Below are 57,671 nucleotides of genomic sequence, written 5' to 3' on the forward strand. Positions count from 1 at the left end.
CGACACCTTGATCAAAAAGTCAGAAAATGTCCTCCAAAACCTCACTCATATAGCTAAATTACAACCTGAGTAGTTACAATAAAATTTTTAATTCTAATATTTTGGTTTAAATTTTTTATCAAATAAATAAATAATAGTTTTAATAAACATTAAGCATCTTCCATTTATCAAATTTTAAGATAAAAAAATTTTCTCATGAAAATTAATTAAATACCTAAAATGAAAAAAAATCATCAACCAATTAAATTACAAAATACACGTTCAAAGAAAGAGCTATCTTTAAGGCGAAAAAAAAAGAAAGGAAAGAAAATTTTTTCAGGATCAATAAAATTTATCCATCTGACAAATTTTTATCGAAAATATGACCTAAAGATTTTAGAAAATAGCAAATCAAAATTAATCAGCTTTTTCGAATCCAAGTTTAAAAACAAATGGGATTTTAACCTTCATTTTAAAATACCTAAAATTTTTAGTCTTAAAAGAAATTATAAAGAAACATTAGAAATTATTATTTCGATAAACTATACAATTTTCGAATCTAGAGGATTTGACTATAAGATTACTGTAGATTTTTCAAATTGTATTGATGTAGATTTACCCTCCTTATTTCTTCTTCAAATTTGTAAAATTCAGTTAAAAGAAGATTTAGAAAAAATCAATAAAAGACTAACTGTTATAAAATTTATTCCGAAAATAGAAGTTTCAAAATCAAATCACGATGAAGTTAACAAACAGTTATTGTTAAACGGTTTTGTAAAAATCGATGAATTAACGTTAGAAAAAGGTGACTTAGTACCTATTCACTCTATTGGTTTTCTTACTGGTAGAAAACAGCAAAAATCATATGCGGAAAATAAAAAAGGAAAATTAACCACAAAAACCGTGTTATATATAAATGATTGTTTGAATGATGTTGGTTTTGAATTATCTGAAGAGGGAAGAGGGTTCGTAGAGGGAATAATATCTGAAATGCTAAATAATGCTGAAGACCATAGTCCATTTGAAAACTGGTATTTAACAGCAAATTATCTAAAAAATTTAACAGAAGATTTAAATGAGGAAAAAATAGGAGAATTAAATTTAGCAATTTTTAATTTTGGCTTTTCAATATTTGAGGGTTTAGAACAAACAAAAGAATTAAACATCGAAAATTATAATCTCATCGAATCTTTGTATAATTCCTATTTGGGAAGAAATTATATATCAAAGGATAATTATTTTACCTTACTAGCACTTCAAGAAGGCATAAGCCGATTAAAATACGAAGATTCAAGCAGAGGAACGGGAACAATTAAATTTATTAAATCGTTTCTAGAATTAGGAGATTTTGAAAATGAAAAACATAAACCAAGGCTTCATATATTTTCAGGTAAAACAGAATTAATCTGTGACAATAAATATAGACCGTTCGAAAAAGATGGCGTCAATTTAATATCTTTAAATTCAATAAAAGATTTAAAAGAAAAACAAGATCGAAATAATTTGAAAGAATTGGATTTAGAATTTCCCGGAACATTGTTAAATGCAAAAATTTACCTTAATCAAAACTATCTGGAAAGGAAGCAAAATGAAGGAAAATAGAGAAAGAATTGATTTATCGAAATTTAGAGGACATCGAAGTTCTTTATTTACCGGAAGACCTCAAGGTGTAAATGCTAGAGTTGAATTAAATTTGAATAATAAGGATTTAGATTTAAATCTTTATACTATTTTTATTCCTAAAGGTACTACTTCCATTAATCCTTCTTTTTTCCTAGGATTGTTTTATGAAAGTATTAAAAAACTTGGTTTTGAAAGTTTTGAAAATAAGTACAAATTTGAATTTGGTGATAATTCAGATCGTGTATTAAATGTTTTAAAAAGCCATATTCAAGAAGGATTAGACTATGCAAAAAATTCATTAAAGGATATCAATACTCTAAAAAAAATTTTTTCTTAAATGTTATTTTTTATTTTTCTACATCATATAGAAATTACCGGAGAAGATGTCCTTGATTTTTTTGATAAAACTTCTGGAATATTAAGTGCAGTGATTATTATTTTGATCTTTATTTGGGAGAGAAAAATCAATAAAAAAGAAAGAATTAATGAATCTCTTGTAAATTGGTATTTAAATGTTTTGATTGAAAGAAACATACAAAAAATAGATTCATTTTTTGAACAACTTGAAATTTTCTTTATCGAGGATATAAAGGTTAGTCAAAATAATCTTTTTTTGGAGGATGAAGACATAAATTTTGGTTTAAAGCTAGATTATATTAAAAAATTTGATGATCTGAAAGAGAATTTTAATATCCAATTCTTAACAATTGTTTCATCCTTGGATTCAGAACTTTACTCAATATGCCTCAATAAAATCAATGAAGTAGAAGATACAGTAAAGTCTCACATTGATAAAACTTTTTCAGGTGAACTTAATGGTTTAAATAGGTTAAAAATTTCTCAACTTAAAGCAGAATTTTACAATATACTTTACAAGCCTATTGAAAAAATTCACAAAACTTAATTTCATTTTTAAACTTGCATTAGCATTTATTAGAATAAATTAAAAAAATTGACCATCTAAAAATTTGGAAATTAAATTTTGGACAGTGTTTAATTTTACAATTACTTCTTACACTGATTAATTCCATTACTTATCACCCTTTTTTAATTTCCCACCAATTCTCCCCTCTCCCTTAGTCCCTTTGTGGGAAATACCTATCTTTGCACCTCGAAATAATTTAGCCAAAAATGATTACTGTAGATAACCTCTCCCTCAAGTTCGGCAAGAGAACCTTATTTGATGAAGTAAGCCTTAAATTCACACCCGGCAACTGCTACGGTGTCATCGGTGCCAACGGTGCCGGAAAATCCACTTTTTTGAAAATCCTCTCCGGAGATCAGGACAGCACTTCAGGTTCGGTGCACATTACCCCGGGCCAAAGGATGGCCGTTTTGAAGCAAAACCACTTTGAATTTGATGAGGTAGAAGTGCTGAAAGCCGTTATCATGGGCCACAAAAAACTCTATGGCATCATGGCTGAAAAGGACGCCATCTACATGAAGGAGGATTTTACTGAGGCTGATGGGATCAAAGCTTCAGAATTGGAAGCTGAATTTGCGGAAATGGACGGTTGGAATGCCGAATCCGATGCCGCTTCCCTCCTTTCCGGTCTTGGCATCAGCGAGGACCTGCATTACATGAAGATGAAGGAACTTGCCGGTAACCAAAAGGTAAGGGTGCTTTTGGCACAGGCGCTTTTTGGCAATCCTGATATCCTAATCCTCGATGAACCTACCAACGACCTTGATGCCCAAACCATCAATTGGCTGGAGGATTTCTTGGTGAATTTCAAAAACTTGGTGATCGTCGTTTCCCACGACCGTCACTTCCTCGATGCGGTTTCTACGCATATCGTGGACATTGACTTTAGCAAAATCAGGATTTATTCCGGTAACTATACCTTCTGGTACGAATCTTCCCAATTGGCCGCCAAACAGAAGTCGGATCAAAACAAGAAGGTCGAAGAAAAGAGAAAAGAATTGCAGGAGTTTATCCTGCGTTTCTCTGCCAACGTTTCCAAATCCAAGCAGGCGACATCCAGGAAGAAAATGCTCGAAAAACTCAATGTGGACGACATTCAGCCTTCTACGAGGAAATATCCTGGCATTATCTTCAAACCAGAAAGGGAAGCAGGCGATCAGATTTTTATGACCGAAAGTCTGGAATTGAAAGATGCCAACGCCATCTATTTCACAGATGTGAACCTGATGATTGACAAAGGAGACAAAATCGCATTTATCTCCAAGACCAAGCAGGCGGTTACCAAGTTTTTCCAGACCATCATGGAAGAAATTCCTACCCAAAAAGGAAGCTTTAAATGGGGTGTGACGATCAACAAAGCCTATTTACCGAATGACAACTCCAAGTTTTTTCAGACAGACCTCAACCTGATCGATTGGCTTAAGCAATATTCTACCAATCAGGAGGAGGCGTATGTGAGGACTTTCTTGGGAAGGATGTTGTTCACAGGGGAAGAATCTCTCAAGAAATGTGCAGTGCTTTCCGGAGGGGAAAAAGTGCGTTGCATGATCTCCAGAATGATGCTCCAAAATCCAAACCTCCTCGTCATGGACGAACCTACCAACCACTTGGACCTGGAATCCATCACGGCATTCAACAACGCCATCATTGATTACAACGGAACAGTGTTGATGACCTCCTATGACCACGCCTTTGTGCAGTCCACTGCCAACAGGATCATCGAGTTTACCCCAAAAGGAACCATCGACAGACGGATGCCTTATGATGATTACCTTGAATCAGCCGAGATCAAGGCCCTTCAGGAGAAAATGTATAAATAGATATGAGATTTGAGATGTGAGATTTAAGATTTAAGATTTGAATACGACCAGTGATGTAATTGTCGGTGCCGTCACCCTGAGTGAAGCGAAGGGTCTCACCAAAATTAAATGAGATCCTTCAGTTCCCGAAAAAACGGGACAGGCTGTACCTCCTTCAGGATGACGCATCACAAACTCAATTTTACTTACTGATAATGCTGAATTTTATTAATTCGAATGACAAAATACTCCTAGAAAAAGATATGAGATGGATATTGGATATTAATTGATATTTTATTCTGGCCAATCCCAATATCCAATATCAATCAGTATCCATTAATATCAGAATTAAGTAGACCACCATTAATTTATAGCTAAAGTTGCTAGTAATTGCCATCATCATCTACCTCTTAGTCACTGTAGCGATAGGTGCTTGGTCATCGAAGCTGGTCAAAAACTCCAAGGACTTTGTATTGGCAGGAAGGAAGTTGCCACTTTTTTTATCTGCCTCGGCATTGTTTGCGACATGGTTTGGGTCTGAGACCATCTTTGGCGCTTCTTCCGAATACCTTGAACATGGACTGCAGGGTGTGATGGAAGATCCATTTGGAGGGGCACTGTGTTTGGTATTGTTCGGCGCTTTCTTTTTGAGACCGATGTACAGGATGAATGTCCTGACTTTGGGTGATGTTTATAAAAAAATCTTTGGGAAAAGGGTCGAGTTTTTCGCCTCGATTTTTATGGTACCGGTTTACTTTGGATACGTGGCTGCGCAATTGGTAGCTATGGCCTTGATTTTTACAACTGTTACAGACCTGAGCATTCAGCAGGGAATCATCATCAGTGCTGTGGTTGTGGTCTTTTATACTTTCCTTGGAGGAATGTGGGCGATATCGATAACCGATTTTATACAGACAACGCTGATCGTCGTGGGCTTGGTTTGGGTAGCGGTTTTAGTAGCCCAAAAAGCCGGCGGGGTGATGCCGATTTTGGAATCTGCTCCTGAGGGAAGTTTCCAGTTTTTACCGAATCCTGACCCGATTTCATGGCTCAATTACCTTGGCGCATGGATGGTTTTGGGTTTGGGAAGTATTCCGAGTCAGGACATTTACCAAAGGGTCATGTCTTCCAAATCTGAGAAAGTCGCCGTCCAATCCACCTACCTTGCCGGGGGATTTTATGTAACGATTGGTCTTTTGCCCTTATTCATTGCGCTTGGAGCCAAATTTCTTTATCCCGAAATCTACCTTGAAAACAAACAATTGCTTCTCCCAGAAATGGTCCTTAGACATAGCGGAATGCATGTTCAGATCCTGTTTTTTGGAGCGTTGATCTCTGCGATTATGAGTACGACGAGTTCGGGTTTGTTGGCCCCTTCCGCCATTTTATCAGAAAATATCATCAAGCCCTATTTTGGATCAAGGTTAAAAGAGAAGTATTTCCTTTGGATCCTGCGGGGAAATATTGTGGCCGTGGCCCTGATAGCTACAGTGCTTGCACAATGGAAGACCAATATTTATGAGCTTGTGGCAGGCGCATCGATCCTGTTGTTGGTCTCCTTGTTTGTGCCGCTTACAGCAGGATTATATTGGAAAAAAGCCTCCGAAATGGGCGCTTTGATGTCAATTGTCTTTGGGATGATTGCTTACCTTGTGTTGGAAATATTTGAATTGCCGATTTATACCCACATCCCTGCACTGTGCGTCAGCGCTGTCGCCATGATTGTGGGAACTTTGATTTTCCCTAAAAACAAATACCATGCTCCCCTATCCCATCATCAAACTCCTTAAAGGAAAAGAGATTTCAAGTCTCAGGAAACACCATTGGATTTTTTCGGGGGCGATTGCTGCCAAAGATGAAGTCCTCAAAAACGGAGAATTGGTACAGGTTCACAGCCATAAGAACCAACTTCTCGGTGTAGGACATTTTCAATATGGCTCGATCATGGTCAGGATGGTGAGTTTTGAGGAGGAAATAATCGACCTGGATTTTTGGAAAAAAAGACTTGCCCAATCCTATCGCCTGCGTGAAGCGATAGGGCTGACAGCTAATCCTGAGACCAATGTGTACCGCTTGGTTCATGGGGAAAGTGACGGGCTGCCGGGATTGATTGTAGATTTTTACAATGGCACTGCGGTCATCCAAACTCATCATATCGGAATGTATAGGCACGTGAAGGAAATCAGTCAGGGGCTCCAGTTTGTCTTGGGATCAAAGTTGCAATGTGTCTATGACAAAAGCGCGGAGACATTGCCAAGGGATTTGGGGGTTGAAAACAGGGTGGTTTTTGGTCAACCTGATACCAATATGGTGGTGGAATATGGCTGTCAATATGAAATCGATTGGGAAAAGGGACAAAAAACAGGCTTTTTTGTTGACCAAAGGGAAAACAGGTTCTTGCTTGGCAAATACAGCAAAGGGAAGAAAGTACTCAACACCTTTTGCTATTCCGGTGGGTTCTCGGTTTCGGCCCTGAAAGCCGGGGCATCTGAAGTCCATTCGGTAGATATTTCTGCCAAAGCCATAGAACTGACAGACCGGAATGTAGCCTTGAACGCAGGATTTGAAGGAAAACACCAATCCATTGTCGCTGATGTGGTGAAGTACATCCGGGAAATCGAAACCGACTATGACATCATTGTCCTCGATCCACCTGCCTTTGCCAAAAACCTAAAAGCCAAACACAATGCGGTTCAGGCTTACAAAAGGCTGAATCTCGAAGCGCTCAAGCATATCAAAAAGGGAGGAATTCTATTTACATTTTCCTGTTCGCAGGTCGTGGACAAACAGCTTTTCGCCAATACCATCACGGCGGCAGCCATGGAAGCCGGCAGGAATGTCAAAATCCTCCATTACCTTTCCCAACCCGCAGACCACCCGATCAATATTTTCCATATGGAAACGGAGTATTTGAAGGGGTTGGTGGTTTATGTGGATTGAGGGGGTTGGGGAGTAAGGAAGTTGGGAAGGATGGAAGTTGGAAGTTGGAGGAAAAGACCGATGACGGATGACGGATGTTTGGGAGGTGAGAAAGAAAAAGAATTCTTTGATATTTGAAGGTATTGTTTGTGAAAATGCCATGAATACAGAAAGCTTATCCTTGTCACTTTGACCTGAGGGAGAAGTCTTTGGGAAGTAGGAAGTTTGGAAGTGGGAAGGTGGGAAGTTTGGAAGTTGGAAGTTGGAAGTTGGAAGTTATGGATAAAAAGACATTCCGATTGTGATAACATCAAGCATATAAAAATCCTATCCTTGTCACTTCGACCAGGGGGAGAAGTCTTTTGGAATCAGAAGTAATTAGGAAAGACTAATTAAAAAAACAAGATTATCTCTATTATTCCTTCTGCGAAATCTGCGAGATCTGCGGGAAAAATTTTCATTTTTGGTTCTTGGTTAAAGCAAAGAATCTTATCAAGTGGAAAGAATTCATCCTTTTTGATCATTCCTTTTGCTCCTTAATGAGAATTAGGCTTAATTTTAAACCAAAATAATAAACGAAATATGTACACAGGTTTACAACATCTTCATTCCGGCTTGGCTTATCTGGCCTTGGCTGCTTTGGTCATTGTGATGATTTACGCATTAATCGGTTCCTTGAGCGGTAGGGAATTTACAGAAAAGGACAGGAAAATTGCCATGATCGGCTTCATCTTGGCCCATATCCAATTATTGGTTGGCTTGATCCTCTACTTTGTCAGTCCTCTTGGATTTTCATTGTTAACAGGTGGTGGTGCTATGGGAGACAAAGTTGCAAGACTGACTGCCTTGGAACATCCGGTCATTAATATCTTGGCGATTATCATCATTTCCGTTGGATATATCCGTGCCAAAAAAATGACTGAAAGCCGTGCGCGCTTCCGTTCCATTTACATGATGTATGCGATTGGTCTGGTTTTGATTCTGTCAAGAATCCCTTGGTCAAGCTGGTTGGGTTGATCAGTATTCAGTTCCCAGTATTCAGTAGGCAGTTTTCAGTAACAGTATTCAGTTCCCAGTATTCAGTAGGCAGTTTTCAGTATTCAGTAGGCAGTTTTCAGTATTCAGTGGGCAGGTTTCAGTAAACAGTAAACAGTACCCAGTATTCAGAGGGTAGTTTTCAGTAAGCAGTATTCAGTGGGCAGTAAACGCCACTGAATACTGATATTTTGTCTTTAATTGCTATGGTCTATGGTCTATTAACTATTGACTATATCAAAACATACATCTCCACCAATTTTTCAGCGCATCGCTCGCCATCCATAGCCGCGGAGACAATTCCTCCGGCATATCCTGCACCTTCCCCACAGGGAAACAATCCTTTGATGATGGGATGCTCAAAACTCTCCTTGTCCCTCGGAATACGTACAGGTGAGGAAGTCCGGCTTTCTACCCCAATAATCTGTGCGTCATTGGTCAGGTAACCTTTCATTTTTTTACCAAAATCAACAAATCCCTGTCTCAGCCTTTCTGAAATAAAATCCGGTAAAACTTCATACATGTCTGCTGATTCCAAACCCGGCTGATAGGAAGTGTCCAACAAACTTTTGCTCACCCTTTTCTCCGTAAAATCAACCAATCGTTGGGCAGGTGCTGTCTGAGTTTCTCCGCCTGCCTTCCAGGCTTTTTGCTCCACTTCTGCCTGAAACATCATCGCAGCCAGTGGCCCATACTTTTGGTATTGGGGCAAATCCTCCAATTCGACGGCTACGACGATACCCGAGTTGGCAAACTTGCTGTCCCTCCTACTCGGACTCATGCCGTTGACGACTATCTCACCCGGAGAAGTGGCTGCAGGCACGATAAATCCACCAGGACACATACAAAAAGAAAAAACACCCCGTTGCTTTCCTTTGAACATGGTCTGATTGACCAAAGCATAAGAAGATGCAGGCAGGTAGGGTCCGCGATCGATCTCACAATGGTATTGGATGCGGTCGATCAGGTTTTGGCTGTGCTCGACCCTCACGCCCAATGCAAAAGGCTTGGCCTCGATTAAAACCTTTTTGGAATGGAGCAAATGAAAAATATCCCGGGCAGAATGTCCTGTGGCAAGGATTACCCCTTTTCCTAAAATCCTTTCTCCGGTATGCGTGGTGATTCCCTTGATTTCATTTCTGTCCAAAATCAGGTCAGTCACTTTCGTTTCGAACAGAATATCCCCACCCGCGTCAAGTATGCTCTTTCGCAGTTCGGCCACCAAAATGGGCAATTTGTTGGTTCCGATATGGGGATGAGCATCGACCAAAATCTCTTCCGTGGCGCCATGGGCAACCAAAATTTCCATGATCCTTCGGATGTCTCCTCGCTTTTTGGAACGGGTATAAAGCTTGCCGTCCGAATAAGTACCTGCCCCACCCTCTCCAAAACAATAATTGGATTCAGGGTTGACGATATGGTCTTTGTTGATGGCGGCGATATCCCTTCTCCGAGCCCTGACGTCTTTTCCACGCTCGATGAGGATGGGTTTTACGCCCAATTCAATCGCTCTCAAGGCCGCAAAAAGTCCTGCCGGTCCTGCCCCGACAATGATGATAGGTTCTGCATTGCTCACATTTTGGTAGGCTTTTGGGGTAGTCAAAAGCGGCGTTGGTGCTTCATTGACAAATACCTCGGCTGTCACATTCACCCTGACCTGCCTTCCCCGAGCATCTATGGAGCGCTTGACCTGACGGGCATAAGCGTTAGGCTGTTCAGAGGAAATTCCAGCTCTTTTCAGCGCTGTCTCCCTAAAAACCTCCTCATCATAAGCTTCCTGAGGGGACAATTGTAATAGCAATTCTTTTTTCATTTTGTAAGGTATTTATCCTTAAATAGATGTGAGATTTGAGATTTGAGACGTGAGACGTGAGACGAGCCCTACGACTTCGCTCAGGAACCAAGGGAAGTAGGAACTAAGAGTTAAGAAACAAGAATCAGGTGGGAGATTTACCTCTTACCTTTCACCTCTTACCAAACCGTCCAACTTCCAAACTTCCACCCTCGTACCTCGTACTTCGTACTTCGTTTTATTCTTCTCCAAAAACCTCCTTCACCACCCAACCTTTTCCCCATTCTTCCTTTTCCTTTTCGGTCCAAAGCTCCGGGTAGAAAATGACTTTCTGAAAACGTGGTGGTAGGTATTTCTGCCAATTGGTACCGCCGGTAGCAGCGATATCGACAGGGTCACGCTGTAGGTATCTCACCGCTGACTTGTAATGTGCCAATGGCCAAAAGACATTTGCCTTCAGGTCAAAGTCCTTAATCAGCTTGGTCAACTCTTCGTCTTTTTCGTTACAGTCAAGGTATTTTCTCCAGATATTAATCGTCTTGTAATTGGCTATAAATTCCTTGAGCCTTTTTCCGTATTTGGCTTCGAAAGTTTTCAAGGTCAATGTCTTTTCTCCTGTGGCCAACTCTACAGCGCCATGTTGCCAATAGAGGTTTTCAAACAGAACATCGACATCTTGCTCACTCTGCATCATTTGTCTGATGCCGACAAAAAGCAATTGTTGCACATCGCAGGCCAAGATCTCAATCACGCGATATTGGGCACTCTGAAAACCGCTTGATGGTAACAAAGACATCCTAAACTTGAGAAATTGCTCCCTTTCCATCCCTTTCCACATCACCGCAAAGGAAGATATCAACTGGTCAAAATACATGTTGACCCGCTCCAATCTCTCTTTGAAAAACTTCCCATCCAAAGGTTCCTTTTCAGCGATCTGCTCGAGTTCCCAAATGATCAGCTTGAAATAAAGCTCCGTGATCTGATGGTACATAATGAAGATTTTCTCATCCTTGAAGGATGTTCTGGGTTGCTGCAGGGACAACAAAATATCCAGATTGATATAATCCCAATACGTCATGTAATCGGCATAAAGCAAACCTTCAAGGTAGGAAGATAGGTCCTGACCGGAAGCTTTGAATTTTTGCTGAAGTAGCTCTATTTTATCTAAAATATCTTTTTGTGCCTGTATCGGATCCATGTGCTAATTTTTTGTTCAATAAGGTAGTTTTTTACCGCCCTTCTTGTTTATTTCAGGCAGAAATCAAACAATCCGCTGCAAAAATCCATTTTAATAAGCAATAAACCAAAAGAGTTATGGAGCATACTGCCACCGCACACAAATCTTTGAAACAAGACCTTTATGAAGGAGCTGATTTTTATCAGGTTGATGATTTATTGACCGAAGAGCACTTGCTGATCCGCTCTTCGATCCGGGATTTTGTCAAAAAAGAAATCAGTCCATACATAGAAGACTGGGCACAAAGAGCACATTTTCCTTATGAGATCGTCAGGAAATTCGGCGACGTAGGTGCTTTTGGGCCGCAGATTCCTGAGGCTTATGGCGGCGGCGGGCTTGATTATATCTCTTACGGCATCATCATGCAGGAGATCGAGAGAGGTGACTCAGGCATGCGCTCGACGGCTTCTGTCCAAGGTTCTTTGGTGATGTATCCGATCTATAAATTCGGTTCAGAAGCCCAAAGAATGAAATACCTGCCCAAACTTGCCTCAGGCGAGATGCTTGGCTGCTTTGGACTGACAGAGCCTGATCACGGTTCCAACCCGAGCGGGATGAAGACCAACTTCAAAGATATGGGCGACCATTACCTCCTCAATGGCGCAAAAATGTGGATTTCAAACTCTCCCAAAGCAGACATTGCCGTCGTTTGGGCAAAAGATGAAACCGGAAGAATCCACGGCCTGATTGTAGAACGAGGCATGGAAGGTTTTACTACGCCGGAGACGCATAATAAATGGTCGTTGCGGGCATCCTGCACGGGAGAATTGGTTTTTGACAATGTGAAAGTTCCAAAGGAAAACATCCTGCCAAACAAATCCGGATTGGGTGCGCCATTGATGTGCTTGGATTCGGCTAGGTATGGCATCGCATGGGGAACACTAGGCGCAGCGATGGATTGCTACGATTCGGCTAGAAGGTATGCCATGGAAAGGATACAGTTTGACAAACCGATAGCATCCTTCCAATTAATCCAAAAGAAACTCGCAGAGATGCTGACCGAAATCACCAAGGCACAGTTATTGGTCTGGAAACTTGGCAAAATGATGAATGAAGGCAAAGCCACTACCGCGCATATTTCTTTGGCAAAAAGAAATAATGTGGCCATGGCATTGGAGATTGCCCGTGAAGCCCGTCAGATCCACGGCGGCATGGGTATCACAGGAGAATACCCGATCATGCGCCATATGATGAACCTTGAATCAGTTGTGACTTATGAAGGCACACATGATATCCATTTGTTGATCTTAGGGAACGAGATTACGGGGATAGCTGCTTTTAAGTAGGGTTTTTAAATTCCCACGAAGGCATAAAGACACGAAGGAAAGGGTTCCGGAATTTGCTTCCCACGAAGGCACTGAGGCATAAAGGAAGGGGTATTTCAAGATTTGAAAAATTGTTTCCCGCAAAGGCGCGGAAGCGCAAAGGAATGTTTCCTGAAATTCCTTCACACGAAGACACGGAGGCACAAAGGAAAAGGTTTCTAAGAGGAGTGAAATGTTTCCCGCAAAGGCGCGGAAGCGCAAAGGAATTAAGCCACCGGGGAAAGAAATTCTCTGGTGGTTTTTTTATTGTGTTGACCGTCATTCTGAACCGCAGCCTGCGGAGGTGGAGAATCTCTTAATTATATGAAACTCTTCGCTTCACTACCAATAACGGAAACCTAAATTACCCCTTGGCAGGCTCAGGGAACGAAATATTGGTTGTTCTTGGGGGGGGGAGCTTGCCGAGGCCAAATTAGAAAAACCTCAACGTCATTTCCTTTTCTTAAATTTCTAAAAATGTTGAAAACTCAGAGTGACGACCTGATTGATTACCTCCTTGGGTATGAATAAAATTAAAAGCCACCGATGAAAAACTCCCTCGGTGGCTTTTTTTTAAATTCCCCTTTCGGCTCATACCGAAAGGGGAATGACAATTAAATGAATTTTATACTATTTTTTTACCAAGCGTTTGGTCATGACTTGGTTACCCACCTGCACCACTACATGGTACAGACCGTTACTTAGACCTTTCAGTTCCAATGTTCTTGTGAAACTTCTTTCCTGATAGCTTTGCTCTTCCATTACCAATCGACCTGCAACATCGAATACCCTTAGGGTCACACCTGAACCTTCATACAAGTTAACTTGGATATTCGAAACTTCAGATGCAGGGTTTGGATAAATCCTGATCGTATTTGGAACAAGCTCTTTTTCATTGTTCTCAAAAGTTGAGTTCATCTCATCTTCCGTGCTTCCCGGCTCAATTCTCTTATTGCCTTTGCCTTTCGCTTCATGGATCACGATCGAACCACCTCCTGTACCATTGTTTCCTAAGATCGTGGCATCTTCAGTGTTTTCAGCACTTCCCATTCTATTGTCATAGATAACCTCCCCTGAAGTTGTGGATATTTTGATTCTGAATGCATCCGGGTTGGTTTGTCCATTCCAGTTTCCATCAATAGCGACCACCACAAATTTGAATCCTGATTGTCCGTTGATTGTACCTGTACCACGATAAGTTGCCCTTCTTCCTGAAATCACCAAAGAACCTGATTCATGCATGTTGGATTTGAATATCAAATTACCGGAGACGAATTGGAAGTCCGTATTTCCATCCACCTGACTTGAGCCTTTCTTGTATCTTGATACAAATCCAAAGTTTGCTTTGCCAATTACTGTGGGATTTGCTGGCATTGATCCGGCTGGAGAATTAATCCAACCCCCGCCGGTTACAAAGCTTCCGCTAGCATCATATACTGGAATGTATGCAGTGGAAGAATTATTTCCGTCGTTTACTGTAGCTGTCACCTTAAATACCCCAATAGTTCCTAGAATATCTGTAGTGGCGGTGGCAAAACCAGAATCATCGGTTATTACCGTAGCAGTATACACAGTTACATTGGCTTCATTGGTTACTGTAAAAGTAACGTTCACTCCAGGTGAGTTTGGTGATATTGTAGCTTTTAGAATAGCGGCTTGTCCCACCGGTACAGGAATACTGCTTTCAGATGCATCAATATCATACTCAATTTCAGGGGCTGTCAGAACTACGTCAAAGCCATCAGGTCCACCCGCATAATCAATGGAAAACAACAACCCTCCAACCATAATGCTGGTACCTTCGGCAAACATACCCACTATTGCGGAAGAACCGTCGATTATAGTTATTTGATCGCCCGAACCCGGGGTGTACGACAAGTCAAGGCTGAGTGATGACCCGCCAAGAGTAACCGTCCCGTTATTCACTTTGAACTGGTCATATTCTGTACATGCCGTGACGCCTGACACTTCGATTTCAAGCACATCACCACTATCAAGCGTCAGATTCCCGTCAACAGTCACACAGGCCGGACTGGAACCCGGTGAAAGGGTAACATTCTTGCCTGAAGTAGTTGCATCGGCACCACCGGTATAATTGGCACCACCTTGGATATGAACGGTTCCACCTGTTGGAAGGGCATCAATTGCCCGCTGGATAGAAGGAGAAGTATTGGGAGTAAAAAAACTGTTGGTTGTAACAAAGCTTTTCCCAGCTACGATTTCTATGTATCCACGCGTTGCCAGGTCAATTTTATCTAAAAACTGGTCAGCTATCTGGAAGTTATCTGCAAGTATTCCTTTATCGAGTAAAACATTGCTTGAATTGAAGAAGCTTGCTTCAGTGGCATTGACCGTACCTGTACTTCCTGCACTTAAGGTCTTTAAGGATGTATTCCCAAGATTCAATATCCCTGTGGTATGTTGACAATTAATTTGTACCACCCAGCCTGCAGTCAGGTCTTTGACATCCAGATCAGTAAGGCTTACAGCAGATGCCTCAGAATAACGGAAAAAGAGAACACCCTCTTTACCTACGGTACCGGTTACGTTGACACCATTTAAAACAATAGCTCCTGCAGGGCTAACCGGATTACTGCTATTTGTGAAGCCTCCGAAAACCATCGCATAGTTGGGATTACTACTGTTTACGTTAACATCCGTAAATGACACGCTTCCATTAAAACCAAGCATGGAAATGTCATGGACGTTGTTTGTCCCTATTGTATTGTTCGTATTAAAGTTTGTATTGGTAAAAGAGAAGTTAGTACCTACCCTTTGGCTGGCGCTTGGATTAAAGTTAAACCCTGAACCTCCGTTATTTGCAATGGTACAACCACTTACGTTCAGTCCGTCAAAAGTGGGTACTGCAGAAGCAATCCGAAGTCCTGAACCGCTGTTTGAGCTCAGGCTGCTATTCAATACAATAATATCCGTTACACCGATAGTATTGTTGAAAACCAAGCCTTCGCCTCCATTGCCGGTGATATCGAGACCGGAGAAGGTCATATACCCTTGTGCCGCAAGATTAGCAGGATCGACAACCAAAATTCCTGATCCAGGATTTCCCGATCCTGTAGCTCCCGTTATTTTCAAGCCGGAAATTACCAATCGGTTAGACGCATCCAGACCTGATCCCGTAACGGTGATTACCGGCATGGACGCTGTCGCTGCTTGTATGGTTGTAGAGGCAGAACCAGCCCCCTTCAGGGTTATTCTTTTGTTAATTGTTAAATTCTCGGTGTAGATACCCGCATCCACTCGGACAACATTCCCTGCTGCCGCCGCATTTATACCTGCCTGAATTGTACCGTGACCGCTAAGTAATGTCGTCTCTGTAGCATCAGAATACACTTGGACAGGCGCCGTACCATTGTTGGCATTTGCCACAGGTTGAAGACCTAAAACTAAAGGATCAGTATCAGTCCCATCCGTAAGGAAAGGTATGAAGTCAATCGCTCCCGCAACTCGACCACTAACAACCGCATATTCAGCGGAACCATACCAGTTGCCTGAAGCAGCTATTTTTCCATCAGTAATTATTGCTATTGCATCAATTTCCAATGCAGCACCTACACTTGACCTCAACAAACTGTTTTCAGTTATGTTGATCGCATTGTAGGGATCCAAGGTCCCCACTCCCCCACTTTGGAGGAATATGCTCCTGTTGGAACTGCTGATTTTATTGTTGCTGATAGTAAAATTGCTGTGGGAACCAACATTTGTATTTGAACCTGCTTGAGTCCTGACGCCTATTACAACATCTGAAATCTCATTTGACAAAATATTTATCGTTGAGAATTCTCCATTGCCTAGAGTTATAATTCCATCATAAGCCCCTCCAAAAATATTGCCTGTAACAGAAACATTGCTCACAGAACGGTCACTTGCAGATAGCTGAAGTGAATACCTGGCTTTGGTAAATGTCCCGTCGGTATTGTCTGACAACGGGCCTACTATACCAAGATTTACAGTATTCCCACTGATTACCACATCCCGGGATCCATCGATGTTCATTCCCCTGCGGCCGTTGAAGGATGCATTGGAATGTAAAATCGTGTTGTTGCTGATTGTTAACCCTGTAATGTTAAACAAAGCAATAGCTGTGGCATCTGCCAACTGAATATCAGAGATCAGGTTATTGCTCACAACCCAGTTTTGTGCTCCGATCGAAGTCGTAACTGCTCCTGAAGCAAAACCATATACAATAGTCTGTTGTCCGGTATTGCCCTCAGCAATGTTGTTGGTCAATATAACATCACTCCAAGGACCAGCACCACCTGCCGCAAATGCAGCTCCTGTGCCCGTAACCTTAAATCCATCTATGTTTATTCCACTGCTTCGCAAAGAGAACGTTCCACTCAAGATGGATTCCGCTACCCTCGTACCTGTATTTGGATTGACACCAAAATTGGCACCTCGGATAAAAATAGATTTATCTACCAATACATTCTCGGTGTAGGTACCTGCATCTACTCGGACAACATTCCCTGCTGCCGCCGCATTTATACCTGCCTGAATTGTAACGTGACTGCTAAGTAATGTCGTCTCTGTAGCATCAGAATACACTTGGACAGGGTCGGCTAACCTTAAATTAAGGATCGATAAAATTTCAGTCTCGCCTCCAAAAGTTGGAGAACTAAATAGAGAAATAATAGAGAATAGGAATAAAATTTTTACTTTAATCCAAGGTCTCTTTTTAATCATGTAGTAGGGCTTCGTCATTTTTTTTTGTTTAAGATTTATTTTATAATTATAGTTTTATTTTATATAAAATTTAAATTACTGTTTAAATTATTTCAAATTCAATAATTTATATTTTAAATTAAATATTTTTTATTTTACTTAAATTTTTTGTTAATAAAAATAACAAATAAACAAAGTGTCTAAAAAAGTATATGATAAATATTTACTAAATAAATATTTGTTTATTTATTTCTTTTAGTTAAAAAAAGGTAAAAAAGATTCATTTATTCGTAATGTTTAAAAAGCTCCCATAACCTCAGGTTAACAGCAAAACGGAAGGTTCAACATAAATAAAAAAATTAATATAAGGCAATAACCTTGGCTACCCATTTATTCTGATAATTTAACATTTTGAAAAGATAAAAAAGTAATGACGGTCACTTGTCATTCTGAACCCTAGCCTGCAAAGGTGAAGAATCTCCTTATTATATGAGATTCTTCGCTTCACTACCAATGACATCATCAGAGATACGGACATCTCAATTCTGTCACAATATTTTGGCTAAAGCCGATTTGTGGCTTGGCTTTTATTATTGAATGGGCTGAAGCCACATTCCTATTGAACCTCAATACTCCAAAATGTCATTCTCCTTTTTGAACATTTACAAATGTTCATAAAAGAAATGACGGTTGGTCTTGCGTCATCTTGAATCCGAGGTACAGCCTGTCCGGATTTTTCGGGAAGGATGAAAGATCTCAGAAAAAGAGACCCTGATCCGGTGCGGCGGATCAGGATGACGACTAAGAGATTCACGTCTTTGGTAATCTGAGCTAAGAAGATGAAGTACCTAGAAGAAATTTTCATCTCTAATAAGGTTTTCGGGATTCAAATGGCAAAGCCCAAATCTTTAAAGCTCAATTAAAGCATTTGAATTTGTGAAAAAAAATTAACCGAACCTACGACAATCCACAGACTGATTGAAGGCCTAAATTTGGCAAATAACGACAACTCCATTAAATATTTTTGGCAGGAGTCAATTTTATACAGGGCCATAATCAGGGACAATATCTATTTTAAAAATGTTTAAAAAAAAGCCGGGTATTGCTCCCCGGCTTACTGTTCTTTAAAAAACTACGCCCCCGTATTATTGGTCAAAATCCGTGAAATTAATGCGTTAAAAACACTTGAATATGCTGAAGAAAAACTTTCAATGACAATGAGTTTTAGCAAAATGCAGTTTTGAGTGTGATTTTGGAGGGTATAGAAAAGAAAATGGCATCTAGACCAAAAGACCTGAGGCCTTTTGCCTTAGGTTTTAGGTATAAAAAACCGAAAAATAGCAAAATGTAATAACAGTAGAAACCTGAGTTTAGGAATGGTGATTTTATTGAGAAGATCCTACAGGGTATACCGTACTTTAAAAAATTTAGTTTGAATGTCACTATTAAAAAAATAAATATCAAATTCTTATTTTCTGCCTTTCCAAGGGAAAAATATCTTATATTTTTGGCAAAATATTCCTGTAACAATGACCAAAATAGATTTTTTAGGTGACTTTTGGATCAATGGTAAATTCCATGCTCTGGTATTTTCTTATAAAATCTTACAAGTTCAGATAGATTCTGAAATCAATACCCTGATTTTATTTGCCCTTATCCCTGTAGTGGTTGCTTTTTCGTTTGTGGTATTCGTTTTTTACCGCTACAAAAGGGAAGCCAAAATCAAAGAACAGGAAACGGAACTCCAACTTCAGAAAGCAGAAGTGGCATTGAAAGCGTTAAAAGCCCAAATCAATCCTCATTTTATTTTCAATTGTCTGAATTCCATCCATCATTATATGTACAACCATCCTGTCAATGAAGCCGGACAGTATTTATTGAAATTTTCACAGCAAATCCGATATGTCTTGGAGAGCAGTGAGCAAAAAACTGTTTCATTGGCAGATGAATTGGAGGCCAATAGGATCTACTTAGAACTCGAGCAACTGCGCATAAACCGTGTCTTTGATTTTTCTATCAGTGTCGCAGACGGATTGGATCCTGAAACCACCTATATACCTCCTATGCTGATCCAACCATTTTTGGAAAACGCTGTTTGGCACGGCGTGTCAGGAGGAGGAAAAATCGAGGTAAATATTTTGCAGCTAGACGACAGTCACCTTCAATGTGAAATCAGGGACCACAATACCAACGGCAAACCCTGGAAAATGGAAAATAATCTTGCAGAGCAAGTCAAAAAAACCTCTATGGGTATGAATTTGATGCAGGAACGGTTTGATATTCTCAACCAATTGAAAGGAACAAATTCAGGGTATATACTCGAAGAGAGAAAAGACGGGATTCCCGGCAAAGTACTGCGCATTAGGATACCTTTTGAAGATTAATTATGAAAAACTACAGTGTCATAATCATAGAGGACGAAGTGGCTGCCCAAAGCCAATTGAAAGGATTATTGGACCAATTCCCTGATTTATACTTGGTCGGTCAGGCATTTAATTTGAAAGAAGCTTCTGATTTGATAGCAAAAACAGAGGTAGACTTGGTTTTTTGCGATGTGGACTTACCGCCGGGCAATGCCTTTGATTGGCTGATGGGATTCAAAAGCATCCCCTTCTCGATCATATTTACCACTTCTTATGATACCTATGCCATACGCGCTTTTCGCTTGGCAGCAGTAGATTACCTGCTTAAGCCCTTGGTAGAATCTGAACTGGTTCAGGCATTGGAAAAATTCCGAAATAAAATGCAAAAAGACAGCAACTTCGACCATGTACAGGAATTGCTGGATAACCTTTCCAAATCCAACCATAAAAAAAAAGTGGCACTCCCTACCCTATCCGGGTATCTTTTTGTACCCATACAGGAAATCATCCGCTGTGAATCTGATAATACCTACACCACTTTTTATTTGATTGACAAGAAAACCATTATAGTATCCAAAACACTGAAAGAGTGTGAAATGATGCTTTTGGAGCAGGGATTTTATAGGATTCACAACAGTCATTTGATCAATTTGGCTTATGTCAAAGAATATATCAAAGGAGAAGGGGGACAAGTGAAAATGGAGGATGGAAGCTATGTGGATGTTTCCCGAAGGAGAAAGGACGAATTCCTGAAAACCATCAGGTAATCTACCGATTTCAACCTCACCCCAACCGAGTTCTTAGGAGTTTTGCCCTTATGCTAGTTTTCATTGGTCTTGATAAGGCTGATCGGTTAATTTTCAAAAATGAAAAAACTAATAGTAAGTGCATTTGTGGAAAAAGGAAAGATTCAACTGATTTTGGATGGGGATCTTCTGCCATCTGTATTTCCGGTGGAAATGGAACTCGATGATGAGGAACATTTACTTCAATGGTTCGTAAACAGCCCGACTGGAGGACAGTTTACACTAAGCATATCTTCTCCAAAATCCGCTGAAATGCAGCTGACCAAGCGTTTGGGCAAGGGGGAAAAATATTGGGGATGCGTCGAGGTTTGAGTAAGCTGGAAGAAACATAAATCCTTTTATAAAAAATCAAATTTTGAAATGCGGGAAGTCTTCTATTCCAAAGACTTTTCTTTTGGTTTCACTTTACTTTTCGGTCTCTTACAAAAAAAATGATGAGAAAATGCACGCTATAATTCCTGATGTGACACTACCAAAAGAGTTAAGAGAATCTAAAAAAACCACCTGAATCAGTCATAAAGACTTCAATACCATAACCAACAGATTAATCTTTTATCAATATGGAGACAAAAGCATCATCACCCCAAAGAAGTTACAAAATAAGCTTTGACCAAGCTGTTGATTTGATTTTTGCTTTCCTAAGCGAATTCGAACTATATAACATGGCAACAAATGAAGCTATAGGTGGAGTTCTTCATAAATCAAGTTTGGAAACCATGAAAAAAAGTGACGTCTACTATGGCTGCATGTCATGGTTTTGTAGAAACACAGACATAAACAACAATTTCCCAGGCTTTTTCTTGGCCTTTGAGGACGGTGAATACGATATTGAAAATGTTCCTAATGTCCCCAAAAATGAAAAACTAGTTTACTCTTCTCATAGTATTTTATACAAGCAAAATTCTGTAAGCAAGCGGGAAGTTTCGGATTTTCTTAAAAACGGATTAAGTATTTCCCCAGATCCAGCAAAGGTTTTGGATAAATCGGATTGCGTCAGAATATTGTCCCAGGTCGCCCTAGATAAATCAGGAAAATCTTACAATAAATATTACTGCAGTTTTTTTGAAAACAAAGGCTTTACGAGCTATGAATTCAGTGATTTATTGAATGATCCTCAAACTGAATATATCGCATATTTGTTTGGTTATGACGATTCTACACAGTTTTACAAAGATACGAATAGGGTAAGAGTTATATTAATGGGATTGACCGCAAATGGAAAGCCTATTGCACTTCAGGAAAGCATAAACAGTTCTTCGAGCATACTCCAACATTCTTGGCCCCCACCTCCAAATAGTTGATAAGTATTTCTTTACTTGTTTTGGGAATTTTCTCATTCCTATTTATTTTGATGTTCTGATGAATGATACCGTATATTATCTTAAAATTCTTTCCACCTTTTCTGTAATAGTTCCTCTCTTGTTTGGGATGTGGGGAAAATTTTTTCAAAAATGGCCCTATAATCTTTTTTTGGTTTTTCTTTCATTCGGTTTTATTGTTGATTTGATAGGTTGGTATATGTATATCTCATCGAATGCAGAAGGCAATTGGATATTTCGATATGCATATGGTTTGGCCGAACCCTTATTTTTATTTTGGTGGATCGGATACTTCACCATAAGCAAAGAAATATCCAAAGCGACAAAGGTTTTTATGGGAATCAGTTTTTTATTTTGGGTAATCACTATCTTTTATCAAAACTTATTTTCTTACTACTTTATTTTCACCGCAGTAAGCTTGTCCTTTTTTGCAGGATTTTTGGTTTTAGAGATCATTGAATACAATAAAGAAACCCAGATGCCTTTATCTTTTTGGATAGTTTTCGGAATATTTTTTTATAATTTCTGCACCTTTTTCATCAAAGGAATGATCAATGTTCAAATCGCGGGAAATTTGTGGTTCGTCCAGAATGTTGCCAACATAACAACCAATTTAATTTACGCTTTGGGATTCTTTGTTTGGAGGAATTTTAATGATTTTCAGAAAAATGGTGGGAACCTTTCTTCATTAAACTTTCAGGAGTTTCAAAACAGAAAATAATTCTACGTTGGAGCCCCTAGATTGTCTATTTTCCTTATATCAAATGAAAAAAAATTACCGAAAGAGGGATTGTATTAATCCAAGTGAAGCTCTATCCTGATTTTCCCAGATAGCAAAGGTCCCGTTTTCTATCCCAAAAAAAGCTGCTGCCGAATAGCTTCAGCAACAGCATTGGTCAAAAAAAATGTTCAATTAAGGGTAAACCTACAATTTGCTTGATTTTATGATTAGAATTTTTTAATCGACTTTATTATAAATATCAAGCTATCTAAGACAGCAAAAAATACCCCAAAAGGAGTATTTTTTGCCGTCAAATATTGCATAGAAAAAAATGTTATCTTTTATCCCTTTGTTTGAATTCACAACCTCGGATGGTCTTTGACCAAAGCCAACAATTCTGCCAGATTTTTGACTCCCAGCTTTCTGAAAATATTCTTGCGGTGGGTCTTGACAGTAAGTGGACTCGGGTTCAGGGGTAGTGCAGTTTCTTTGGTTTCACTTTGATTGAATATCATTTTTATGATTTCATTTCTCTGTTAGATTTCCCGTATGACTCTCGCAATTTTGTTAGAAGCATTTCCAATATCCATTTATTTATGTTTTTCAAAATTGTGACAAGTTGTAAATATTCACCAAATAAGGCGATGGCCTCGAGGGCTTCCTGAAAAACTTCAAAATAGGGATTCTTTGCCAAAAAGCCTTTGGCGCTATCCTATCGGTTGTCCCGTCCAATATCCAACTTCTCAAAAAAAAAAAGTCACCCAAATCCCTGAGTGACTTTTTTGAAAATATAGACGAAAAATAAATTAAGGGTTAATCCCGAAGTAATCGCAGACGGCTTCGTAATCATCAAACTCAAAAGGGTATTTTACCCTGTCACCACTGCTGGAAGGTGGGATGACGATGTACCGAACATTGGCATTCGGAAATGAAGTAGCTGCACCTGGGCTGCCATTGGGAGGGGTTCCATGAAAAATCAATAAATTTCCAACACGTATAGAGTAATCGATAATGTAACTCAGTGCACCAGTTGTTGAATTGTAAACCGGTGTCGGCAACAATTTTATGGCGGTTGGGCTAGTCCTCCAATACGCCAAAACTGTCCCCTGATTTAGCACGCTTTCAGTGATTTCAGGTGCAGTTATGGTACTTGTGGCAAATGGGGAAGCTACTGTCCATGTTAGACTTTTCCATTCACTGGCAATAACATTTGCAGCTCCTGCAGGTCCTTGTGGACCTATAGCACCTGCCGGACCTTGAGCTCCCGCCGGACCTGGTGCTCCCGTGGGCCCTGCCTGACCTGTTGCACCCGCCGGCCCCTCAGGACCTTCACAGGATATCGATCCAAAACATAATAGTAAAGCAAGTAGTAATTTGCTAAAAACAAAAGTGTTTGATTTTAAGGTTCCCATAGTTTAATTGTTTGATTTTTAAGAAAAATATTATTCAATAAAATTCCAGATTATCCCATTTTCAAAAAATACCCCAAAGGGAGTATAATTATCCTTACCCGAAAAAAATCAGGATAGTTTGTATGTCCGTCCTGATTCTTTACCCGAGTCTTATCCATTCCCGGAAATGTCAAATTAAAAGCTTTCCAATAGCGTTAATCCTTGACACACCTGATGGCAGCACCATTCCATTTTGGATTAAAATTGGATTGCGATACGATGGACTGATTAAACGAAAGGACAATCCAGGGCGCTGTCGTTGCATTGGTAGATTTGTTCATCCACCAGTGTCCATATTCTCCAAGAGAGGAGAAATTACCATTGAATGCGCGGACCCCACCGGGCAAGGCATTAAATCCACTTTCATTGGTTCCTTTTGTTCCACTTATTTCGGATTCTCTCCAACCCGTGGTAGATTTTAATTTATTTCCTGAATTTGGCAGTAAAAATGACCTCATTTTTTCCCAGTCTTCTTGGGTCGGCACATGCCATCCCTGAGGACAGATAGCGCAGCAAGTGGCGGCATACCAATTGTAGAGCTTTCCGTATTTTTCGTTGTTGGTGGCATCGTTGTTATAGTAGGAAAAAGCAGCAGTAGTTTGTGCCATCCATGAGGAATTGGTAGTCACATTTGGTATATTGGAACCATCAGCAAATTTTGAAGTTTTTAGGTTCTCAGCCATCCAGACTTGGGTTCCGATTTTGATGGTGGCATATTGATTCCCGTCAACATCAGTGACTGTTCCGACAACGGCCTCTTCCTGAACGGTGAATTCTTTGGTCACTTCACAACCCAATGCATCGGTTACTTTTATGGTATAATTCCCGGGACTTAAGCCAGTTTGACTATTTCCTGTACCATTGTTGCTCCAAGTGTAAGTAAATGGAGCTAGTCCTCCTGTAACTTGAAGGTTAACCGAACCTCCTGAAACATTTACCGTCACAGCCAAGGTACAATTGAGAAGGATAGAGGCATTTATGGTTTTCTTTACCTTGAGTGGTCCATCTTCTATCAATAAATCAAAAGTAAACGCTTGATCTCCTCCTTTTTTACTCTCAAAATTTAGAGAAACCCCCTCAGCCACACCGGCAATTTCTTTCAGGATGACCTGATCTGTGCTGATTTTTTCAACTTTGGCGATAGGATTGGAGACAAGTTTCACTTCCTTTTCAGGATTTGCTGCCAATTGGATTTTATCGCCTGCCTCTAAGTTTGCTTGACTCAGAGAAAACCTTGATTTAAGAGCTGTAATTGCTACGATAGCTTTGTCCAATTCTTCTCCCATCTTTTCTATTCCTATAGCAAGTTGGGAAAGCAAAGCAATCGAAGAGGTTTTATCACCTTGATTGAGACTTTGATAGCTACCGTATATTTTGACCGCCAAGGCCTTTCCACTTTCAAACTTCACAGGAGAATCATTCAAACCGGCCAAGACTCTCGCACCTGATTCGTCAATCCCGATGGACCGTAGCGCTCTACAATCCGTCACTTTCAATGCCTGCTCTTTGAGTTGAATGAAATTAGCACGCAAATTTAATGCAGCTGTAATCGCTGCTGCTTTACTCACAGGATTGGAAGGTGCCTGAACCAGCTTGTCAATCATGCCCTGGTCAAAGGTGATTTGGGAAAGGTATTTGAGGTACAATTCTCCGGACTCGGCGGTACAGGCCCAAGAATACCTGCCTGAGGGATCGGCTGAAAGTGCCTTTAATAAATTATTCACCTTGAGAACTCCCACAGTTTCAAGTTTTTCTTTGGCATTCAACTTGGTAATCTCTTGTTCATAGAGTGTCACCCATTCCTGCTGCTTGGCTACCATGCCCGACAAGCCGGGGTTTTGGCCCATCGCAGTCAGTTGGGATTGGGCACCTGTCAATATTCCGGCAAGTACGGTTTCAGGATTCCCGAGATCGGGCAATTTCAATACTGTAAAATCCAGTGTCTTTTTATTGCTGTTGAGCGAAAGCTCCAAGGTCTGTTTTCCTTCATTGATGTCAGGAACCAAAAAAACCAAAGTATTCCCCGCTCCTTTGGAAAGTTTGATGGCCAAACTGCCGAATTTTCCATCATATTCGGTTTTTAGATCACTCAAACCCGACACTTCCACGGATAGGATTTCGTAAGGATAGACCTGGTCTTTGGGCTTATTCAGGGTATAATTCGGATCATTTACAACAGGGACTGTTGGAGTAGTCTCCTCCTCTGAACATGAAAACAATACTGTCATCAAAAAAAGAAGTGTAATCGGTGCAAATACGGTTTTCTTCATGGTTGAAAGTTTTTGAACAACCTAAAATTCCGATGAATTGAAACTTAAAAAAATACCCCAAAAGGAGTAAAAATCATTACTTGGATGGACAGAAAACAGCTATTGCCCTACTGGTGTTTGGTATTGCATTAAAAAAAGTTTCTTTTCCAAGGGATGAAATCGGGAATTAGGAATCAATGTCGTTTAGTTAGGGGGAATTCGATCAACTTTTCCAAAGTTCAGAATGGATGTTTTAAGATTTTCATGGTTTGGTCCCAACTTAGGAAAAGGTTTGTATAACGCTAAAGCTTATTTAAAGGACATTGAATTAAAAATGAAGATTAAAGTATATGTTCTCACAACTGTGGATAGTCTTTGAGCAATGCCACCAATCCTGCCAGATTTCTGACTCCCAGCTTTCTGAAAATATTCTTGCGGTGGGTCTTGACAGTAAGGGGACTGAGATTCAGTTTGTCGGCAATCTCCGTACTTTCATATTGGTTGATGATAAGTTGGATGATGTCCACTTCTCTTTTTGAAAGTTTGTAATGGTGAATCAATTTTTCATAAAAACCCTTTCCTTCAATATCAAAGACTTCTTGGAAAGATTCCTTAAAGAACTTACCTCCATCCAAAATCACATGCACCGCATCCAAAAGCTCATTGAGCGATGAATCCTTTCCAATAAATCCATCTGCACCCAATGTTTTGCAAAGGGCTATGGAGGACTCGGTATGGTGCATGCTGATGACAAGTTTCTTGATATGGGGATAGTCGCGGTGCAAATGTCCAAGTAATTGGATCCCGTCCATGACAGGCATGTTCAAATCTAAGATAATTACATCCGTTCTTTTTCCATTTTCCAAATAGGCGAGCACTTCTTTACCGTTTCTACAATGTGTAACTACCTTTAGATTGGGGTCTGTGCTGACAAGATTGTCTAAGCCTGAGGCAAACAATTCGTGGTCATCGGCTATAATTATCTGTGTACTCATTTTTCTGGGTGATCGGTTGAAAAGGAATGGTGACTATGACTGTTGTGCCATTTATATTGGAATCAAAATGCAAGTTGCCCCTAAGGTAATCTACTCTTTTTTGGAGATTACGAAGTCCTATACCCTGATTTGGATTTTCAAGGATCTCTTTCGAAATCCCTTTACCATCGTCAGATACTATCAGGGTCACTGATTCATCCATTTCGTCAAAAAACAACTGAATGTCAGCCTCCTTGGCTTCAGCATGTTTGATTATGTTGTTGAGCAGCTCCTTGATGATTCTAAAAAGGTTGATTTTGGTATCCAATTGAAGGTAAGGCAAGTCTTCGATATTATATGTGATTGAGATTTTATTCTGGATCTTTACCAGGTCAAGTACCTCGGAAACCATCGTTTTTAACCGCTTCTCAGCAGCCTCCATCGGCATCAGTTCATGGGAAATAAACCTGAGGTCATGACAAGCCATTTCCAGCAATTTATGGGTTTCAGCCAATCCCGTCTTGGATTCATTTTGGAGGGAGTTGGCTTCGAAAAGCAGGCTGTCAACCTTTAACTTGATCAGAGCGAGCAATCCTCCCAGATCGTCATGCAGGTCTTTGGCGATTCTCTGTCTTTCTCCCTCCTGTGCCTCAATGATGCTCCTTGCAATGTTTCTTTCCTGCTCCAAAAACTGCCTGTCCATCACTTCTTTTTCCTTTTTCATAAAATAATACCGGTGTATGATCCCTATGGTAAGCAGGATTACATTGAAAATAGAACCGACTATCAGGCCATTTGGCTTGAGTGGGTGCCAATCGGTCACATCCATCAGGTTCAGGATGTAATTGGAAAAACCAAAAATCAACATCAGGTTGGCCAACAAAATATAATATGCGATTTCCTTTTTGGTCCTGATCTGAGAAACAGTAATCAGAATAACCAAAAGCATATTGGTAAATGAAACTGTTAATCCCATTCCTGTCAACAGGAGGTTTAGCCTTGGATTCCAATCAAAAAAAAGCGTAGAAAAAACCAAGACACCAAACACAAAAACCGCCTTAATATAATGGTTCGAATAAGTGAAAAACTTTTGGTTTTCACCTTTCAGGTTAAAAAACCGGATGATGAAAATCACCAACATCCCTGACATCATCAAACTGAAAAAAGGTATAATAATCGACGAAAATCTTCCAAACTGATCTCCATAAATCCAAAGAAAAAGAAAGCCGTCTTCTTCTAGGATCAATGCCAGACAGGAAAGGATATAACCTACAAAAATGATGTAAATCTTCTCATTGAAATACCCCCACAAAAAGAGGCCAAAAAACGCCGCCATTATGAGGACCCCTGTAACAATTCCAAAAAAAGCAGTCCTGCCAATTTCGTATTCCCAATAGGAATTGGGCTCATCGAGGTAAAAAGGAACATAGGTATTCAGCCCCCTGCTATCGAGTTTGAAAAGATAGGTATATCCTTTACCAGGAGGAAGGATCAACTCATAGGAATTCAATCTCGAATGCATATCCCGTGATAGTCCTTCATGCATAAATCCCGAATAAGCCGTATCCAACAAGCATCCCTTTTCATCAAAAGTATACAAAGTACCTTCTCTGATGGCAGCTCCTGCGGGACTGAAAATTACCGTGTTTTTGGAATCAAGCTCGTTTTGAATTTGAAAAGCAAACCACCAAATCGATTCTGTATAGCCTTTATTGAATAAAGTGGGATGCCCAAGTGGAGAAAAATCACCTTTTTGGAATTTATGAAGCGCAACATCAATTCCTCCATTACCTTCGTCATTCCAAAACGAAATGTGCTTTCCAATAGGATAATCAGGGGCATTATTTATCCTGATCTCGTTGGTTTTCATGGTTTTTCCACCAAATACATCACCGGGTAAAAACAAAATAAATAATACGAAAAACTTCAAAAATAGCCTCAGGGACATCTGCTTGAAAATTTTAATTTCTAAAATTTACAAAAAATACCAGAATATGGATTTTATTCTAAATATTAATTTGAAAAATGATGTAATTCAATTAAAAAACAGATGAAAAACTCAAAAAAGACCAGACTTAATATCTTAAGCTTACAGAAAATCGAAAATTCAAAAAATCATGAACCCCAGGGTCGTGGAACTAGACTTAATACTGTAACCGAAATTAATTTCTGATTTTCAGATATTGACCACATACGACCATTACCTAATTTAATTCTGGTATTTTCCTATTTTTGAGCTACGGAATCCAAGTAAGTTGGTATCAGGGTGAGAACTTTTTTTAACGAATCAGGGTAAAAATAAAGGGAGACTTTCGTCTCCCCATAGTAATTTGGGCTAACATCATTTTGCTACTTTATCAAGCTCAGCTTTGGCTTTCTTAGCCAATTTGTCCACTTCATTACTGACGTCTGATACCTTTTTTGTCAAGCCATCAAAAAACGAATTGAGTTTGCCTGTAGCTTCGTCTAGGTATTCCCCACTTTTCTTGGTGATTTTTCTCCTTGTATTTTCACCTTTATCCGGCGCTATCAATATTCCTATCTGAACACCAATCACTGCGCCTACCAATGCTCCTAAAATAAATTTTGTAGAACTCATATCTTTAATTATTTAAGTTGAAAATATTTAAATCCAGATTTAATTGCTATTATAAATTCAAACATTTACCGTACCAAAGTATCGTAAATCTCTATCTTTAATACGATTTAAAAATGAATGAGTTCAATTTATAAGTACTCGCAGAAATAATTTATGAAATAAGGGAATCAAACTCGGGTAAAAAAATCGAGCGGGTAATCGGTCTCGAACCGACGGCCTTCAGCTTGGGAAGCTGACGCTCTACCAACTGAGCTACACCCGCTTTTACACAAATTTAATACTCAATTTTGGAAGTACAATAATGCGAAAAGCATGATCTATACACCCAATTCGGGGTTGAAAAAGACACTTATTCAGACAAGATTAGCGATTCTATTTGACACTACTTCTGATGACGATTGTCCTGACAGGATTAAGCGGGTCATTGCTGAAAATGGAAATGTGCTTATGGTCTATTCCCCTCCTCCCCTTTGGATCAAAAGTAAACTTGAGTTCTGTCGTCTCTCCGGCTTGGAGATCATTTTTACCCAATTCCAATTCCACACAATCACAGTTGACGGCCATCTTTCTGATATTCAAAGGTTCTTGCCCGGTATTGGTCAAGGTGATGGACCTCGTGACTTTGTTATTAGCTGATATTTCCCTCAAGTCTATCTCCGGATTGGCTATCCCCAACTTGGGAACCCTGTTTTCAAGGCTTTTTGGCACAGGCTGAAAGTATTCATACACCACCGACATCACCCTGATACCAAGGTTAAGGTCATCCTGATCCAGCCTGATGCTGATGACTTCGTCAAAAAAGCCAAGGTCATTTTTGGCGGCACCATCATATGTCAATACCAGAAGTCCCCGCTGCGAAGGTTCCAATTGGGAAGGTTCCAAAGAAACAGCCATATAATTGGGGATTTTATCCTGAACTTCTTTAAAACCGATTGGACTTTTTCCAAAGTTATAGACCTCGATATATTTGACTTTGGGTTCATTGGTGAAAATATAGCCCATATTGACAGCTGTCAGTCTAAATCCCAAAGTTCCCACCCGGTGAGGAAAAGCCATTTCGGTATTTTCCGGGATCGGCATATTGATACCTTCCAAAAACAAAGTGTCCCCATAGATATCAAGATTGGTCCGGACGATAATACCTTTGGAAAACTCCCCTCCTTTCTGATCAGGGTCAAACTTTACTTTGAGAGAAGCAATCTGCCCATTAGCCAAGGTATCCTTGGTATATTGGACAGTGGTACAACCACAATCTGTAAAAATATCTGTGATAAAGATGCTGTCTTGGTTTTCATTCAGCGCAAAAAACTCCGCTTCCACCGCTCCTTTTTCCTGCAACACCGCACCGATATCGATTTTTCTCTTTTCCCATGTCAGCGTCTTTCTTTCAATAGTCTGCCCGGCGAGAGGAAGGCTGCTGATTGTCAGTAGGATTAGACCCGATAGATACAACACACTTTTTTTCATACGGGCAAATAACGATAAAAAACCAGCGAATTGTACCTTGATTTATTTATTTTGCGCCAAATTTTAAAACAATGGCAAGAGTACTGACAGGTATACAGAGTTCGGGCAAGCCCCATCTTGGAAATATATTGGGCGCAATCGTTCCTGCTATAGAGTTGACCAAAAGAGACAACAACGATTCATTTATATTCATAGCAGACCTTCATTCCCTGACCTCTATCAAGGACGGGAACCTCAGGAAAGAGAATACATTGGCAGTGGCTGCAGCTTGGTTGGCATTCGGTTTGGACATCAGCAAGACAGTTTTTTACAGGCAATCGATGATTCCCGAAGTGACTGAACTGACTTGGTATCTGAGTTGCTTTACCCCCTTTCCTATGCTTGCCAATGCTCATAGCTTCAAAGACAAGTCAGACAGGTTGGCAGACGTGAATGCAGGACTTTTCACCTATCCTGTGTTGATGACAGCAGATATCTTACTATATGGGGCAAATATTGTCCCTGTAGGAAAAGACCAACTCCAGCATCTGGAAATTGCGAGGGACATAGCGACCACTTTCAATAATCGCGTAGAAGAAGAAATCCTAGTGGTTCCTGAGGCCCGCATCAGTGAAGATGTGATGATTATCCCCGGTACTGATGGACAGAAGATGAGCAAGTCCTACAACAATTACATCGATATTTTCCTTTCTGAAAAGGAACTGAAAAAGAACATCAATTCCATCATCACTGACAGTACGCCTTTGGAAGAACCCAAAAACCCGGATACCTGCAATGTATTTAAATTATATTCTTTGGTGGCAAACGCAGACCAAACCGCAGCATTGAGATCAAAGTACCTCGCGGGAAATTTTGGTTATGGCCATGCCAAGCAAGAGTTTATGACTTTGATTTTAGAAAAATACGCCGAAGAAAGAAAACTGTACGATTACTTTATGAACCACCCTTCTGAATTGGAAGCAAGACTTTTCGAAGGGGAAGCCAAAGCAAAAATCATAGCAAGAGGATATTTGAACAAAGTGAGAGAAAAGTTGGGATTTGGGGTTGGTTAATGGTTATTTGGTAAGTGGTTAATGGTTATTTGGTTTTAGGTCCCTGAGCTTGTCGAAGGGTTGGTTATTTGGTTGATTAGTTAACTGATTAATTGACCACGGTCCACTGTAGACAGTCCACCAAGTTGAATTGGGTTTTTTGACTGCTGAATTATAATTGGGTTATGAAAACTGATTCTGATATCAATGTAGCTGAATACTTACTATTGAAAACTGCCAACTGACCACTGAAAACTTCACGACTTCATACTTACAACTTCCAAACCTCTTACTTCCCTACTTCCAACTTCCAAACCTCCCGACCTCCAAACTTCCAAACCTCCAACTCACCTCCCCACCCAAAGGTCTTTCATGGATTTGCCGTTGATCTGAAGGATAAAGCGGGCAGGATTGGGAACGAGGACAACCCTCACATCCATTTTGTCAAACTGCTCTGATTCGACCGGTACGCCTTCTTTTCCTTTGACTTCGTACGTCACTTTGCCAAAAGAATCCGGAGCCAAAGGTGAATAGTTATTTGCCAGATAAGCTGTAGGCAACAACACGTCATTGTCTGATTTCAGTTGGTTGTAGATTTTCTCTAAAATCGACTCGAGCTCATCACCAAACTCCTCATTGAAGTCATCCTCCAAGTCATGGAGTTCTTCTTCGATGTCATCATAAGCTGCATCGGCATAAGAGATTTTACTCAAAGCGATTTTTTTCTCTACAAGGACTGAAAGATCCTGATCCAATTTTCTGAAATCCATGGCGTTTTTATTTTTAAAAGCACGAAGGTAAAAATTAAGACAAGGTTTTCAAAAATCTTATTGGCCAACATTTTTCAAAGCCAATTCCCCTCCGTTTGGATCGGCATTGTATTGGACAAAGGATCCACCTGCATCCTTTTGGACCTCAAGAGTTTCGGTTTTACCTCCCTGAACGTAAGTTACTGATTTCCAATTAGTAGGAACGTAGGTTTTGAAAGTTAATTTTTGCCGGTACCAATATGGGTTCAAATCCGACTCCAACTTTAGGGAAATCATATCCTTACTGACCGTCTTTGTGATGTTGGTATTCATCCTTTGCCTCATATATTGAGTCACATCCCGGAATGGTGCCACCCAAACTTCCTTGGATTTGCCGGCGATGTATTCAAAATATGCCCTGATTCTGTCTTCCGGTATGGCTTCCCAACCGATCCCTTCGATGCCGTGAAATACCAAAACCAACCAAGTGTCTTCCCTAGTCAGTATCTGATCTACCCATGAATTCATAAGCTCGGGGGTGGTTTTAGACAATGGGCCACGCTGCCATTGGATGTATTCTTTGCCATAATCCTGCTCTGCGTCAAACTTCCCCGATCTGTTGATTTCCTCCAAATATGCTTCAGGCATCCTGTTTCTCAGCGCAGGAAACATTCCCAAAGCATATTCCATAACCCTTTCATCTTCAGTTCCAAAGGGGCATTCGGCTGAAAAAAGCTGCTCTTTTCCCAATTCTCTTTGGATTTCGTCCCTACAAGCTTCCAATTCAAACAACAGATTCTTTTCATCCAAGACGGCCAACCTTGGATGTGAAATCGTGTGAACCCCAAACTCATGGCCGTTATCAGCATACTTCCTGATTTCCTCCCAATCAATCATCGGACCATCAATGATTTTGGGATAGACAAGTTCTGTGACTTTCAAGTCCCTAGCATTGGCAAAACCTTCATCAAGAATTTTGCAGGCTTGCTCCACCCTTCCTTGTTCATAGGTGGAACCTGATCGGTCATGATAAGACACGGCCCCCGGCATATCCAAAAAACGGATCAAGGATGCGCGCTCAAAAATATTTTCTTCATTGGTAGGAATAGAAGCTGTCTCCGCAATTATCACTTTTGGATCCCTTCCAAAAAACTGCGCACGGGTTTGAGATGATGGGATTTCTCCTGTGTTGATATAAAAAGTTCCCTTCATACCGAGTTCTTCCATGATCGGAAGGGCAACATGGAATTGGTTATAAGTCCCGTCATCATAGGTCAGGGAAATGGCTGCTTTTTTACCATCGGGCCATTTTAGGATTTCGGTTTTGAAAGCTTCTTTCTGACCGAATACTGACTGGAATTGAAACACCAAAATGATCAATGAAAGTAATCTTGGGCTTAATGTTTTGTTTTTGAGAATCATAGCATTTAAAATTATAAAATAACTTTGCTGCCAAATTATATTTTTGATAATTGGTCAGAATGGGGTTAAATTTCAAAAAAATCCAAAACCATTTTTATGCAAAATTATAAGAACCACACCCGCAATTTCGCAGTCCATAATTATGTTTTAATTCCCCTGGCACTGGCATTTTTCATTTGGACAGTAGCGGATCTTATCCATTCCATCATGGGCGGTACTGATCTTCTTTATTCATTTTACCACCTGATCGCAGCCGCAGTGCTGCTGTTATTGCCTTTTGTAGCGAGATATTACGGGCTCAAAAATCAGGACAGGATTATCCGGTTGGAGATGAGATTCCGTTATTTTGAATTGACAGGTAAATCATTTAAAGAAAAAGAAAGCAAGTTGAGACTATCTCAAATCATTGCCTTGAGGTTTGCAGGTGATGAGGAATTTCTTCCCCTGATGGAAAAAGCCATCAAAGAAGATATGAAAGCAAAAGAGATCAAAATGGCAATCACCAATTGGCAGGAGGACAACAGACGTGTATAAATATTCATTGACGGTATTCCTGTTAATGGTAACAGCAACCGTATTCGCCCAACAGAACGTGGAACAGGTAGCAGAAAAATTGGCACAGGAGCAACTTGATGCCTATAATAAAAGGGACATTGATGCTTTTGTAGCACCTTATGCCGAAAATGTAAAAGTGTATAAATTCCCCAATGAGCTGTTGTATGAAGGCAAAACGACCATGTACGATACGTATGGACGGATGTTTGCACGGACACCCGACCTGCATTGCCGCTTGGTCAACCGCATCGTCATGGGCAATACCGTCATCGATCAGGAAGAAGTCACCATTTCCAAAAAAGACCCGCCAATGAATGCCATCGCCATTTATAAAATCAAAGATGGTAAAATCGCGGAGGTGTATTTTATTCAGTAAAAAAAAGAGTCCACGGTCGACTGTCGACTGTCGACCGTGGACTCTTTTAACCTTCCAACTTTCCCAACTTTGAAACTTTGTAACTCTCTCCCCCCAATTTTGTAATTTTTCAATTTTAAAATTTTTCCAGTCTCTCAATACACCCCTGCATCGCCCTGAATTGATGGTAATTGGCTTTCCAGATGTGTCCCTTGTCCGCCGTTTTGAGCTCGGGCTGCTTGTCCAATCCTCCTGAAAACCAATCTCCGTGCTCATTGTCGATGAGGTAATCCTGATTGTATTGCCACAGCTGCTCAAACTTCCCGAAGTAATCCCATTCATCGTTGGGAAAATATTCTGACATCAAAAGCAGGGTATTCATCCCCTCCGACTGTGCCCACCAGTTTTTGGTATCCTTGATAACCCTTGGTTTTTCTTCTCCCAAGAAATAATAGCCTTCATCAAAAAATCCCGCTAGGTCATTGTCCCAGCCATGAAGTAAAGCATGGTCTACCATCTTTTTGGCTTTGGTCAATGTCACCTGATCATTTTCCCATCCCAAAACATGTGAACTTTCCAAGATCAAATAAGCTGTCTCCACGTCATGTCCGTAGGAAACATGGTCCAAACCTTTGTGCTGCATGATGACTTCCTCGGATTGGTCCTGAAAAGAGACAGGCGTCCAATCCGGTTGGAAAAAAAGGACCAAAGAACCCTTGTCGTTGGTAATGGTATCCCTGACAAGAAGCAGCATTTCCTCCAGCCTTTCTTTCAATATCGGGTCTTTCCAGACCATATACAATTCCGTAAATGCTTCCAACAAATGGATCGAACTGTTTTGGTCTTTATAGCCCAAATCAGAAGTTGATGGCGTATCAGCTCCACGCACTATGGGAGTGCCATCCTGATCCAAATGCTGGAAATATCCCTTATGCACCGGATCGTGGCTATGTTGGTCCAACCATCTGAAGGCCTTGATCGCCATTTCCAAACCTGCAGAATCGCCTGTTGCACCGAAATAGGCAGCCAAAGCATAGATACCAAAGCTATTGCCATAGGCAGTTTTGTGTGGAGACTTTTCCAAAAGTGGCTTGCCTGACCGGCTGACCGATTGGTAAAAACCTCCTTTCTCTGAATCCCACATTTTATCCCTCAGAAATTCAAAACCGTGTTTGGCGCCGTCGGCATAATGAGTTTGAGCAGGATACTTTTTGTTTGCTTTGGAATTGGACCAAAGGTGTCTTGCCTGCGTCACAATCATCTTTTCCTGACTGTTGTCTTTAAGCTGAAAGTCGTAAGTGAAATTGCTGAAGTAACCACCCGAATCCAAGTCAATCGCTTTAGGATACCAGGTTTCCAAGAGATTTTCCCGAAGAGAAGTCTCCATTTGATCGGCTAGGAGCTTGTATTTATTTTCTTCGACTTCTGATTTTCCGGTTTTTTGGCAGGAAGCAAGGAAAACAAGGGAAAGAAAAAAGAGGCTGATTTTCAGTTTCATAGGTTGGTTGTTTTAGGCAATCTTAAATTTAGCATAAAATCTTTTTGGGTAAACACTTTCTCAGGATTTAAACATTCTCGAATTTGCACAAAAACTAAATGTATTAAGTGAAAGAAAACCAATTCAAGTCAGGACATTTTATTGGTATTTTCCGTCAGGACAACAGGACAGTCGGACAGACGTCCTTTTTGTCAAACCATAAATTGATTTCCTTGATGAGGTACAAATTTATAGTGGTTACTTTTTTCGTGTTTTTCATGCAGATCCCTGAAGGTTTTGCCCAGGTCGGGATGATGGTGGGTACCAATTATTCCAATGTCAGGCATGATGGCATCCTTGGAAAAACCCAAGGACAAATAGGTCTTCATCTTGGCATCAATGTCGAGGTGGTACCTCTAAAAAATATTCCTAATTTAAGCCTAAAGACAGATTTGCTCTTAACTCAAAAAGGCTACACGCTGCGTATAGATGGTGCAAGGTATCGGGCAAACATCGAATATGGGAGTTTTGCACCGATGCTAAAATATGCCATTATGGAGGATTTCTCAATCCATAGCGGCCTGGAATTCAACAGGTTTACGGAATCAAATGTAGGCGAAGATATTACTTTTAGAAAAAATGAAAAAGCATTCTTCTTCGGGTTAGGCCTATTCAATTCAAAGATAATTTCATTCTATACCAGAGCTTCTTTTGGACTCACCCCAGTTCTTGACTATTATGACATTGACCCGATAGAGGGGATCCAAGGCAGGATCTCCGACCTATACACCACCACAATTATGCTTGGTATCCAATTTAACATTCACCATGAAAAAATCAGGTTTTAATAAGGGGTTATTCTTTGCCTTGGTTATTTACATTTCTTCCTGTGACGGGTTTGTCCCCGATCCAATTGATCCAAGATTACCTGTCTACTCAGAATCCGGAAAAAACCAGGCCGGTGCCTTAATCAATAATATACCATTCAAAGACCATCCGAGGGTTACCGTTTTTGGAAGTCCAAGTGGTGGATTCATCTTAAATCAGGCTGATACCACTCTTATTCTGCAATTTAGTTTATCAGAAAAAAACAAACTCAATGAAATAAAATCTCTACACTTTTGTTTGGAAAAGCTGACTCCCGAGGATTGGAGGGACATGGAGAAGGATTTTGGAAAAAAATTCAGCTTTGAAAATCCAAGTATAAAAGGCAAAATCATTATTTATTCCAATGATGGGGAAATAGAAACTCTAGCCGAATCCGGTCAGATTACCATCAAACATATCCCGGCTTCAAAAGCCATGGCAGGGACCTTTGGCTTTACCGCAGAAGACCCTACAGGAAAGAGGTATGAAATCCGTTTTGGGAGATTCGATTACCTTTTCCAGCGTTTTTGATCAATTCGTACTTCTCATTTCTCCAAAATCATATCCGAGGCCTTCTCCCCGATCATGATGCAAGCAGCGTTGGTATTGCCTGAGATGATAGTGGGCATGATGGAAGCATCGGCAATCCTAAGTCCGGAAATCCCCCTGACTTTCAGCTTTTCGTCTACCACGGCCATGTCGTCTTGACCCATCTTGCAGGTGCCGACAGGATGGTAAAGCGTCTCGAAGCTTTTTTTAAGGTGGGCAATAAGGCTCTTTTCATCAAATTGGTTTGGCAAATAAACTCCTGACACACTGAAATCTTTCAAAGGGGAAGTTTCCATTACCGCTTTGGCTTTCACCATACCTTTGAGCAAAACATCCAAATCCCTTTTATCCGAAAGAAAATTAGGCTGGATTAAAGGTGCTTCCATAGGGTCGGTAGATTTCAAACCTATAAATCCACGGCTTTCGGGTCGGATAAGGATCACCATGATACTAAAGCCGCTTTTGTAAGGGAATGTCTTATAATCATAAATGTCCGTACTGTAATCTTCGGCCACTGCAGATACTGCAAGGTGAAACTGCAGGTCAGGTCTGACCAAACCATCTTTTGAGGCCAAAAAAGCATTGGCTGTCAAAGGCCCATTGCCTAATGGCCCATTTTTGAAGAGCAGGTATTTCAAAAGTGCCTTTCCCATCTGGATGGGCTTCAAGGTGTGGTTGTCGGTAGGAACTTTGGAAAATGAACTCACTCCGGACCAAACATGATCTATCAGATTTTGACCTACACCGGGAAGATGCAGCATGGAAGCAATGCCAAATTTGGTAAGGTAATCCTTGTCCCCGATTCCCGACAGCATCAAAATCTGCGGTGACTTTATGGCACCGGCACTTAGGACAACCTCTTTGGCTGCTGCAATTTGTTCTTTCTCTCCTATTGCATTGATGACCTCTACACCAGTCGCTTTTAGGTTTTGGATCAGGATTTTGGTGACAGAGCAACCTGTTTTAACCATCAGGTTTTTCCTATGCAAAACAGGTTTGAGGAAGACAGTTGCTGTGCTTTGCCTTTGGTTGTTTTTGATATTGAACTGAAGCATAGAGGCCCCTATCTGCTCAGCACCATTGTATTCTTCATTATGGGGAATGCCCATTTTTTGACAAGATTCTATAAAAAGATGACCCAATTGATGTGGCTGACGGGAATAGCCAATATGTAAGGGACCATTTTTACCATAATATTCCCCCGTAAAATCTTCATTATGTTCTGATTTTTTAAAGTAAGGCAATATATCCCTGTAAGCCCATCCTGTATTTCCCAAAGCTTCCCATTCATCAAAATCAAGTCTATTTCCCCTGACATACGCCATCGCATTGGTACTGCTGCTTCCTCCAAGAACTTTGCCCCTAGGCACAAAAAGTCTCTTTCCATCCACATGTTCTTGTGGTTCTGTCCAAAATGCCCAATCCACTTCTGACCGGTGCAGTTTGGTGTAACCTCCGGGAATATGGATTTCTTGTTTGGTATCCTTATTCCCTGCCTCAATAAGCAGAACAGTATTTTTGGGGTTTTCAGAAAGCCTGTTGGCCAAAACACATCCTGCTGAACCTGCGCCGATAATGATGAAGTCGAATAGCATTTGGTTAAAATTTGGGTTTATTGTATCAAAATAAAAAAGGATGCGAACTCCTCAAAGCACCGCATCCTTTTGTTTTCCGGATTTACATATCAGGCCGAAATTGTTTTTTCATGCATCTCCTTGATTTTCCTACGGAGGATTTTACCCACATTGGATTTTGGAAGTTCATCCGCAAAGTACACTTCCCTCGGAACTTTGTAATTGGTCAGACTTTCTTTGGAAAGGGCAATGATCTCGTCCGCAGTGACCGATTTGTCTTTTGCCACCACATAGGCCACCACTTTTTCATTGGACTTGGGATCAGGCATACCGATGACTCCCACTTCAATCACTTTTGGATGGAGGGCTATGGCATTTTCCACTTCGTTTGGATAGACATTGAATCCTGATACAAGGATCATTTCTTTTTTCCTGTCTACGATCTTTACATAACCATCTTCATCCAAAATGCCGATATCACCGGTTTTGAACCACTCTCCGTCCATGACTTTGGCTGTTTCTTCAGGCCTGTTCCAATAGCCTTTCATGACTTGCGGTCCTTTGATGCAGATTTCTCCTCGGTTGCCGATTCCTACATCTTTGCCTTCGTCATCGATAATTTTGACATCCGTATTGGGCAAAGGAATCCCGATGGTTCCGATTCTTTCTGTTCCATCTATCGGATTGCAGATGGCTACAGGTGAGGTTTCTGTCAATCCATAGCCTTCTGCCAATGGTACTCCGGTGATTTTTTCCCACTTTTTGGCTGTCGCTTCCTGGACAGCCATGCCACCACCGACTGCCACTTTGAGTGTGGAAAAATCAAGATTTGCAAAACCCTCCGCATTCATCATCCCATTAAACAAGGTATTGACGCCGGTTATTACAGTGAATTTTACTTTGCCGAGTTCCTTCATAAATCCTGGCATATCCCTCGGATTGGTAATTAGAACATTGTGGGCACCTATCTTCATCATTGCGAGGCAGTTGACCGTCAGCGCAAAAATATGATAAAGGGGAAGTGCGGTAATGACAATCTCCTCCCTTTCTTTCAATTTTGGTTTCATCCATTCTGAAATCTGCTGCATGTTGGCGCAGATATTTCCATGGGTTAGTTCAGCACCTTTGGATACACCTGTAGTCCCTCCTGTATATTGGAGATAAGCGGCATCTTCTAAGGTCATCTCTTCCCTTTTATAACTGCTTCCCGCACCTAGTGACATCACCTTTTTCCAGCTTATGGCTTTTGGAAGGCTGTAGGCAGGTACCATTTTTTTGACATATTTGACCACAAGGTTTACGATTGTTCCTTTGAGGCCCCCAAGCATGTCTCCGAGTTCGGTGACGATAACATGTTTGGCTTCGAGTTCATCATAAATTTTCTCTAGGCTACAAGCAAAATTTGCCAAAATCACGATGGCTGAAGCACCGGAGTCATTGAACTGATGCTTCATTTCGGTGGGCGTGTACAATGGATTGGTATTGACTACCACCATTCCTGCCCTCAAAATCCCAAACATGGCAACCGGATATTGGAGACAATTGGGCATTTGAATGGCAACGCGGTCTCCTTTCTTCAGCTTCAGGTGATTTTGCAGGTAAGAAGCAAAGTCTTTGGACAGCTTGTCTACCTCATTGAAAGTGATGGTCTTGCCCATACATTCATAGGCTACGGAGGACCCATAATTTTTGACACTTTCTTCAAAAAGATTGACAACTGAACTGTAAGCTTTTACATCAATGTCGGTATTGACATTCTTGGGATAAAACTTATACCATGGGAAATTATGCATAATAAGATGTGTATTTTGGGTTGATATTAAGTTTGGGTAATATGAGTACTAAATATAAAAGATTAATTTTTGGAAAAAAATAAAGCCAATTTCCTTTGACAGAAATTGGCTCCAACTCAAATCTTTTTTGTTTTCATTGCAAAATCTTCCTTGCAATCAGCTCCTTCATAATCTCATTGGTTCCGGCATAAATCCGCTGCACCCTTGCATCAGCAAAAGCCCTTGCCACTGAATAATCCCACATATACCCATATCCCCCATGCAGCTGTACGCATTCATCTGAGACAGTACATTGCAGCTCGGTAAGAAGAAATTTGGCTGAGGAAGCCATCGCACCATCGACTTTCTTTTGGTTGTGCAGCATGACCAACTGATCGGCGTAGATCCTTCCCTGCTCGAGTTTAGCTCCCATTTCAGCGAGTTTGAACCTGGTGTTCTGAAAATCAGAAACCATTTTCCCAAATGCAGGTCGGTTTTTGACATAGTCCACTGTGGAGATAAAAGTCGATTCTGCCAAGGCAATCGCCGCCAACCCCACGATCAATCGCTCCTGCGCCAACTCCGTCATCAGGTATTTGAATCCTTCTCCGACATTGCCGAGGAGGTTTTCTTTTGGAACTTTCACATCTTCGAAAAACAGTTCACAGGTATCCTGAGCATGCAAACCCACTTTATCAAAAGGAACACCTTTGGAAAATCCTGCCATGTCCCCATCCACGATAAAAAGACTGATTCCCTTTGCTCCTTTGCTCGGATCAGTTTTGGCAGCCACGACCACCACGTCACAAAGAAAACCATTGGTGATGAAAGTCTTGGAACCATTGATCAGGTAATGATCTCCCCTATCTTCCGCAGTGGCTCGGATCGCCTGCAGGTCAGAACCTGCACCCGGCTCGGTCATGGCAATTGCAGAAATCAAATCTCCGCTGATCATGCCCGGGATATATTTGGATTTAGCGGCTTCGGTTCCGTAATGGTGGATGTAGGGAAAGACGATATCGCTGTGGAGCGGATAGCCGATCGCAGGACCTGAGCAACCCGAAAGTCCCAATTCTTCTATGAAAACAGCATTGTATCTGAAATCCTGAATTTCCAAACCTCCATATTGCTCGGGAGCTTGGAGACAGAGAAAACCGTTTTCTCCCAATTTCTTCCAGGACTCGCGGGTCACCTGTTTGTCTTTTTCCCATTGGGCATTGTTGGGTATAATTTCTTTGGCAATAAAATCTCGGAGCGACTGACGGAACATGTCGTGCTCATCGGTAAAAATCGTTCGGGGTACTGAATACATGAGAATTTGGGTTTATACGATTTGATTATCCGCAATAGACAAGTAAGATAAATTTATAGCCTCTAGGATTGCGGATAATTGTCCATGGTCCACAGTCCATAGTCGACTTCCGGGCAAAACCTTTTTGACTACTTGGATTATTTAGGATAAAATTTTTAAATATATCCAACAATTTAAATGAGAAGGATATAACAAAGTTTAAAATTAATCAAAAATTTACCTTGCCAAGGGATTTTTTGGGGGCGGTATTTAAGAAGATAGAATTTCACGCAGAGACCCAAAGAAAAAGAGAAAAAATGATTACCATACTATCATCTATGTGATCTATCTGTCTATGTGGTAAAACCTAGCGTGCTAAGCAACAAAATATCTCACGCAGAGACCCAAAGAAAAAGAGAAAAAATGATTACCATACTATCATCTAGGTGATCTACCTGTCTATGTGGTAAACCTTTGCGTCCATTGCGGTATAGATCTACCACCGAGAGCCCCGAGTCCACAGAGAAGAATTCTCCTATTTTTTTCTGTATCCTAGAGAATCTCTCTATTGTTTATTGCAGCCAACCAGTCCTGAAAGGGCGAAACATGCTAAGAGATTCCGCCCCTTCAGGGCTAACCAAATTCTACTCACCCTTATGAGGATGGGCTGCACCCATCCCTTTGTTATCCCGCCCTTTCAGGGCTTAAACCAATAAAAACAAAAACGAAGTCATTCTACCTCATCTATGTGATCTATCTGTCTATGTGGTAAACCATAGCGGAACCTTAGCGCCTTTTGCGGCATTGATCTACCACCGAGAGCCCCGAGTCCACAGAGAAGAATTCTCCTATTTTTTCTCTGTGCCCTCTGCGCCCTCTGTAGTAAAAAAGAATCAATTCCAAGGTTTTCTTGGCAGTTTTTCGTCCCGCTGAGCAGTGTTATAGACCATGGCAGCAATGATGACAGCCGCCTGCGTCATGTCTGCAATCTGCATCCTTTCATACAAATCCATATTGGTATGGTATCCCTTGCCGTAATCAATCGGATCTTGAATAAACTGAAATCCCGGAACACCTACCGCTTCAAAAGCAACGTGGTCAGTCGAACCGGTATTTCTCCTTGTAATGGTATTGGCACCAAGTTCATGGAAAGGCTCAAACCACTTCTCGAAAATCGGAACCACCATGTCATTTCCCTCCACGTAGATACCACGGATTTTCCCTGAACCGTTATCTAAATTGTAATAAGCGGAGATTTTATCCCATTCGGACTTTTTCTCTTTAGATGTTCTGTCGGCTACATACTTTTGGACATATCCCCTTGAGCCGAATAATCCCTGCTCTTCTTCTCCCCAAATCGCAATTCTGATAGTTCGCTTTGGTTGCACATTCAGCGCTTTCAAAATTCTGATCGCCTCCATCATCACAGCCACTCCGGCGGCATTGTCATTGGCGCCTGTTCCGGCATGCCAACTGTCAATATGCGCACCAAGCATCACGATTTCGGCTTTGAGGTTCTTGTCAGTTCCTGGGATTTCAGCCAAGACATTGTAGCCTTTGTAATCATCGTCCAACCATTCCACTTCGATTTCGGCTTCAATGCTGACCGATTTTCCGTTTTTCAACAACCTGTAAATCCTGCCATAATGCTCTGCTGCAATTTCCATTTCTGGAACGGTAGGTTTCTTATCTGTGCTGTACGATCCTGCTCTAGTATGGAATACTGTACCGAAGCTTCCTCTTGTCCCGGTAAGCCTCAACCCAACTTCCTCAGCCAAGAGGAAAGTGGTAAGTTTTTGGTCCAATTCACGCTGTGCACGCATCTGGGCCAACACTTCGGGAGTATAGCGGGCATTATTACCGCCGATATTGATGGTCTTTCTGTCTTCCAATTCCTGGTCAGTCCATCTTTTAGCTTCTGCTTCGAAAGCAGGATTGAGCGTCAGCGTCGCAGGTGCCATCACCACTTTACCTTTGAGCTTGCCTTTGTATTTGGCAAAATCAGCATCTGAATTGATTTCAAGTAAGGTTACCTCAGATTCCACCAATCCTTTGGTCCCATCTGTCCATGCCTTTGGATAGCCGATCACTTGGGCATAGTAAGGCAACTTCATCGCGATGTAGGATTTCTTCACATTCCATCCCCTGCCAAATTCCCCGTAGGAATCGATTTTGACATTGGAAAGTCCCCACTCTTGGAATTTCTCTGAAGTCCAAGCCCTTGCATTTCGTAAGTTGGTGGATCCTGAAAGCCTTGGTCCTAGGTAATCTGTCAGGTGGAAGGAAATGTCCTGAATTTGGGATTTGTTGATGCCTTCGGATTTGATGCGGTGCATCATCTCGAGGTCGACTTGCTCCTGCGCCAATGCCTGACCAATAAACAGTAAAAAAGCAAGGGATAAAAGGGATAATTTGATGGGTTGGTTCATAAAGTATTGATTGAATTTTTAAATCTAGTTTTATTGACCGATGACCGATGATCGGTGTTTTAGTGATTTTGGAAAGGAAAATTTGATTTAAAAAACTATATCAAATTTGGAATCATTAATTTGAAGTATTGTTCTTTTAATCGAGAAAACAAAAATGTAAAAAAATCAAAAATGGTCTTTGCCATCAATGTAATATTCTAAATTCGTTCCAAACATATTTTCATGATTTTACAGATTCCTTTAAATCCCCTTCAAGAAAAGTACCTCAGAAAGTCGGGCCTCCTCTTCCCCGATGAACAAATCCTCGAATACAGCAAGGCCGGAGAAGGAAATATGAATGTGGTCGTGAGACTGAAAACCGAAACCCGCAGCCTCATCCTCAAGCAATCCCGTCCATTTGTCGTCAAATATCCAACAATTCCGGCTCCTTTAGGCAGGATTTTTATCGAAGATGATTACTATCGGATCATCAATTCACATGAATTTCTTTCCGGATTTTCCCCAAAAATCATCCTTCGGGATAGTAAAAACCATCTCGTTGCCATGGATGACCTCGGTATCGGCGCGGACTTTATGGGCATTTACAGCAAGAAAATCAACCTTTCTGAGGATGAGATAGCCACCCTACCGGAATATCTTCTTTCCCTCCATAAATTAGAAATCCGAAATTTTTCAGACAACATGGATATGAAAAAGCTCAACCATGAGCATATTTTCTTCTATCCTTTTATGGAGTTCAATGGTTTTGACCTCGACAGCATACAGCCCGGATTGCAGGCCATGTCCATGAAATTCAAAACTGACCTTAAGCTGAAAAATGCTGTTAAAACTTTAGGAAAAAGATACCTTGAAAAAGGAAAACACCTGCTTCATGGGGATTTTTATCCCGGAAGTTGGATCAGGGTAGACTCGGGCCTTAAGGTGATCGATCCGGAATTTGCTTTTATGGGAGATGCCGAATTTGACCTTGGAGTTTTGATCGCCCATCTCAAAATGGCCAAAGCAAACCCGGAAACCATCCAAAACATAGTGAGCCATTATACTTCTAAATCACTTATTGATGAAAAACTGCTCCACCAATATACCGGAACAGAAATCCTCCGAAGACTTATCGGATTGGCACAACTCCCCTTGGCACTGACCTTGGAAGAAAAATCCGCTTTGGCTGATGAAGCAGCAACATTGATCCTAAAACCATGAAAAAAAGTATAAGTACAAGCCTGATGCTCGCCTTATTGGGTCTTGCCATTTCCTGCAAAAGCCCTGAAACCAACACCGACATCCCGGAAGAGGAGATCAAGCCACTGACACTTACAGACGAAGAGCTCAAAGACAAAGTATTGGGAATGCTCGTGGGTTCGGCGATCGGAGATGCCATGGGCGCACCTACGGAAATGTGGTCACGGGAAATGATCAGCGCAGAATATGGTTTTGTACAGGACTTGGACTCCATGGTCAGGGAAGTATCCCCCGAGGGGATTTGGAAGGCTAACCTGCCCGCCGGCGGTACCACCGACGACACAAGATGGAAGAAACTCGCCTTCGAATACCTTGCAGGTGAAAACCCCAAAACATTAGATCCAAAACAGTTCGCCTCTCATATCCTTGCACAATTTGACGGGTATCTCGCTGAGTACAAAACCATCGAAAGCGAAACCGCCGAACCATTTGAAGCAAATTCCCTCAAAGTCGGTTGGCTGCAGGAATGGGCAAAAGCCGCTCGCCCATATGTCAAAAATGACCTCAACGGCTATCAGATCGGACTCAGTACATTCTATGGAGGGGAAATGGTCTGTGCAGGATTGCTTTATGCACCTGCGATCGGCGCGTTTTTTCCTGAAAACCCCGAAAAAGCCTATTCTGAAGCCTTCAAATTGGCATTGTTTGATATCGGCTATGCGAAAGATATCACAGCCCTTTCAGCTGCAATGACCTCCGCTGCCATGAAAAAAGAGGCAACCCAAGCCGACGTCCTCGACGTGTTGAGGTCAGTCGATCCGGAGAAATATTATGGGGCAAGGTTGGTGGGAAGAAGTTCCTACAGGATCCTGCAGACCGCCCTGCAGATCGTGCAGGAGGCCAAAACCACCAACGAAGCAAAGTTCACCACTGAGGAGGAAAGGTTTGCCAAAGCCCAAACTTGGACTCCCGAGTACCTGCAGCCTGTCTTTGAGCAACTCGACCAACACCTGCAAGACATGCCTTTCCATGCCGGAGAAATCCACCTTCAGGTCCTAACAGCGATGATTTTTGCGGATTTTGATTTTGAGAAAACACTCATTTTCCTCGTCAACTATGGCAGGGACAATGATACCACTGCTGCCATCGCAGGAGGAATTTTGGGAGCATATTTTGGTTTCGACCGACTTCCCGAGCAAATGAAAAATCAAGTTCTCGAGGTCAATAAAAATGAATTGGACATCGACTTGGTGGAATTGTCAGAGAATATGACTGAGAATTTATTGAGGAGGTATAAGTGAGCGGGTTAAGGGTTAATTGGTTAATGGTTAATTGGTTAATGGTTAATTGGTTATTTGAAGCCTTGTTTAAAGAAACATTTTTAATAAAATACACGTGTAAAAAATTTAGTATTGACACGTGTAAATTTTATTACTAAATTGGTATCTAAATTCAAAGCTATGAATACGAAACTGACGCTGACGATTGAGAAATCAGTCATTGAAAACGCCAAAAAGTACGCCCAAATGAAGGAAAGGAGTCTCTCGGATTTGATTGAAAACTACCTGAAAGCCTTGACCAATGAAGAACCTTTACCTAAAAATGAATTGACTCCGATTGTCAAATCTTTGAAAGGATCATTTAAAATGCCGGAAAATTTCGATTATAAGAAAGAATTAACAGACCGCCTATCTGAAAAATATTTGTAATGGATACGGTTTTAATAGATACAGATGTTATCCTCGATTTCTTTTTTGACAGAAAACCATTTTCAGAAGAAGCATCAATACTTTTGAGTTTATGTGAAAAAGGAGAAGTCAAAGGTTTTGTTACTTCCATCATGTTGAGCAATGTCTATTATTTATTGAGGAAAACAGCAAACCATGAAAAGGTGATTGAAAATCTAAAAATGCTGATGAACATCATCGATGTCACCACAACCAACAAAAATACTGTCATTGAGGCACTTAACTCTGAATTCAAAGATTTTGAGGATGCGCTTCAGAATTTCTCAGCCAAAAATGAAAAAGAAATCAAAGTCATCATTACCAGAAATATTAAAGATTATAAATCAAGCACTTTATCCATAATGACCCCGGAATCTTATCTGAAATCAGCCAAATAGAAAGGTCATTTTGAAATCATAAGTCTCTTTGGGGCTCCAATGTTTCTTTAAAAAAATGAAAAGAAAACCTACATTCAAATGGCTTCTCTGCTTACTGACCTACTTTTTCTTTGGAGCGCTTTCTGCCAATAGTCAAACGAATGTGGCAATAACGATAGATGATGTACCAAACACCCGGCAGTTTGAAACGGATAATTTTCAATCTCAATTACTCGATAATCTGGATTCATTCAATATTCCGGTTGCAATTTTTATCAATGAAGGATTGCTCTATAAAACTGATTCAATTGCCAGAAATTTTAAACTCTTGGTTGATTGGGCAAAAAAGGATTTTGTTACTCTTGGTAACCACACGTTTAGCCATGCCAGGTATTCAGATGTGGGGTTTGAACCATTCAAGGCAGATGTTGAAAAAGGTGAATTCATCAGCCGGGAGCTCTCAGGCAAATACAATAAACCACTTCAATATTTTCGCTTCCCATTCAATGATTTAGGGAAAGATTCCGTCCAACAAATTTTGATTCACAGCTTTCTAAAGGAAAAAAAGTACATCAGCACTCCTTTCACAGTGGAAAGTTCTGATTGGATGTTCAATTATATCTATGAGTATTATCTTTCACATTCTGAACCGGAAAAGGCAAAGGAAATCGGTGAGTTATATGTTTCCAAAACCATAGATTATTTCCATTTTTTTGATTCCCTTTCTTTAGAAAAATATGGAAGAAAAGTGAACCAAATCTTTCTTTGTCATGATAATGCTTTGAACTCCAAATACCTTGGTGAAATCGTCCGGAAGTTAAAAGAGGAAAACCACAACTTCATTAGTCTGGAAACCGCTCTACTAGACACTGTTTACCTCCAAGAAAATCAGTATTATCAAAAATGGGGAGTTTCTTGGTTCTACAGGTGGATGCCTGTGCAGCAGGAAAGAACCCGTTGGATGAGGTTAGAACCAGATTTGAGTCTGATTGAATTATTATACCGAGAATTAACGGATAAAGAATAAAGAAATGGAAAAGCCCTTCTTTCTCCCAATTGAAGAATCCTTGTTCAAACCAAATCCCATAAAAATCAATAAACCAAACAGAATTCATCTTGCTGGCGAAATAGCAGATTTTGATAAAAAAAAAGCCTGAAGAATTAACTCCAGGGCTTTGGTCTTCAATAGTGGTTAAGTTTACAAGAAAAGGGTTTTTGTTCTTCCGGTCGCGTCAGTGACTTTCAATGACACTTCATTGGTATTCAGGTTTTTTAAGTGATAGACTTTGGTAAAAGCTTCGGCTTGGTCGATTTTTCTGAATTTGGTTGACTCCCCACGCGATTTAGTTTATTAGACTCATGCTTATCTAATTTCAAATTAATTTTTATTGCATGAAAAATAATTCACTATATATATAAATAAGACTTAATGAATGAATATTCATTCTTATAATATTTAATAAAAAAATGTTTAAATTTGTATTGTATTCCATTCATAAAATACTAAATTACTATATAATGACTGACGAATCATCCAAAAATTGGTTTTCTATGAGCGATCAAGCTTTAACAGAGCAAATCGGTACTTTTGTGAGGCATCACCGTGTGGAACAAAATAAAACACAGGATACTTTGGCCTTGGAATCCGGCATCAGCCGCTCGACTTTGAGTCTTTTGGAGCGGGGAGAAACGGTCACGGTCGCCACCCTAATCCAGGTATTGCGGATGCTTGACAGGTTGGACATCATGGATTCATTTGAAATAAAAGAGACAATAAGTCCGTTGGACTTGGTTAAAAAACAAAAAGTCAATCGGCAGCGGGTTAGGCTGAAATCCAAGGGAACTGAAAAAAAAGAGGAACAAATCGATTGGTAAGACATGGAGGTAGCTAGTGTTTCTATTTGGGGGAAATCTGTTGGAGCTGTCGCTTGGGATGGAAAAGCCGGTTATGCAATATTTGAATTTGAGCCTAAATTCAGGCAACTTGGTTGGGATTTGTCTCCATTAAAAATGCCTGTTGGAATAATTCAAAGTAAATTTTCATTTCCTGACCTCCGTGGAGGAAAAAATCCAGAATATAACACATTCAAGGGATTACCGGGACTATTGGCAGATGCGTTGCCCGACAGATATGGTAACCAACTAATCAACTTATGGCTAGCTCAGCAAGGCCGTCCTATGGATAGCATGAATCCTGTAGAAATGCTCTGTTTCATAGGAACCCGGGGCATGGGCGCATTAGAATTTGAACCTGTAGTACTCAAAGAGACCAAACGTGTTTTCTCTATTGAAATCGACAGCCTAGTTGACACAGCCAAAAATATACTGAATCAGAAGGAGACATTTTTCACCGATCTCCACAAAGATGAAGAGCAGGCACTTACAGAGATTCTCAAAATAGGCACTTCCGCCGGTGGTGCCAGACCAAAGGCGTTAATAGCTTGGAATGAAAATACAGGAGAGGTTAAATCAGGCCAAACGACAGCACCAAAAGGATTTGGTCATTGGCTGATCAAACTTGATGGTGTCAGTGATGTACAGCTTGGTTCAAGTCATGGTTTTGGAAGGGTGGAAATGGCTTACTACCATATGGCAAAAGCCTGTGGGATCGTAATGATGCCTTGTAGGCTTTTGGAAGAAAATGGGAGGGCACATTTTATGACCAAGCGATTTGACCGGGAGGATGGAGGGGTGAAGCACCATGTACAAACTTTTTGTGCACTGAAGCATTTTGATTATAATCAGGTAGGCAGCTTCAGTTACGAACAACTATTCCAATGTATGAGGGAGCTTAAGTTGAGTTATGCAGATGCAGAACAGATGTTTAGGAGGATGGTATTCAATGTTATAGCTCGGAATTGTGATGACCATACCAAGAATTTTTCGTTTTTGTTGCGACAGGGAGGAAAATGGGAATTGGCTCCTGCATATGATCTTTGCCATGCATTCCGGCCGGGAAGCGATTGGGTAAGCCAACATACCCTAAGCATCAATGGCAAACGAAAAAATATCAAAAGAGAGGATCTGATGACTATAGGAAATTCCATCCACTGCAAAAATGCTTCAGTCATCATTGATGAAATAAATGATATCGTCCAAGATTGGAAAATATTTGCAGATGAAGTTCAAGTCTATCTTAAACTCCGCGATGAAATAGGCGGAACCCTTATAAATATTAATAGGTAATTCTAAAATAGAATTATAACGAAAAAAAGCCCTGAAGAATAAACTCCAGGGCTTTGGTCTTCAATAGTGGTTAAGTTTACAAGAAAAGGGTTTTTGTTCTTCCGGTTGCATCAGTGACCTTCAGTGACACATCTTTATTATTCAGGTTTTTTAAGTGATAGACTTTGGTAAAAGCTTCGGCTTGGTCGATTTTTTCAGTAAAAATGGATCTTCCGTTTTGGTCTAAAATTTCAACTTTTGTTCCGGGCTCCTCCAATCCGATCACTGCCAATCTGAAGGAGTTTTCATCAATGCTTTTGCCGTAGGCCATCAAAGGAAGCGGTGTAGGTGCCTCTTTGGTTTCGACGGTGTAGATCATCTTCTCAGCACTTGGTTCTTTGATATTGCTTTCGATGGAGATTTGATATTCTCCAGCCGGAAGCTGTGAAAGGTCATAAGGAACCTGCATGTCTTCTTTTACCTTCACATATTGCTGGTGAAGCTTGTGGCCTTCACTGTCTAGGACTTCGAGTTTGACTTTGCCTAAACCTTCTTTTAGAGAGATGGCTACTTTTTTGTCCTTGGAACGTACTGAAGACAATTCTTCGATTCCGTCATTTGATGCGTTTGCAATGCTGGCTACACCTAGTGTGGCGGCTAATGCGAGTGTGAATAATTTTTTCATTTTGTGTGGTTGTTTATAAGTTGGTATGATCCCTTATCCATCTTCTGTTCCAATTTTATTTTGGTAGTGACCGCGCCAGTTTTCAGGTTAAATAATTTTAACCCAAACGTTAAAAATTTAACATTCAATCGATTGTGAGGAAGGCGTTGAAAGCTAAAAACTGTATTATCCTGATACAATTGGACATCATAGTGTCCTGTTTCGAAACAGATTTTAGCAAAAAACTAAGTTTACCACTTTGCCAAAGGTTGCATGAGGATTGAAATATTAACCAAATTTAATTTTGAAAAATTTTTAGAAAATTCTTTTGGCAAAAATCAAATAAAAAAACCTGTACGATTTTGTACAGGTTCCGTTCTACATCGGTCAAGAAAAGCGTATAGATAGGCTTTTACAATTCTGATTTGATGATTTTGACCCTTTCGGAAATCGTCATATTGCTGATATCAAGGTTTTCGGAAGTGGCTTTGAGAAATTCTAAAACTGCTCCCTCGTGGTCGGTCGATGCGCCTTCTTTGACAGTTACATAGCGCATTGTGGTCCAAAGGACAGTTTTGAGCTCCTTTTGTGCATCATCGGTCATGTAGTATTCGACGACGATGGTGTTGTGGTTATACCAAAGCAGACGGCTCATGATACGGATCCACTCTCCCACTTTGGCTGGACGGACATAGGAGATGTTGTGGTTATATACCACCCAAGCTGATTTATACTTTCGGATAAAATCGATCACTTCGACACCATAAAGCTTCGGAACCTGATCTTCCCGCGCATTGAAAAAGTAGTCAAAGTATTTTGCATTGTTAAGGTGCTGCAGCGGGTCGCAATCCTGAAACCTGATGACGACACGGCTTTCGGTTTGCTTTGGATAGTGCTTTTCTGGATTGTATTCAAACATGGCTTCGGTTTTTGGAGTGAACAACATGAAATTAAGGAATTGTTCCTTTTGATGGGAATAAATTGGTACCAGGTCCCTGAGCTTATCGAAGGGTTGGTTATTGGGTTTTTGGTTATTTGGTTATTTGGAATTCTGGCGCTGAATTAAAATCCAAAAAGGCATGGCCTGACAGACAATATCTATAAATATCCAGAATCAATAAATATCAAATAAAAATAAACCTTGAAACATTCTCGAATCCCCAATATCCAATAATATCCAGTATCAATAAATATCAGTCAACAATAAACCTCTAAACTTCAACAAATCCTCAATATCCATTAATATCCAATATCAATTAATATCAAAATAAAAATCTCCAATTTTTAACGAATCCTCAATTTCAGACAAAAAACTACCACCACCCCTCATTCATATACATTTTCTTTTTGGAAGTTTTTTCACGATTGTAGAGCCTGAGGTATTGCACATCCAAATGCCTGACTCGATATCCAAGCAAATGAAAAAGTGGCTTGGCCATAAATTTGGCTATTTTGAGGTCAACAAGCAGAATTTCCTTGTCCCGATGTTCCCACTTCACTCCGTGGAGTAAAGTAAAGAGGTTGTCTATTTTGATTTTCCTTAAAAAAGCGGATAGCCTTAACGCCCAGATCGGAATCTTGCGAATGATAAAAAATCCATCACTCCCTTGATTTTGGTAAAGTGGCATAAACAGCCTGCCACCATATGTCGAATACACTGTCTCCGCATTGTTGGTGGCCAATTGGGTTCCTTTATTGATTTTTTGAAAACTCTCAAATCCCGGCAGCATCTTAAATACATCCATTCCTATGATTCTATGCAGGTATACCACCTCAAAAATATCCCTGACTGAAGATGCTGCTTTCTGCAATTGGTCTTTGAATTTGCCATAGTCTTCAATGTCAAGTTTGCCTATGGAACCAGTCTCAACCAATGCCAAATAGGTAAAAGCGATACTGTTTTTGACAGCCTCAGGATCCAGGTGCTGCCCAGATTCAAAACCGATCGCAACATATCCCAATTGATTGATATAGCTGAGCATTGGCCCTTCGAGATACTCTTCGATTCCAAGTACTACAGGCACAGGAAATTGCCTCACAAACTTCCTGTTTATCAATGAATCATTGATAGTAATAAAAGGAAGTGTCTTACTTGAAGTCGTGTGGTAATCGATAAAATAAAAAGGCCCTTTTTCTGTTTTGGTGATTTCCTTGAGCAAATCCAAAAGTTCGAGAAGCTCCTTTTCCTCTTCCAAAAGGACTTTCTTATTTGCGACCATTTTGATGTTTGTCTTGGTCCAAAGTCTGTTGAGGTCAATGTCCAAAAATCTTTTGCCTTCAGAAAGTGCCTTCAGATTACCCCTGAGGGCATAAATTGATCCCCTTAGAATATCTTGACGTGTAGAAAGGTCTGCCAAAACCCGCTCTAATGCCGTGACTCCGGCAGGTTCGTTGCCGTGAATTCCTGCAAAAAACAATACGGTCGGACCGGGTATTTCCCCTTTCAATTTTTGGATTACCCGACTGACAGGCATGTCAATTTTGGAGGGTGAAGTTTGGGCATCAATCATAGGTCATTTGAAGTCAAAATCCCAATTAGTTTGTTTTCTCGCACCACAGGCAATGCATGTATCTTGTGCCGGTCCATCAATTCTTTGGCTTCATCGACAGTACTGTCCTGTCCGATGGTGATCAATTCGGTTTTCATCAGTGATTTGACTGTGGCTTGTGTAGCATTTCCATTTTCAAAAAGAAGCTGGACATCAACCCAAGACAAAATCCCGAGGAGTTCCTTGTCGCCTTTGATGACGGGCATGTGGTGGATATTTTTCCATTTCATCATATGGGCGACCAATTCGATCGAATCTTTTTCCTCCACCGAAAATATGTCTGTACTCATGACATGGTGGACTTTTTTGGTGATGTTAAACTGCGACATCGCTTCAGGTGGAAGAACTTCCCATTCAGACACCGGCTTTTTACTTTCCTGGTTGAGGTACAAGTTTGCGGTCAACACCTGCACGGCAGCATCGGGTTTTTTGGTAATAAGGAGATTCCTGTAGCTTTTGGTTATCCATTCTGATCCGTTATGGGTATTGATTCTGTTTTGGATGACAGAAAGGTACTTCTCAATATCTCCTTCAGAAATTCCGACTTTTGTCAAACCATCCCTTGCTATGGGAAGGAATACTTCTGATAACAATTTTTGTGCAGAATACAATTTTCCCTCCCAATGAAACTGTACCGCCATCCCATACCTTGCCGCGGCTAAGAAATTGGATTTCACTTCTTTGAAATCCATCATCAGGTGGAGCTCCTTGTATTTCTCAGGTCTGCCTTTCATCAGCCCCACCCAAAAAGCCATATTGGCAATCTGATCAATGACCGTCGGACCCGAAGGGAGGTATCGGCATTCGATCCTGAGGTGAGGCTTTCCATCTCCGACTCCAAAGCAGGCGCGGTTCCACCGATAGACTGTTCCGTTATGAAGACAAAGTGCTTTAAGTAAAGGGATTTCTCCTTTTTCGACCAAATCCACACTATCCGATTCAAAGTCTGCTGTAAGAATGCTGCGAAATCGAGCAATGTTATCTTTGAACACATCCGAAATGGTACCTGTCTGCCATTTGCTTTCAAAACTTACTCTAGGTTGGTTTTCGTTGAGGAAAAAGGAATTGGTCCTGACATCGACACTTTGGGTAAAAAGGGCAATCCTTGTTTCACTCCAAAGCTCTTTTCCAAAAAGCAAAGGAGAATTGCTGCAGGCCGCCAATACAGGACCTGTGATGGCCTGAGACCAATTAAACATCTCTACAAACTCCTCAGGATCCAACTGCAGGTGCATCTGAAAACTCGTATTGCATCCCTCCAACATTACTGAATCGTGGAGCATAGTGACTTCATCTACTCCCTTGATATGGATACTGAAGTCCTGACCCCGGTATTCTTTTGCTGCTTCATTCAATACAAAATAGCGGTCTACAGCAGTCATACTTTCCAAAGTCGTGTGCTTGGACGCAATGGTGGGCAATATTCCTGTGATGATAATTCTGGATCCGAATTTTTGGGCAGCGGATTTGGCTTTTCCCATCAAATCATCTAGATCTCGGTGAAGAACCGAAAAACAGTCCCTACCAAGCGGAATGGGGTCTGAGTTGATTTCAAGGTTGTAGTTTCCTATTTCGGTAGTAAAATGCCTGTCATTTATTTCTTCTAGGACTTGAAGTGATTTACTATGGGGCAAAAACTCAGAATCCACGATACAAAACTCCTGCTCGGCACCGATACGAATCGGAGATTTCTCAAACATGTCGCGCTGTATCATCAGTTCGAGGGCTTCGATGTCCCTGACCAAATGGTGCAGGTAAATTGCCCTCTGTTTTTTTCCTTTTAATTTCCTAACGTTCTTAGACCCCATATTTTATTTCTAGAGAATGTGAAGCTAGCGAAAATCAATTCCTGAAAACATGAGAAATATCATTGATGCTATTGATATTTATCGAGTAGTGGAATGGAGAAAAATCTACTGTGATTTCGGGCAGTAGTTCCTATTAATTTTATGGATTACTCAGGTCTTCGATATCTGTCCACCCACAGAAATTAATTTGAACTATAACCCAACCAATAATTAGCAATTGAAAAAATATATTTACCCAAAACAAATTCACTTTAATCCCCAAAGGCTATGTTCGGATTGAAAACAATAATCAGTATCTTTCTTGGATAAACTCAAAGCAAATATATGGTCGAAGCCCTTGATAGCAGTACATTAAACTTCAATCAGGATTCTCTTTTCCTGCTCAATATGTCACTGGCGATCATCATGTTTGGGGTTGCGCTGGACCTGAGACTTACAGACTTCAAGTACATCGCCAAAAACCCAAAAGCTTTTTGGCTCGGGATTTTTTCCCAGTTTTTTTTCTTGCCTTTGATGACCCTAATGTTGGTATACCTGATAAGTCCCCCGCCTTCGGTAGCTTTGGGGATGTTTTTGGTAGCAGCCTGTCCGGGAGGGAATGTTTCAAATTTCCTTACCCACCTGGCTAAGGGAAATACGGCATTATCTGTTTCATTGACAGCTTTTTCCACAGGTTTTTCAATATTTATTACCCCTTTCAATTTTGCACTTTGGTCAGGATTCTATGGACCAACGGCTGATTTGCTTCAGGAGATATCACTTTCTTACACAGATGTGTTTCAGACTGTGGCTCTGATTTTGGGTATTCCCTTGGTCTTGGGGATGATGGTCAACAACCGATTTCCAAATTGGGCTGCCAAAGCCACCAAAATCCTCAAACCTGTCA

The 57,671-nt window shown here is 40.7% G+C and carries 46 protein-coding genes and 1 tRNA gene (1 of these 47 running past the window's edge); 25 read left to right on the forward strand and 22 right to left on the reverse strand.

What is annotated here, in order from left to right; genetic code table 11:
• The first annotated feature begins 219 nt into the window (after positions 1-219).
• From MMU07_RS12515 to MMU07_RS12545, 7 genes are all read left to right on the forward strand, one after another.
• Complete coding sequence (locus MMU07_RS12515; protein ID WP_241126215.1) at positions 220-1,581, forward strand: hypothetical protein; 1,362 nt, start codon at positions 220-222, stop codon at positions 1,579-1,581.
• On the forward strand, positions 1,568-1,939 hold the full coding sequence (locus tag MMU07_RS12520; RefSeq protein WP_241126216.1) for a hypothetical protein: 372 nt from the start codon (positions 1,568-1,570) through the stop codon (positions 1,937-1,939). Before MMU07_RS12515 ends, MMU07_RS12520 begins: the two co-directional genes overlap by 14 nt.
• On the forward strand, positions 1,940-2,506 hold the full coding sequence (locus tag MMU07_RS12525; RefSeq protein ID WP_241126217.1) for a hypothetical protein: 567 nt from the start codon (positions 1,940-1,942) through the stop codon (positions 2,504-2,506). It abuts the gene before it with no gap.
• A 227-nt stretch (positions 2,507-2,733) separates the two neighbouring features.
• Entirely contained in the window at positions 2,734-4,347 is a 1,614-nt protein-coding gene (locus MMU07_RS12530) for an ABC-F family ATP-binding cassette domain-containing protein (RefSeq protein WP_241126218.1), read from the forward strand.
• A 359-nt stretch (positions 4,348-4,706) separates the two neighbouring features.
• Positions 4,707-6,116, forward strand: a complete 1,410-nt coding sequence (locus MMU07_RS12535; protein ID WP_241126219.1) for a high affinity choline transporter 1 — start codon at positions 4,707-4,709, stop codon at positions 6,114-6,116.
• Entirely contained in the window at positions 6,085-7,266 is a 1,182-nt protein-coding gene (locus tag MMU07_RS12540; RefSeq protein WP_241126220.1) for a class I SAM-dependent rRNA methyltransferase, read from the forward strand. Before MMU07_RS12535 ends, MMU07_RS12540 begins: the two co-directional genes overlap by 32 nt.
• 561 nt (positions 7,267-7,827) lie before the next feature.
• Complete coding sequence (locus MMU07_RS12545) at positions 7,828-8,262, forward strand: hypothetical protein (protein ID WP_241126221.1); 435 nt, start codon at positions 7,828-7,830, stop codon at positions 8,260-8,262.
• 250 nt (positions 8,263-8,512) lie between these two features.
• Here MMU07_RS12545 and MMU07_RS12550 read toward each other — a convergent pair whose 3' ends face one another.
• The gene (locus tag MMU07_RS12550; protein ID WP_241126222.1) at positions 8,513-10,093 is read right to left on the reverse strand and encodes an NAD(P)/FAD-dependent oxidoreductase; all 1,581 of its coding nucleotides are present in this window, start codon (positions 10,091-10,093) and stop codon (positions 8,513-8,515) included.
• Between the two features lie 217 nt (positions 10,094-10,310).
• Complete coding sequence (locus tag MMU07_RS12555; protein WP_241126223.1) at positions 10,311-11,270, reverse strand: tryptophan 2,3-dioxygenase family protein; 960 nt, start codon at positions 11,268-11,270, stop codon at positions 10,311-10,313.
• Between the two features lie 116 nt (positions 11,271-11,386).
• Between MMU07_RS12555 and MMU07_RS12560 the strand changes: the two genes are divergently transcribed.
• Complete coding sequence (locus MMU07_RS12560) at positions 11,387-12,595, forward strand: acyl-CoA dehydrogenase family protein (RefSeq protein WP_241126224.1); 1,209 nt, start codon at positions 11,387-11,389, stop codon at positions 12,593-12,595.
• Positions 12,596-13,243: 648 nt separating this feature from the next.
• On the opposite strand, the gene MMU07_RS12565 is transcribed toward MMU07_RS12560, so the two are convergent.
• Positions 13,244-17,335 (reverse strand): T9SS type A sorting domain-containing protein, encoded by a 4,092-nt coding sequence (locus MMU07_RS12565; protein ID WP_241126225.1) that lies wholly within the window; start codon positions 17,333-17,335, stop codon positions 13,244-13,246.
• Between the two features lie 1,490 nt (positions 17,336-18,825).
• On the opposite strand from MMU07_RS12565, the gene MMU07_RS12570 reads away from it, so the two are divergent.
• From MMU07_RS12570 to MMU07_RS12585, 4 genes are all read left to right on the forward strand, one after another.
• Positions 18,826-19,680, forward strand: a complete 855-nt coding sequence (locus MMU07_RS12570; RefSeq protein WP_241126226.1) for a sensor histidine kinase — start codon at positions 18,826-18,828, stop codon at positions 19,678-19,680.
• A 2-nt stretch (positions 19,681-19,682) separates the two neighbouring features.
• Positions 19,683-20,426 carry a LytR/AlgR family response regulator transcription factor gene (locus tag MMU07_RS12575; protein ID WP_241126227.1) on the forward strand — a complete coding sequence of 248 codons (744 nt, stop codon included), beginning with the start codon at positions 19,683-19,685 and terminating at the stop codon, positions 20,424-20,426.
• A 99-nt stretch (positions 20,427-20,525) separates the two neighbouring features.
• Positions 20,526-20,777 (forward strand): hypothetical protein, encoded by a 252-nt coding sequence (locus MMU07_RS12580; RefSeq protein WP_241126228.1) that lies wholly within the window; start codon positions 20,526-20,528, stop codon positions 20,775-20,777.
• 248 nt (positions 20,778-21,025) lie between these two features.
• Positions 21,026-21,766, forward strand: a complete 741-nt coding sequence (locus MMU07_RS12585) for a hypothetical protein (RefSeq protein WP_241126229.1) — start codon at positions 21,026-21,028, stop codon at positions 21,764-21,766.
• A gap of 1,098 nt (positions 21,767-22,864) precedes the next feature.
• On the opposite strand, the gene MMU07_RS12590 is transcribed toward MMU07_RS12585, so the two are convergent.
• From MMU07_RS12590 to MMU07_RS12625, 8 genes are all read right to left on the reverse strand, one after another.
• The gene (locus MMU07_RS12590; RefSeq protein ID WP_241126230.1) at positions 22,865-23,020 is read right to left on the reverse strand and encodes a LuxR C-terminal-related transcriptional regulator; all 156 of its coding nucleotides are present in this window, start codon (positions 23,018-23,020) and stop codon (positions 22,865-22,867) included.
• A gap of 291 nt (positions 23,021-23,311) precedes the next feature.
• Entirely contained in the window at positions 23,312-23,917 is a 606-nt protein-coding gene (locus tag MMU07_RS12595) for a collagen-like triple helix repeat-containing protein (protein ID WP_241126231.1), read from the reverse strand.
• 194 nt (positions 23,918-24,111) lie between these two features.
• Positions 24,112-26,226, reverse strand: coding sequence for an FISUMP domain-containing protein (locus MMU07_RS12600; protein ID WP_241126232.1), 2,115 nt, complete (start codon positions 26,224-26,226; stop codon positions 24,112-24,114).
• 335 nt (positions 26,227-26,561) lie between these two features.
• The gene (locus tag MMU07_RS12605) at positions 26,562-27,200 is read right to left on the reverse strand and encodes a response regulator transcription factor (protein ID WP_241126233.1); all 639 of its coding nucleotides are present in this window, start codon (positions 27,198-27,200) and stop codon (positions 26,562-26,564) included.
• On the reverse strand, positions 27,172-29,049 hold the full coding sequence (locus tag MMU07_RS12610) for a sensor histidine kinase (protein ID WP_241126234.1): 1,878 nt from the start codon (positions 29,047-29,049) through the stop codon (positions 27,172-27,174). The genes MMU07_RS12605 and MMU07_RS12610 overlap by 29 nt, the downstream gene beginning before the upstream one ends.
• A 471-nt stretch (positions 29,050-29,520) precedes the next feature.
• A complete protein-coding gene (locus MMU07_RS12615; RefSeq protein WP_241126235.1) occupies positions 29,521-29,778 on the reverse strand; it encodes a YtxH domain-containing protein in 258 nt (85 codons plus the stop codon).
• 189 nt (positions 29,779-29,967) lie between these two features.
• Positions 29,968-30,040: transfer RNA gene (locus MMU07_RS12620), tRNA-Gly, on the reverse strand.
• Positions 30,041-30,150: 110 nt separating this feature from the next.
• Positions 30,151-31,245 (reverse strand): DUF1573 domain-containing protein, encoded by a 1,095-nt coding sequence (locus MMU07_RS12625; RefSeq protein ID WP_241126236.1) that lies wholly within the window; start codon positions 31,243-31,245, stop codon positions 30,151-30,153.
• A 71-nt stretch (positions 31,246-31,316) separates the two neighbouring features.
• On the opposite strand from MMU07_RS12625, the gene trpS reads away from it, so the two are divergent.
• Entirely contained in the window at positions 31,317-32,297 is a 981-nt protein-coding gene (trpS, locus tag MMU07_RS12630) for a tryptophan--tRNA ligase (protein ID WP_241126237.1), read from the forward strand.
• 326 nt (positions 32,298-32,623) lie between these two features.
• Here trpS and MMU07_RS12635 read toward each other — a convergent pair whose 3' ends face one another.
• The gene (locus MMU07_RS12635) at positions 32,624-33,046 is read right to left on the reverse strand and encodes a hypothetical protein (RefSeq protein WP_241126238.1); all 423 of its coding nucleotides are present in this window, start codon (positions 33,044-33,046) and stop codon (positions 32,624-32,626) included.
• A 57-nt stretch (positions 33,047-33,103) separates the two neighbouring features.
• Positions 33,104-34,447 (reverse strand): polysaccharide deacetylase family protein, encoded by a 1,344-nt coding sequence (locus tag MMU07_RS12640; protein ID WP_241126239.1) that lies wholly within the window; start codon positions 34,445-34,447, stop codon positions 33,104-33,106.
• A gap of 96 nt (positions 34,448-34,543) precedes the next feature.
• Between MMU07_RS12640 and MMU07_RS12645 the strand changes: the two genes are divergently transcribed.
• The gene (locus tag MMU07_RS12645) at positions 34,544-34,981 is read left to right on the forward strand and encodes a DUF6526 family protein (protein WP_241126240.1); all 438 of its coding nucleotides are present in this window, start codon (positions 34,544-34,546) and stop codon (positions 34,979-34,981) included.
• 25 nt (positions 34,982-35,006) lie between these two features.
• Positions 35,007-35,378 (forward strand): nuclear transport factor 2 family protein, encoded by a 372-nt coding sequence (locus MMU07_RS12650; protein ID WP_241126241.1) that lies wholly within the window; start codon positions 35,007-35,009, stop codon positions 35,376-35,378.
• Between the two features lie 115 nt (positions 35,379-35,493).
• Here MMU07_RS12650 and MMU07_RS12655 read toward each other — a convergent pair whose 3' ends face one another.
• Positions 35,494-36,855, reverse strand: a complete 1,362-nt coding sequence (locus tag MMU07_RS12655; RefSeq protein WP_241126242.1) for an AGE family epimerase/isomerase — start codon at positions 36,853-36,855, stop codon at positions 35,494-35,496.
• 107 nt (positions 36,856-36,962) lie between these two features.
• Here MMU07_RS12655 and MMU07_RS12660 point away from each other — a divergent pair, with 107 nt between their 5' ends.
• Together MMU07_RS12660 and MMU07_RS12665 are read left to right on the forward strand one after the other, a co-directional pair.
• Positions 36,963-37,682 (forward strand): hypothetical protein, encoded by a 720-nt coding sequence (locus MMU07_RS12660; RefSeq protein WP_241126243.1) that lies wholly within the window; start codon positions 36,963-36,965, stop codon positions 37,680-37,682.
• On the forward strand, positions 37,663-38,232 hold the full coding sequence (locus MMU07_RS12665) for a Riean_0653 family protein (protein WP_241126244.1): 570 nt from the start codon (positions 37,663-37,665) through the stop codon (positions 38,230-38,232). The genes MMU07_RS12660 and MMU07_RS12665 overlap by 20 nt, the downstream gene beginning before the upstream one ends.
• A 14-nt stretch (positions 38,233-38,246) precedes the next feature.
• Here the strand turns inward: MMU07_RS12665 and MMU07_RS12670 are convergent, their stop codons facing one another.
• The 4 genes from MMU07_RS12670 to MMU07_RS12685 form a co-directional block, all read right to left on the reverse strand.
• A complete protein-coding gene (locus tag MMU07_RS12670) occupies positions 38,247-39,845 on the reverse strand; it encodes a GMC family oxidoreductase (RefSeq protein WP_241126245.1) in 1,599 nt (532 codons plus the stop codon).
• 89 nt (positions 39,846-39,934) lie between these two features.
• The gene (locus tag MMU07_RS12675; RefSeq protein ID WP_241126246.1) at positions 39,935-41,617 is read right to left on the reverse strand and encodes an AMP-binding protein; all 1,683 of its coding nucleotides are present in this window, start codon (positions 41,615-41,617) and stop codon (positions 39,935-39,937) included.
• A gap of 133 nt (positions 41,618-41,750) precedes the next feature.
• Complete coding sequence (locus MMU07_RS12680) at positions 41,751-42,908, reverse strand: acyl-CoA dehydrogenase family protein (protein WP_241126247.1); 1,158 nt, start codon at positions 42,906-42,908, stop codon at positions 41,751-41,753.
• Between the two features lie 872 nt (positions 42,909-43,780).
• Entirely contained in the window at positions 43,781-45,316 is a 1,536-nt protein-coding gene (locus MMU07_RS12685; RefSeq protein WP_241126248.1) for a M20/M25/M40 family metallo-hydrolase, read from the reverse strand.
• Between the two features lie 222 nt (positions 45,317-45,538).
• On the opposite strand from MMU07_RS12685, the gene MMU07_RS12690 reads away from it, so the two are divergent.
• The 7 genes from MMU07_RS12690 (at position 45,539) to MMU07_RS12720 (ending at position 51,785) form a co-directional block, all read left to right on the forward strand.
• Positions 45,539-46,516: a phosphotransferase gene (locus tag MMU07_RS12690; protein ID WP_241126249.1), complete on the forward strand. Its 978-nt coding sequence runs from the start codon at positions 45,539-45,541 to the stop codon at positions 46,514-46,516.
• The gene (locus tag MMU07_RS12695; protein WP_241126250.1) at positions 46,513-47,796 is read left to right on the forward strand and encodes an ADP-ribosylglycohydrolase family protein; all 1,284 of its coding nucleotides are present in this window, start codon (positions 46,513-46,515) and stop codon (positions 47,794-47,796) included. The genes MMU07_RS12690 and MMU07_RS12695 overlap by 4 nt, the downstream gene beginning before the upstream one ends.
• Positions 47,797-47,955: 159 nt before the next feature.
• Positions 47,956-48,204, forward strand: coding sequence for a DUF6364 family protein (locus tag MMU07_RS12700; protein WP_241126251.1), 249 nt, complete (start codon positions 47,956-47,958; stop codon positions 48,202-48,204).
• The gene (locus MMU07_RS12705; RefSeq protein WP_241126252.1) at positions 48,204-48,620 is read left to right on the forward strand and encodes a type II toxin-antitoxin system VapC family toxin; all 417 of its coding nucleotides are present in this window, start codon (positions 48,204-48,206) and stop codon (positions 48,618-48,620) included. Before MMU07_RS12700 ends, MMU07_RS12705 begins: the two co-directional genes overlap by 1 nt.
• Positions 48,621-48,675: 55 nt before the next feature.
• A complete protein-coding gene (locus MMU07_RS12710) occupies positions 48,676-49,626 on the forward strand; it encodes a polysaccharide deacetylase family protein (RefSeq protein ID WP_241126253.1) in 951 nt (316 codons plus the stop codon).
• Between the two features lie 524 nt (positions 49,627-50,150).
• Positions 50,151-50,474: a helix-turn-helix domain-containing protein gene (locus MMU07_RS12715; RefSeq protein WP_241126254.1), complete on the forward strand. Its 324-nt coding sequence runs from the start codon at positions 50,151-50,153 to the stop codon at positions 50,472-50,474.
• A 3-nt stretch (positions 50,475-50,477) separates the two neighbouring features.
• Positions 50,478-51,785 (forward strand): type II toxin-antitoxin system HipA family toxin, encoded by a 1,308-nt coding sequence (locus MMU07_RS12720; RefSeq protein ID WP_241126255.1) that lies wholly within the window; start codon positions 50,478-50,480, stop codon positions 51,783-51,785.
• Between the two features lie 76 nt (positions 51,786-51,861).
• Here MMU07_RS12720 and MMU07_RS12725 read toward each other — a convergent pair whose 3' ends face one another.
• The 4 genes from MMU07_RS12725 to MMU07_RS12740 all read right to left on the reverse strand — a co-directional run bounded on the left by MMU07_RS12725 (position 51,862) and on the right by MMU07_RS12740 (position 56,785).
• Positions 51,862-52,449 (reverse strand): DUF3244 domain-containing protein, encoded by a 588-nt coding sequence (locus MMU07_RS12725; RefSeq protein WP_241126256.1) that lies wholly within the window; start codon positions 52,447-52,449, stop codon positions 51,862-51,864.
• 391 nt (positions 52,450-52,840) lie between these two features.
• Positions 52,841-53,347 carry an acyl-CoA thioesterase gene (locus tag MMU07_RS12730; RefSeq protein WP_241126294.1) on the reverse strand — a complete coding sequence of 169 codons (507 nt, stop codon included), beginning with the start codon at positions 53,345-53,347 and terminating at the stop codon, positions 52,841-52,843.
• 394 nt (positions 53,348-53,741) lie between these two features.
• Positions 53,742-54,938: a succinylglutamate desuccinylase/aspartoacylase family protein gene (locus MMU07_RS12735; protein WP_241126257.1), complete on the reverse strand. Its 1,197-nt coding sequence runs from the start codon at positions 54,936-54,938 to the stop codon at positions 53,742-53,744.
• Positions 54,935-56,785 (reverse strand): glutamate-cysteine ligase family protein, encoded by a 1,851-nt coding sequence (locus tag MMU07_RS12740; RefSeq protein ID WP_241126258.1) that lies wholly within the window; start codon positions 56,783-56,785, stop codon positions 54,935-54,937. The genes MMU07_RS12735 and MMU07_RS12740 overlap by 4 nt, the downstream gene beginning before the upstream one ends.
• Before the next feature lie 324 nt (positions 56,786-57,109).
• Between MMU07_RS12740 and MMU07_RS12745 the strand changes: the two genes are divergently transcribed.
• Positions 57,110-57,671, forward strand: the 5' portion of a protein-coding gene (locus MMU07_RS12745; protein WP_241126259.1) for a bile acid:sodium symporter family protein. It continues 368 nt past the right edge of the window; the window shows 562 of its 930 coding nt (coding positions 1-562); it begins with the start codon at positions 57,110-57,112; its stop codon lies off the right edge, out of view.

The sequence above is a fragment of the Cognataquiflexum nitidum genome (assembly GCF_022538055.1).
Classification (GTDB): domain Bacteria; phylum Bacteroidota; class Bacteroidia; order Cytophagales; family Cyclobacteriaceae; genus Cognataquiflexum; species Cognataquiflexum nitidum.

Bases quoted from the DNA above. Each gene is read 5' to 3' on its own strand.
- MMU07_RS12515 (WP_241126215.1), top strand. From the start codon at position 220: ATGAAAAAAAATCATCAACCAATTAAATTACAAAATACACGTTCAAAG.
- MMU07_RS12520 (WP_241126216.1), top strand. From the start codon at position 1,568: ATGAAGGAAAATAGAGAAAGAATTGATTTATCGAAATTTAGAGGACAT.
- MMU07_RS12525 (WP_241126217.1), top strand. From the start codon at position 1,940: ATGTTATTTTTTATTTTTCTACATCATATAGAAATTACCGGAGAAGAT.
- MMU07_RS12530 (WP_241126218.1), top strand. From the start codon at position 2,734: ATGATTACTGTAGATAACCTCTCCCTCAAGTTCGGCAAGAGAACCTTA.
- MMU07_RS12540 (WP_241126220.1), top strand. From the start codon at position 6,085: ATGCTCCCCTATCCCATCATCAAACTCCTTAAAGGAAAAGAGATTTCA.
- MMU07_RS12545 (WP_241126221.1), top strand. From the start codon at position 7,828: ATGTACACAGGTTTACAACATCTTCATTCCGGCTTGGCTTATCTGGCC.
- MMU07_RS12550 (WP_241126222.1), bottom strand. From the start codon at position 10,093: ATGAAAAAAGAATTGCTATTACAATTGTCCCCTCAGGAAGCTTATGAT.
- MMU07_RS12555 (WP_241126223.1), bottom strand. From the start codon at position 11,270: ATGGATCCGATACAGGCACAAAAAGATATTTTAGATAAAATAGAGCTA.
- MMU07_RS12560 (WP_241126224.1), top strand. From the start codon at position 11,387: ATGGAGCATACTGCCACCGCACACAAATCTTTGAAACAAGACCTTTAT.
- MMU07_RS12565 (WP_241126225.1), bottom strand. From the start codon at position 17,335: ATGACGAAGCCCTACTACATGATTAAAAAGAGACCTTGGATTAAAGTA.
- MMU07_RS12570 (WP_241126226.1), top strand. From the start codon at position 18,826: ATGACCAAAATAGATTTTTTAGGTGACTTTTGGATCAATGGTAAATTC.
- MMU07_RS12575 (WP_241126227.1), top strand. From the start codon at position 19,683: ATGAAAAACTACAGTGTCATAATCATAGAGGACGAAGTGGCTGCCCAA.
- MMU07_RS12580 (WP_241126228.1), top strand. From the start codon at position 20,526: ATGAAAAAACTAATAGTAAGTGCATTTGTGGAAAAAGGAAAGATTCAA.
- MMU07_RS12585 (WP_241126229.1), top strand. From the start codon at position 21,026: ATGGAGACAAAAGCATCATCACCCCAAAGAAGTTACAAAATAAGCTTT.
- MMU07_RS12590 (WP_241126230.1), bottom strand. From the start codon at position 23,020: ATGATATTCAATCAAAGTGAAACCAAAGAAACTGCACTACCCCTGAAC.
- MMU07_RS12595 (WP_241126231.1), bottom strand. From the start codon at position 23,917: ATGGGAACCTTAAAATCAAACACTTTTGTTTTTAGCAAATTACTACTT.
- MMU07_RS12600 (WP_241126232.1), bottom strand. From the start codon at position 26,226: ATGAAGAAAACCGTATTTGCACCGATTACACTTCTTTTTTTGATGACA.
- MMU07_RS12605 (WP_241126233.1), bottom strand. From the start codon at position 27,200: ATGAGTACACAGATAATTATAGCCGATGACCACGAATTGTTTGCCTCA.
- MMU07_RS12610 (WP_241126234.1), bottom strand. From the start codon at position 29,049: ATGAAAACCAACGAGATCAGGATAAATAATGCCCCTGATTATCCTATT.
- MMU07_RS12615 (WP_241126235.1), bottom strand. From the start codon at position 29,778: ATGAGTTCTACAAAATTTATTTTAGGAGCATTGGTAGGCGCAGTGATT.
- MMU07_RS12625 (WP_241126236.1), bottom strand. From the start codon at position 31,245: ATGAAAAAAAGTGTGTTGTATCTATCGGGTCTAATCCTACTGACAATC.
- trpS (WP_241126237.1), top strand. From the start codon at position 31,317: ATGGCAAGAGTACTGACAGGTATACAGAGTTCGGGCAAGCCCCATCTT.
- MMU07_RS12635 (WP_241126238.1), bottom strand. From the start codon at position 33,046: ATGGATTTCAGAAAATTGGATCAGGATCTTTCAGTCCTTGTAGAGAAA.
- MMU07_RS12640 (WP_241126239.1), bottom strand. From the start codon at position 34,447: ATGATTCTCAAAAACAAAACATTAAGCCCAAGATTACTTTCATTGATC.
- MMU07_RS12645 (WP_241126240.1), top strand. From the start codon at position 34,544: ATGCAAAATTATAAGAACCACACCCGCAATTTCGCAGTCCATAATTAT.
- MMU07_RS12650 (WP_241126241.1), top strand. From the start codon at position 35,007: ATGGTAACAGCAACCGTATTCGCCCAACAGAACGTGGAACAGGTAGCA.
- MMU07_RS12655 (WP_241126242.1), bottom strand. From the start codon at position 36,855: ATGAAACTGAAAATCAGCCTCTTTTTTCTTTCCCTTGTTTTCCTTGCT.
- MMU07_RS12665 (WP_241126244.1), top strand. From the start codon at position 37,663: ATGAAAAAATCAGGTTTTAATAAGGGGTTATTCTTTGCCTTGGTTATT.
- MMU07_RS12670 (WP_241126245.1), bottom strand. From the start codon at position 39,845: ATGCTATTCGACTTCATCATTATCGGCGCAGGTTCAGCAGGATGTGTT.
- MMU07_RS12675 (WP_241126246.1), bottom strand. From the start codon at position 41,617: ATGCATAATTTCCCATGGTATAAGTTTTATCCCAAGAATGTCAATACC.
- MMU07_RS12680 (WP_241126247.1), bottom strand. From the start codon at position 42,908: ATGTATTCAGTACCCCGAACGATTTTTACCGATGAGCACGACATGTTC.
- MMU07_RS12685 (WP_241126248.1), bottom strand. From the start codon at position 45,316: ATGAACCAACCCATCAAATTATCCCTTTTATCCCTTGCTTTTTTACTG.
- MMU07_RS12690 (WP_241126249.1), top strand. From the start codon at position 45,539: ATGATTTTACAGATTCCTTTAAATCCCCTTCAAGAAAAGTACCTCAGA.
- MMU07_RS12695 (WP_241126250.1), top strand. From the start codon at position 46,513: ATGAAAAAAAGTATAAGTACAAGCCTGATGCTCGCCTTATTGGGTCTT.
- MMU07_RS12700 (WP_241126251.1), top strand. From the start codon at position 47,956: ATGAATACGAAACTGACGCTGACGATTGAGAAATCAGTCATTGAAAAC.
- MMU07_RS12705 (WP_241126252.1), top strand. From the start codon at position 48,204: ATGGATACGGTTTTAATAGATACAGATGTTATCCTCGATTTCTTTTTT.
- MMU07_RS12710 (WP_241126253.1), top strand. From the start codon at position 48,676: ATGAAAAGAAAACCTACATTCAAATGGCTTCTCTGCTTACTGACCTAC.
- MMU07_RS12715 (WP_241126254.1), top strand. From the start codon at position 50,151: ATGAGCGATCAAGCTTTAACAGAGCAAATCGGTACTTTTGTGAGGCAT.
- MMU07_RS12720 (WP_241126255.1), top strand. From the start codon at position 50,478: ATGGAGGTAGCTAGTGTTTCTATTTGGGGGAAATCTGTTGGAGCTGTC.
- MMU07_RS12725 (WP_241126256.1), bottom strand. From the start codon at position 52,449: ATGAAAAAATTATTCACACTCGCATTAGCCGCCACACTAGGTGTAGCC.
- MMU07_RS12730 (WP_241126294.1), bottom strand. From the start codon at position 53,347: ATGTTTGAATACAATCCAGAAAAGCACTATCCAAAGCAAACCGAAAGC.
- MMU07_RS12735 (WP_241126257.1), bottom strand. From the start codon at position 54,938: ATGATTGATGCCCAAACTTCACCCTCCAAAATTGACATGCCTGTCAGT.
- MMU07_RS12740 (WP_241126258.1), bottom strand. From the start codon at position 56,785: ATGGGGTCTAAGAACGTTAGGAAATTAAAAGGAAAAAAACAGAGGGCA.